Consider the following 49,438-nt stretch of genomic DNA (forward strand, 5'->3'; position numbering starts at 1 on the left):
TTTATGCGGAAAAATCTTTTGGGGCGCATCCGCAAGGGTGAACCTTTTACATTTGGCGAGCTTTTGCTGCTGACATGGCAGCTCAGCGTGCCCGCCATTATGGCGAAAATCACCACGGTGATGATGCAGTATATTGATGCCTCGATGGTGGGCATGATTGGTGCAGGTGCGGCGGCATCCATCGGTTTGGTCAATTCCACGACATGGCTTATCGGCGGCATCTGCTTTGCCATGTCCATGGGCTATACGATTCAGCTGGCGCAGGCCATTGGCGCCGGTGAAGACCTGAAGGCGCGCAGCCTTGTGCGGCATGGCCTGTGGGCGGTGCTGATTTTCAGCCTGGTCATGGGCGGCGGCAGTGCTGCCCTCAGCGGTTATCTGCCATACTTTTTAGGCGGGACGGCAGATATTGCCGGCGATGCTTCACTTTATCTGGAGATTTATGCTTTGGGGCTGCCCCTGCTGGCGGTAAATTTTGCCGCTGCTTCCATGCTGCAGGCCAGCGGCAATATGAAGGTGCCCAGCCTGCTGAGTGTTTTGATGTGCGTGCTCGATGTTCTCTTTAATGCCTTGCTGATTTTCCCCTCCCGCGAGGTGGAGATAGGGGGACTTTCTATATGGGTGCCCGGTGCCGATTGGGGCGTAGCCGGTGTGGCGTTTGGCTCGGTACTGGCAGAAGCCTGCTGCATGACGGCCATGCTCTATGTATTGTTGAAAAAATCCCGACAGTTGCACTATCGGCGGGAACAGCTCGAACCCTGGCAGGGCGAATTGCGACAGGCAACTTCTTTGGGGATTCCCATGGTGCTCGAACAGATTGTCATGGGCAGTGCTTATGTGGCCTTTACCTGCATTGTGGCACCGCTAGGGACGGTAGCGCTCGCGGCCAATTCCTTTGCCATCACGGCGGAAAGCCTTTGCTATATGCCCGGTATCGGCGTGTCCACAGCGGCGCAGACCCTGGTCGGACAGAGCGTGGGGGCAAAGCGGACCAAACTTGCCCAGCGCTTTGGCTATGTCAGCGCCGGCCTCGGCATGGTGGTCATGATGGTCATGGGCGTGGTCATGTATATCCTCGCGCCGCAGATGATGGCCCTGCTGTCAGCAGACAGCGCGGTTATCGCCGCGGGGACGGAAATCCTGCGCATCGAAGCCTGGGCAGAACCACTTTTTGCCGCCGGTATCATCGTCACGAGCATCTTTCGCGGTGCAGGCGAAACGAAATTGCCTACCATATTGAACCTCGTAGCCATGTGGGGCATTCGCATTCCTTTGGCCATTTTCCTTGCAGTAGACTACGGCCTGCCCGGCGTATGGGCGGCGATGTGTGTCGAACTCTGTGCCCGTGGTATGTTGTCCCTAGGCGTATTGATATGGCGTGGGGAAGGGCTGTATCAAAAAAAGTCTTAGCATTTTCCTATTCGTTAGCAGGTTTTTGCTTGTCAGCATTGAATATAGATGTAGGGATAATGCAAGAGGGAGGGGGAGCGGATGCGTTCGATACGAGCAAAATTCATTTTGCTGACATTAAGTGCGATTATTGCCGCGTTAAGTGTTGCTACCTATATTGGCGTTTACTCCATCAAAACCTTGGGAAAAAGCGATGCGGACCAAATGCTTCATCTGAAATGTACAACCGGTGCAATGAATTTGGAAACCTATTTTGATGATGTAGAGCGTTCGGTAGAAACGGTTGCTACCCTTGTGCAAGATAACCTTGAGACTATGCCGGATGAACAGTTTGTCAATGAGGTTGAAAATGTACGCCATTTGTTTAGTAAAATTGCGCATAACACCAATGGTGTACTCACCTACTATTTCCGCGTCGACCCCGAATTTTCCAAAGAACATTCGGGTTTTTGGTATGTCAAACAAAGCGGCAGGGAATTTCAGGAACACGAAGTAACGGATATCACCCAATATGACACCAACGACACTTCCACGCTGGTTTGGTTTACGATTCCCAAAGCTGAAAAAAAAGGCGTATGGCTGCCACCTTATCACACCGAAAATTTTGGGGCCAGGGTCATTTCCTACAATGTTCCCGTTTACCGGCATGGGCAGTTTGTAGGCGTTGTGGGGATAGAAATCGATTATGGAACCTTAGTCTCCGAGGTAGAAAAAATCAAGCTCTTTGAAAATGGTTATGCCTTTATCCTCGACGAGCATTCCAATGTAATTTACCATCCGCAGATGGATTCCACCTTGCAGTATGGAGAAAAAATAGCCATAGATACTCCGGACGCGGTCAAGGGGGATCAGCATGTACAATATCATTTCAATGGCATCAAGAAGGAGGCTGTCTGGAGGTCGCTGAGCAATGGGATGCGGCTCTATGTGACGGTGCCTTTAGGGGAAATCAACAGCGTATGGCAGGGCCTGATTTCGCGCACGTTATTCGCTTCCTTTATCATTCTGCTGTTGGCGAGTTTCGTGATGATGCGTTTTGCCGACCGTATCACCAAACCGCTTCATCGGCTGACCAACGCAGCCCAGCAGGTAGCTGTTGGGAATTATGATGTTGTCTTGGACGATACGGATGATGATGAAATCGGTATGCTCACCCGAACCTTCAAGGGACTGGTCGAGAATACCAAAGCAAATATCGATACACTCAATCGAAAGGTCTATATTGATGCATTGACTGCCGTACGGAATAAGGCAGGCTATGGCGCTTATATGCAAAAAATACAGGATTTGCTGGACAGTTCTGCCCAAAAGCCTGAGTTTGCTATTGGGGTATTCGACTGTGACAACCTTAAATACATCAATGACTTTTACGGCCATGACAAAGGCGATATATACATCAAAAAAGCCAGCCAGTTAATCTGCCGCACCTTCCAGCACAGTCCCGTCTTCCGCATTGGCGGCGATGAATTTGCCGTCATTCTGGAAAATGACGATTTTCGTAATCGGGAAAAGCTCTTTGCCCAGTTCCGCGAAAAGCGCGCAGAAATACGCGCCTCGGCTGAACACGAGTGGGAACAGGCGAATATATCCATGGGGGCTGCCGTGTACGACCCCGAAACTGATCCCGCCGTCATCGACGTTGCCCGGCGGGCAGACAAAGCCATGTATGAAAATAAACGGCTGAGGAAAGAAAATCAGCAGGCAAGAATAAAAACGTAAAGAAAAGGCGGAAACTTGACGAGTCAATTTTGACTGGTCAAGTTTCCGCCTTTTTTGTCGTTACATTTCAAATATATCTTTGACCTGTATCTCCAGTTCATCATACAGGCTGATTTTGAGGGAGAGATTTTGTTCGGCTTTTTGTTCGTCGGTCAGCCGTTCCCATTCTTCTGGGGTGAAATTTTGGTAGAGGTTGTCCAGATAGTAGCAGCCCTGCTCGTTAAGACGGTAGACTTCGATACATTCTTCCTTAGGATTGATAATCCAGTATTCTTTGACACCAAAGCGCTCGTAGGTGTCTTTCTTGACCGTTATATCTTTGCGGCGGGTGCTGGGGGAGAGAACTTCGACTACAAAATCGGGGGCACCTTCAATATGGGTGTCCTTGATTTGGGCTGGCTCACAAACGATGCAGATATCAGGAATCAGATGGTCTATGGGACTGAGTCTGACTTCTGCTTCGGCAAAAACTTCGCATTTTTTGCCTTGGAGAAAGTTGCCAATAATCATGGTCAATCTTCTCTGAATGCGAATGTGCTGGATATTTGCTGGACTCATATCGTATTCAACTCCGTTAATCCGTTCTGTCTTGATGTAATCGGCTAATGCATACATATCAAGTTGCCTCCTTCACCGTTGTTCTTTAAGTATATGATAGCACAAGGCCGCAAAAATAAATAGAGAATTTTGCCTTGCCCCGTCCTTTTATGGTAAAATAGAAGTTAGTCTATTCAAATGCAGGAGGATTTTTCCTAATGATACAAATGCGGGAGGTCAGCAAGACCTATGATACTGGCGTGGTCGCCCTGAACCATGTCAACGTAGATATCAAGAAGGGCGAATTTGTGTTCGTGGTGGGGCCCAGCGGTGCGGGCAAGTCCACGTTTATCAAGATGTTGTTCCGGGAGGAACTGCCCACGGAGGGCAAGCTTTTGGTGAATGGGCATGATGTGGTGCATATGGAGCGTTCGGAGGTTCCGTATCTGCGCCGCGAGTTGGGGGTAATCTTTCAGGATTACCGTCTGCTGCCCGACAAGACGGTGTTTGAAAACGTGGCGTTTGCCCTGCAGGTAATCGAAGCACCCCGCCGCACAATGCAGCGCAGTGTAAATTCGGTGTTGGACGTAGTAGGCCTGCGGGATAAGTACCGCAGTTTCCCTTCGCAGCTTTCTGGCGGCGAGCAGCAGCGTGTGGCTATCGCGCGGGCGATTGTGAACAATCCGTCCATTGTGATTGCCGACGAACCCACAGGCAACCTTGACCCGGAAACGAGCTGGGATATCATGGACATTTTCCGCCGTATCAACAAGGCGGGCACGACCATTGTCATGGCAACCCATGACCGCAATATTGTGGATACCATGAAACGGCGGGTTATTGCCATCGAAGACGGGCGCATTGTCCGTGACCAGCAGCGGGGAGGATATGGTTATGAAGCTTAGAACAGGTGAATATTTTATTCAGGAGGTATTCCGTTCCCTGCGGCGCAACAACTGGATGTCCTTTGCCTCGATTGGTACAGTGGCGGTATCGCTGTTTGTGCTGGGCGTGTTTTTGATTCTGGTACTCAATATGAACCGCATGGCATCCATGCTCGAATCACAGGTGCAGATCAGTGTTTATCTGCAAGATGAAGTGACGAAAAATGAGCGTATTGACCTGCAAAGCGATATTGAAAAGATGCAGGGGATTGATACCGTGAAGTTCGTGGATAAAGATGCGGCCAAGGAACGTCTGTCTGAACGTTTGGGCGACCAAAAGTATCTTTTGGATGCGCTGGGCGACAAGAATCCGCTGCCGGATTCCTTTGAAGTGACGGTGAAAACACCGGAAATGGTGGAAACGGCCGCTAAAGCGATTGAGCGCATGGAAGGCGTGGAATCGGCGAAATATGGTCAGGATGTGGTGGAACATCTCTTTGACATCACGCGCCTGATGCGTATTTTCGGTTTGGTGTTGATGCTGCTTTTGGCTGGGGCTACGATTTTCATTATCTCGAACACCATTCGCCTGACGGTCTTTGCGCGGCGCAAGGAAATCGCCATCATGAAGTATGTGGGCGCGACGGACTGGTTTATCCGCTGGCCGTTCCTGATGGAAGGCATTGTATTGGGCTGTATCGGCGGCATTTTGTCGGCTATCGCCCTGCGCAGCTTCTATGCGGCGATGGCGGCAAAGATTTATAATACACTGGCGTTTTTCCCGCTGATGCCGCAGTATCCCTTTATGAATTATGTGACGGCAGCCATCATCTTTTCGGGGATGCTGATTGGTGCCATCGGTTCTGCGTTCTCGCTGAAACGGTTCCTTGAGGTTTGATATGATGAAAAAATGGCAGACAATAACTGCAGCTACGTTGTCGGTAATCCTGACTGCTTCCACAGCGTATGCTTCGCTGGAGGATGACAAGGCTGGTTATGACAAGAAGGCAGAGGACTTAAAGAGCAAGAGCAACGCACTGCAGTCCAAAATTGAATCCCTGTCCGAGGAAAAGCGGCTGGTGGATGCAGAGGCAGATGAGGCGATTGCCGAGCACAAGACCTTGCGGGCGGCTTTGGATGAAACCCTGGAGCGCATGGAGAAAAATGAGTCCCGGCTCAAAGAGGTAGAGGCCGATTACAAGAAAAAGAGCACGAAACTCGGCACACGTGTGCGCGACATTTATGTCAATGGTCAGATTTCCTATCTTGATGTGCTCTTTGGCGCCAAGGATTTTTCCGATTTGATGACGCGCATGGACTTGCTCAAAAAGGTCATCAAGCAGGATTATGATTTGGTGCATCTGGTACTCGATGAAAAAGCGGAAATCGAAAGCACCCAAAAGAGTCTGGAAAAAGACCGTGCGGCTAAGGCTGAGCAGGAGCTGAAGGCGCGGCAGGCGCGGGAAATCATGGAGGAAAAGGTTCGCAAGCGCAAGGCCATCATTGACCAGATGAAAAGCGACAAGGCCACGATTGACCGTCAGTATGATGAAATGATGGCGGCGTCCAAGCAGATTGAAGATATGCTGCGGCGCAGCAGCATGGCCAATGCGCCAGCAGGGGCAGCCGCCAGCGGCAACGGCTCCATGATTTGGCCGGTGGGCGGCACGATTACCTCGGAGTTTGGCTGGCGTACCCATCCGATTACGGGCACGCAGAAATTCCACAGTGGCATTGATATCGGTGCTGATTATGGGGTGCCCATTGCGGCAGCAGCTGCGGGGACGGTCGAATATGCGGGCTGGATTTCCGGCTATGGCAATACGGTAATCATCAATCATGGCGGCGGCGTGACCACGCTTTATGGTCATAATCAATCGCTGGCGGCCTCTGTCGGCCAGCAGGTCAGTCAGGGGGAAACCATAGCTTATTGTGGTTCTACGGGCAACTCTACCGGCCCCCATTGTCATTTCGAGGTGCGTCAGAACGGCTCACCGGTGAGTCCTTATGGCTATCTCTGATAGCCGGTTAGAAGGTGAAAAGGATTGAGTAAGAAAAAAATAGCCCTGATTGTCGTGGTGACGGCACTTTTTTCCAGTGTTCTGACCATTATGGGGCTGATGAAGTTATTGGGGCTGGGCGGCGAAAAGACCACGGATTTGCTGCGATTTTTCGGTGTCATGCGCATGATTGAAACGCGCTACGTCACCGATGTGGACAGCAGTACGCTGATGGACGGTGCCATTGATGGCATGGTGAAATCCCTGGGCGACCCCCATTCCATTTATATGAAGACCTCTATGTATAAGTCCCTCAAGGAGCATACGGCAGGGGCTTTTGGCGGCATAGGCGTCACGATGGGCTTTAAGGATGACAAGGTCACGATTATGTCGGTGCTGGAAGGCACGCCCGGCGAAAAAGTGGGGCTTAAAGTCGGTGACGAAATCATGTCTGTGGACGGTACGCCGGTAACGGAGTACCAGCCCGAGGAAGTGGCCCTCCATATCCGCGGCGAAGCGGGCACCGAAGTGAAGCTGATGATTCATCGCGCGGAGGAAGAGGACAAGGAATATGCCATTGAGCGCGATATGATTAAGGTGCCGTCGGCAAAAGGGAAACTCCTCGATGACAGCACGATGGGCTATATTCGCATTGCTTCGTTTGCTGAGAATACCGGCGATGAGTTTAAGGCGGAATACAATCGGCTCAAAGAGGCTGGCATGACGGGGCTTATCCTTGACCTGCGGCAGAATCCCGGCGGCCTTATCACGAGCTGCGTGGAAGTTGCTGATATGCTGGTGCCCAAGGGAAATGTGGTTTCCGTCGTACAGCGTGACGGCAGCCGCGAGGATTTTGATTCCACTTTGGAGGACAGCAGTCTGCCCATTGTGGTGCTGATTGACGAAAACAGCGCCAGCGCCTCGGAAATTCTGGCCGGTGCCTTGCAGGACAGGGAGGCGGCAACCATTGTTGGCATGAAGTCCTACGGCAAAGGCTCGGTGCAGGTAGTTGTGCCCTTGTTCCATGAAGATGGGCTCAAGCTGACCATTGCCAAATATTACACGCCCAGCGGCAAATGTATTGACGGCATTGGCATTGAACCGGATATTGAGGTGAAACTGCCGGAGGATATGCACGAAGATACCCAGCTCAATATGGCAAAAGAAGTATTGCAAAAAAAAGTTAACGAGTAAATATATTGTCGGAGATGATTTTCCTGGCATTGGACAAGCCTGTCGATGTGAAGAATGATTATCCCCGACTTTTTTTGTGCTGCTTTGCTTGATATATTTGACATCTATGTAAACATATTTTATGCTAATCTTAAAGCCCATAAGAAAGAAGTTGGTGAATCATGTTAAGTATAAGGACGACAAAAGCATTGGCTCTTTTTACAATCATGGCAACAACGGTGTCCTTGACCGGCTGTGGGGACGAAGAGGTACCGCAAGCGGAGGAGAGTGACGACTACGAAAATTTTGCCGGGGATGTTTTAACCGATGAGGCGGGCAGAGAATATAAACTCCATGATAACGGTGATGGTACAGAAACAGCGCGTTATGCGAATGGAGATTCGGTTACTTTCCGGCGCGATGAAGATGGCCTTAGCTTTTTATCCGGTACAGCAGGTCTTTTGGCGGGGCTGGCCGCAGGATATTTTATCCATCGTGGGTTGAGTGGCGGTCATGGTGGTTATTATGATGCCAATAGAAAACGCTATGTAGCCAGTGAGCCGGTAAGGCCGCTGAAAAAGGATAAAGAGGATAAGAATTCGTCCAATTATCGCAGCAGTTCCAGCAGCAGTAGTTCCAGCAACAAGAGCAGTTCGAAAAACAGCAGTGAGGCGGGCAAAGCTGCTGCTAAATCATCGGCATCATCTGCGAAAAACTCAGCAACGGGAAGTACGAAATCATCGGTGAGTGCGAAAAGTGGTTTTGGCTCTGCAGGTGCGCGCAGCGCATCGTCGTAATGGAGGGATTGTTTTGCAGGAAGATTGGCGAAATTTGCTCGACCGTCAGATATTTCCCTTTGTGGAATATGAGGGTTATGCAGATAAATATCCAACGAAGAATATTGAAATCATCAGCCGGGAGCAGGCTGCAGAATTGCGGTATATCAGCAAGATTCTCTTTGGTGCATTTCAGCGGGCAGTATCGGTCTGTCAGAAGTGCGGGGATAATTTTTTGGCGGATTTGGAGATTCCGCCGGAGTTGATTCCTTATTTGCAGAAGGACAATCCCTTGCATCTTGCATCATGGCTTTCCCGCTTTGACTATGTGTTGGATGAGCAGGGGAATTTCCATATGGTGGAGATTAACGCAGATACACCCTGTGCCGTGATTGAGGCCTATTATGGCAATATGACAGCCTGCACGCACTTTGAGGTAGAAGACCCAAACTATGGAGAATACGATAAGCTTTGCAGCTGGCTCAATGAGATTTTTCTGGCCTCCGAGCCGGGAGTGAGTATCAGCACAGGCCGATTTCACCGTCGACACCCGTTCCTCTTTTCCTGTTTCCATGATTATCAGGAAGACTATGCTACGACGAAATTTCTGATGAATGCGATGAAGAAAAATACCTTGGCTACAGAGGCTGATGATGCCATCACCTTTGTGTCGTTTTATGATTTGGCGGTATTGCCCGATGGTTCTATCCTGCTGCCGGACGGGCGCACAGCTAATGCCATTTATCGCCTGCATCCTCTGGAAATTCTGATTGAGGAACGAACGCCGGAGGGCGAAACGCTGGGCAAGGATTTTATGGACGGTTATTTGCATGGCAGGTTTATGATGTTCAATCCGCCGGAGGCCATCATCATGCAGTCGAAGGCCTTTCAGGCACTCGTATGGGCGCTGAATAATCAGCCGGCAGGTGTCACACCAGTGTTTTCGGCAGAGGAGTCGGAGGTTATAGAACGTTATATGCTGCCCTCGTACTTTGCCCGGGATTTTGTGCAGGAAAAGATTGCACCAGATACCAGCTGGATAAAAAAGCCGATATGGGGACGCGAAGGTGCCGGCATTGAAGTGCTTGATAAAAACGGTGTGCGTTTTGGCAAGGACGTGGACACAGAGAATATCGTGCGGCGTGACAGCCAGGATTTCCTGTATCAGCGCTTTGTGGAACAGCAGCCCTATGAGGCGGATACGGACAGCGGGCGGCAGGTCGGTTATAAGACACTTAGCTGCTTTATGCTGGGGAAGAATCCCAGTGCGCTCTATGCACGGTTCTCGCCGGACCAAATTGCGGGAACGGAGGCATATTGGCTGCCATTGGGGATTCGATAAGAAGGCCGGGAATACTGCCTTTTTGCAGGAATGTGTCCTTTTTTGGCGAATTTATTACAATGGTTAATTTGTTCGTCAGGTGGGGGTCAGTTGCAATGTATAGAAAAAGCCGGCAGGAGATTGTCGATTTATTTCGGGAACGCAGTGAAAATGGAAAATTATTAACAGGAATCGGCACAGGGATGGAGCAGATAGCAAAGCATGGGGACCATCTCGGCGCCGATTTTCTTGCGTTCTATCACACAGGACGGCTGCAGCGGGCAGGCCGTAGTATGCTCGCGGGGATGCTTTCCTATGATGATGCCAATACCATCGTTCAGGAACTCGGTGATGAAGTGCTGCCTGCTGTGCGTAAAATACCGGTTTTGGCCGGCGTTTGCGGTACAGACCCCTTCCGCAAAATGACCATGTTTTTGGGGAAACTCAGGGAGCAGGGCTTTAACGGCGTACAGAATTTTCCTACCGTGGGGATTGTCGATGGCCGGTTCCGAGCCAATATGGAAGGCACGAATATGGGCTATCAGGTGGAAGTGGATATGATTCGGTCCGCACATGAACTGGATTTATTTACCTGTCCCTTTATCTTTGATGCCGAACAGGGCGAGGCGATGGCCCGTGCTGGTGCTGATATGCTCCTTTTGCACTTTGGCCTGGTGACGAAAAAAGCGCAGGAAAGAGGTGCGGTGCCCTCCCTTGAAAGTTGCTGCGACAAATTAAGGCAGGTTATGGAAAAGAGCAGAGCGGTACGCCGGGATATTCTGATTGGCTGCTGTGGACAGCAGGTGGATTCTTTGGAAGGCGCGGCGCAGCTCATGCAGAATATCCCTTCCACAGCCGGGGTATTCACGTTCTTCCCCGGCAAAGGTGAGGAGTCGGAAAAAGGCTTATCGACAAAGGTGCGGGAATACCGGTCTTTGGATAGAATCAAACGGGCAGCATTGCAGAGAAGGGGGGCGGGCAGATGAAGGACAACGACAAGGAATTCATCCTCCGCCGGCTGCGGGCGGAAATCAATGTAGGCGGCCATATCATTGGTGCGGCGGTAGGCTCCGGGATGACCGCCAAACTTGCGGCTATGGGCGGCGCAGATATTCTGCTGGCCTTATCCGCGGGAAAATTTCGCATTATGGGCCGCAGTTCCCTAAGCAGTTTTTTTTGCTATGGCAACAGCAATCAAATCGTGATGGATATGGGGAAGCGGGAGATATTTCCCGTGGTGCAGGATGTGCCGCTGCTCTTTGGCCTGATGGCCAGCGACCCTTATGTAAAGCTGTTTGACTATTTGCAGGAAATCAAGGACAGCGGTTTTGCCGGTGTGGTGAATTCACCAACGCTGGCACAGGTGGATGGCACCTTCCGCGAGGCGCTGGAGGAGGAAGGCAATTCCTATGACAGGGAAGTAGCCGCCATACGGCTGGCCAATCAGCTGGAGCTTTTGACTATGGCGTTTGTAACCTCGCTGGAAGAAACAGAAAAGATGATTGAAGCCCGGGCAGATATCATCTGTTTTCACATGGGGCTGACGGCGGGCGGACTTTTGGGTGCCAAACGCCATTTAAGTATCAGCGAGGCACGGGGACTGGCCGAGAAGATTTTTGACCTCTGCAAAGCACGCAATCCGGATATCTTGCGGTTCGTTTATGCCGGCCCCGCGAATAAATTGATGGATATGCAGTATCTTTACCGCAATACCAGCTGTCAGGGCTATATCGGCGGGTCGACATTTGACCGGATTCCCATGGAAGAATCCATCTATGCGGCAGTGAGTTCCTTTAAGAATTACGGTCATCCTGAGGTGATTGGCAATCTGCGGGAGCGCAGATGGGGGTCGAATCAGTTAGTGGAATCCATGCGGCGCTATATTGAAGAACATTATCGTGATGAAGTAAAATTAGGAGATATTGCCCTGGTCGCACATATGTCACCTTCTTATATGGGGGCCCGCTTCAAGAAGGAAACCGGGATGAGTTTTACGGAGTATCTGTTGCAGTTCCGTATGGGCAAGGCCAGAATTTTATTGGCGGATGGCGAGTTATCGTGCAAGGAAGTAGCGCGGATGGTCGGCTATCAGGATTATGTGCAGTTTTCCAAGATGTTTCGGAAATACGAAGGCGTGTCGCCAAGCGATGTTCAAAAGAAGAAAACGGAATAATACAAGCATTTGTTTGACTTAGTTGTGTTTATACTATTATAAATTGGTATAAACACAACTTTTTTTCGCATAAAATTCTAAAAAAAGAGGATAAACACATGATAAAGATGTGATAACACATTTACTTATGAGTTTAAATCGACTAAAATAATAGATAACAAAAGGAAAAACAAGTTATTACTGCAGCAGTAATAGGGAAGGACAAAGCATTATGCATGATATTTTTAGAAGATTTAGGGATGTTGGAATAATCCCTGTAATTGTAATGGAGCATGAGGAACATGCAGAGAAACTGGCCGATATTCTTTGTGACAATGGACTGCCTTGTGCGGAAGTCACTTTTCGTACAGAGGCAGCTGCCAAGGTGATTGCCGCCATGGTCAAGCATCGTCCGGACATGTTAGTAGGTGCGGGTACAGTGCTTACGGTGGAAGAAGTCGATTTGGCTGTTGCTTCCGGAGCACAGTTTATCGTCAGTCCGGGGCTTAATCCTACCGTGGTTCAATATTGTCAGGAACACAATATTCCCATGGCACCAGGAACACAAACGCCCAGTGAAATGGAACAGGCTATCGGCTTAGGTGTAGATTTTGTCAAATTCTTCCCGGCGGAACAGTCTGGCGGTCTTAACATGATTAAGGCTGTGGCGGCACCTTACGGGCAGTTGTCCTTTATGCCAACCGGAGGAATTAATGCAGATAATGTTCAGCCCTATCTGCAAAATGACCGGATTGTTGCCTGCGGTGGGAGCTGGATGGTCAAAGAGTCCTTGATGGAAGCCGGCAACTGGAAGAAAATTGCCAAGCTGGTGCAGGAGGCAGCAGACATTGTCCGCAAAGCCAGAGGCAAGGATAATCTCGATAAACATTTGTTAGCAAGCTAAACGCATATTAAAAAATATAGAAAGAATATAGAAAGGAATGGTATGGATGGCAGAAGTATTAACGATAGGCGAACCGATGGGGCTCTTTATTGCTGAGGAAGCCAAACCGCTCAAAGATGTACAGCAGTTTACCCGCCGGGTCTGCGGTGCGGAAGTGAATTTCTCCATTGGTCTGGCCCGTCTGGGACATGAAGTGGCTTATGTGTCCCGTGTAGGAGCAGACCCGCTGGGCGAACATATCATTGATTTCCTCAAGGAAAATCACATTGATACTGCTTATGTTACGGAAGATGATGAACATCTTACGGGGATGCAGATGAAGGCCAAGACCGAAGATGGCTCCGACCCCATGGTGGTCAACTATCGTAAACACACGGCTTTTTCTTACTTTGTTCAGCAGAGTCTGCAGAATATCAACTGGCAGGGCGTAAGACATGTACATGCTACGGGAATTCCGGCGGCTTTGTCTGAATCCTGCTGTCAGGCACTGGCAAAGTTGATGGAAGAAGCGCATGCACATGGCTGTACCGTATCCTTTGACCCTAATCTGCGGCCGGCACTTTGGCCGTCGCAGGAAATCATGGTGGATACCCTTAATCGGCTGGCGGCCAAGGCGGATTTGATTCTGCCGGGAATTGGCGAGGGCAGGACGCTTACCGGCTGCAGTGAACCGGAGCAGATAGCTGACTTTTATTTGCAGCGGGGCGCACAGGCGGTTGTGGTGAAATTAGGCGGCAGCAAGGGGGCTTATACGAAGGAAAAGAGTGGCAAGTATTTCTTTGCACCGTCCTTTGCCGTGGAACATGTGGTGGATACAGTAGGTGCCGGGGATGGCTTTGCTGTTGGTATCATATCGGCTCTCTTAGAAGGATTATCACTGCCGGAAGCAGTACGCCGGGGCACGGCGATTGGCGCATTGGCGGTTATGTCTCCGGGGGATAACGAAGGCTTGCCCAACCGTCAAAAATTACAGCATTTTATGGAGGTCGCATGACTAATGGATATTCGTTATTCTGCCAATCAGAGAGATTTTAAGCGTTATACCACAGAGGAGATAAGAAAAGAATTTTTAATTGAAACACTTTTCGCTCCGGATGAAGTAAAAGCAGTGTACTCGCATGTGGACCGTATGGTCACGTTTGGCTGTATGCCAGTCAATGAGGCAGTACCTTTAAATAAGGGCATTGATGTCTGGCATAACTTTGGGACGGAATACATTCTGCAGCGCCGCGAAATAGGCATTTTCAATGTAGGTGGTGCTGGCAGCATTATCGCTGACGGCGTGACTTATGAAATGGGATACAAGGATTGTTTATATATCAGCATGGGTACCAGGGAAGTAACCTTTAGAAGCGTCGATGGGCATAAGCCGGCAAAATTCTATATGGTATCGGCTCCGGCGCACAAGCCCTGCACCACGAAGTTAATCACCATTCAGGAGGCCAACAAGGTTCCCTGTGGTGACATGAAGACCAGCAATAAACGGACGATTAATCAGTTCATTCATCCGGATGTGCTGGAAACCTGTCAGCTCTCCATGGGCATGACCTCACTGGAACCGGGCAGCGTTTGGAATACCATGCCGGCCCATACGCATGAACGCCGCATGGAAGTGTATTTCTACTTTGAGATTCCTGAGGAAGAAGTGGTCTTTCATATGATGGGAGAGCCGCAGGAAACACGTCATGTGCTCATGCACAATGAGCAGGCCATCATCAGTCCGTCATGGAGCATCCATGCTGGCTGCGGTACCGCCAATTATACCTTCATCTGGGCAATGGGCGGCGAAAATAAAACCTTTGACGATATGGATAACATCAAGAATACGGAGCTTAGATAATAAAAGGGGCATAAAAATGGATATGGACTATTTGAAACAGTTTTCTCTGGAGGGAAAGGTAGCTTTGGTCACTGGCGCTGCTTATGGTATCGGATTTGCCATTGCCAAAGCTTATGCCAAGGCGGGCGCGAAGATTGCCTTTAACTGCCGCAGTGAGAAGCATATGCAGGAAGCTCTCGCTGCCTATGAAAAGGAAGGCATTGACGTTAAGGGCTATTACTGTGATGTCACCAAGGAAGATGAAGTGCAGAAAATGGTGGCAGCTATCGAACAGGATTTGGGCGTGATTGATATTCTGGTCAACAATGCCGGCATCATCAAGCGGATTCCCATGCTGGAAATGACGGCAGAAGATTTCCGGCAGGTGGTGGATATTGACCTGAATGCACCGTTTATTGTATCCAAGGCGGTTTTGCCGGGCATGCTCAAGAAAGGGCATGGCAAAATCATCAATATCTGTTCGATGATGAGTGAACTGGGCCGCGAGACGGTATCGGCCTATGCGGCTGCCAAGGGTGGGCTGAAGATGCTAACCCGCAATATCTGCTCGGAGTACGGCAGCGCCAATATCCAGTGCAATGGCATCGGCCCCGGTTATATCGCCACGCCGCAAACGGCGCCGCTCAGGACGCCGGGACATCCCTTTAATGAGTTCATTTTGGCCAAAACCCCGGCCAACCGCTGGGGAACGACCGAGGATTTGGAAGGACCGGCCATTTTCCTGGCCTCGGATGCCTCGAATTTTGTCAATGGTCATGTGCTTTATGTGGATGGGGGGATTCTGGCCTATATTGGCAAGCAGCCGTAAAATGTGTGATGCAATGTGATGCTGTATTGTGGAGAGTGGAAGACCTGGTGGGGGTAAAATTATGAAAATATTACAAACAGTTGAACGGATTCCCGGTGGCTTGATGCTTGTCCCGTTGCTTCTTGGTGCTCTTTGTCATACGTTTACGCCGTGGGCTGGCAAGTATTTTGGTTCTTTTACCAATGGGTTGATAACAGGAACGGTGCCGATTCTGGCGGTGTGGTTCTTCTGTATGGGGGCCAGTATTAATTATCATTCTGCAGGCGTAGTATTGCGGAAGTCTGGTACCATCGTGTTTACGAAAATCGTTGTCGCTTGGATTGTGGGCTTCCTCTGTGTTATGTTTATGCCGAAAGGCATGATTCAGGCCGGTTTCTTTGCCGGGCTGTCCACCTTGGCTATCGTTACGGCTATGGATATGACCAATGGCGGTCTGTACGCATCCTTGATGCAGCAGTACGGAACCAAGGAAGAGGCTGGCGCTTTTGTCCTGACCTCCATTGAGTCTGGGCCATTGGTTACGATGATGATTCTAGGCTCCACGGGTGCCGCATATTTTGAACCCCATGTTTTTGTCGGTGCAGTGCTTCCGTTTGTGGTCGGCTTTGCCCTCGGCAATCTTGACCCGGAGCTGCGCGCACTGTTCTCTCCCGCAGGCAAGATTATGATTCCGTTCTTTGCCTTTGCTCTGGGGAATACCATCAATTTGGCGGTTATCGGGGAAACGGGTCTTCTGGGCATTATGCTGGGTCTGTCTGTTATTGTGATTACGGGTATTCCCCTTATCATTGCTGACCGCACGATTGCCGGCGGCAATGGGGCAGCAGGTCTGGCAGCTTCGAGTACCGCTGGTGCAGCAGTAACCAATCCCCTGATTGTCGGTCAGATGATTCCGGAATTGCAGCCGATTGTGCCGGCAGCTACGGCCTTGGTTGCTACCAGCGTTGTCGTCACGTCTGTGGTGGTTCCGATTATCACAGCACTTTGGTATAAACGTTTTGGCAAACGGCAGGAAAAGCAGGAGGAACTGCGGGTCGTAAGCCATCACGCAGCTTAAACTTTATAAGTGGTAAACAAAAATCTCCGACAGTTTCATGCCGGAGATTTTTGTTATTTATTAGAGGATTTATGGAAAGTAATAAAGAATATAAATAAATAGTATAAAACATAAGCGATAAACAGCTCTGAGACGGAGAAAACAATTTAGAGGTGAACATTAATGGCAGTCCATGTAATCAATGAAGCGAGGCGTTGCCTGCAGTGCAAGAAACCAATGTGTCAGCTGCAGGGGTGTCCCATCGGCACCAATATTCCGGAAATGATTCGGCTGTTCCTGGACGGTCAGGGAAATGAAGCCGCAGCGATGTTATTTGCCAACAATCCCATGAGCATAATCTGCTCGCTGGTCTGTGACCATGAAAGGCAATGCGAAGGCCATTGCATTCAGGGGCGCAAGGGCAGTGCGGTGCAGATTTCCAGCATTGAGCATTATATATCCAATGGTTTCTTTGAGAAGCTGCAACTGGAAAAACAGCCGCCCAAAGGACAGCGGGTGGCGGTAATCGGCAGCGGCCCTGCGGGGCTGGTGGTAGCGGTGGAGATGGCACAGATGGGTTATGATGTGACCATCTTTGAGCGCAAGAGCCATATCGGCGGCATGATGCGCTATGGCATTCCGGACTTTCGTCTGCCGCGGTCGATTTTGAGCCGCTACAAGGAAAAAATGCGCCTGTTGGGCATCCATATCCGGCCGCATACCACCATTGGCGGAGCTTTGCATTTAGATGATCTGATCAGCGATGGCTATCAGGCCATCTTCATTGGTACGGGGACTTGGCGGGCACGGCGTTTGGGCGTACCCGGGGAGAGTTTGGGCAATGTCCATTATGCCATTGATTACCTGCAGAATCCCGGTGCCTATGCGCTAGGCGAGCGGGTGGCGGTGATTGGCGCCGGCAATTCGGCCATGGATGCGGCCCGTACGGCTTTGCGGCAGGGCAGCCGTTTTGTTACCATTTATGCGCGCAGCAATCATGTCACGGCCAGCCAGCGGGAAGTGGATTATGCCATTGCCGATGGTGCCGAATTGGTTTATGGTATGGCGGTGGAGAAGATTACGGAACAGGGCCCGGTCTTTATTAAACGGGAATTTTCGGAGGCAGGCGAAATGATTGGTCAGGGGCTGATGGAATTGGCGCCTGCTGACAGCACCATTATCGCCGTCAGTCAGCGGGCAAAGGACAAGCTCGTGAACACCACATCAGGGCTTGATGTGAATGATAAGGGATTGATGGCCGTAGATGAACGTGGACAGACTACCCGTCCCGGAATCTTTTCCGCAGGTGATGTTGTCACCGGCCCGTGGAATGTAGTGCAGGCTGCCAAAGCCGCTAAGGAAGTGGCCCGGCAAATGGATGTTTATTTGCAATCCCTATCAAACTGAATTTTTTTTATATGTGGTATGGATGACAGGTTTTTGAATCTTTGAAAAACAAGAACCGCTCATGAACGTCATGGGCGGTTCTTGTTTTATTTATGCGTAGTTATACAGTTCAAAAATTCCTGTCCATATTTGCGCAGTTTCTGTTCGCCGATACCTTTGACGTCGAGCATCTCGTCAAGTGTAGCAGGCTGGACGCGGCACATATCCCTGAGCGTGGCATCGGAGAAGACCACATAGGGCGGGACGTGTTCGCGGGTGGCGATTTCTTTGCGCAGGTGGCGCAAATGGTCGAAGAGTTCCGGTGCGGCAGGTTCTTTTTCCTTTTCCGGTTTGGGCACGGCCTGCCAGACTTTTTCCTGTCCTTTGAGGACGGGATAGGCGGCAGGTTTCAGCGTGACCACGGGGAATTTGCTCTCGGTAATGCCTAAGTAATCTGTGGCGATAAAGCGTTGAATCAGGAGCTTGATATCGGCCAGCGTGCGTTCCTTCATCAGGCCGAAGGTGGAGAGTTTATCGAAGTGCAGCTCTTTTACGCGCTTATCGCTGGAGCCTTTGAGCACTTGTGCGACAAGGGTCAGGCCGAAGCGCTGCTGCATGCGGTAGACACAGGAGAAGACCTTTTGCGCATCAATGGTGACGTCGATTTTTTCGAGGCCCGCTTTGCAGTTGCCGCAGTTATCGCAGAGAACTTCGGAACTGGTATCGCCGAAATAGCTGATGATGAAATGCCGCAAACATTCCGGCGTGTGGCAGTAGTCCACCATCTTTTGCAGGGTGCCGAGGTTATGGGCCTTGCGTTCTTCATCCTCGATGGATACGTCAATCAGGTATTTCTGTGTCATGACGTCCTGCGGGGAGTAGAGCAGAATACAGCTGCCCGGTTCACCGTCGCGCCCCGCGCGGCCTGCTTCCTGATAGTAGGCTTCGATGTTTTTGGGCATATTGTAATGAATCACATAGCGGACGTTGGATTTGTCTATGCCCATGCCGAAGGCGTTGGTGGCCACAATGACCTGCACATTATCGTAGAGAAAATCGTCCTGCGCCTTATTGCGCTGCTTGTCGGACAGGCCTGCATGGTAGCGGCCTACGGCAAATTTTTTCTTTTTGAGGTGTTCGTAAAGGCTGTCCACTTCCTTGCGGGTGGCGGCATAGATGATGCCGGATTCGTCGGCATGGTTTTTCAGATAGCGCTCGATAAATTTTTTCTTATCCTCGCCCCGGCGCACCTCAAAGTAGAGGTTGGGGCGGTCAAAGCCCGTGACATGAATCCGCGGGTTTTGCAGGTGCAGAAGATTAATGATATCGTCTTTGACCTCCGGCGTAGCCGTGGCGGTAAAGGCGCTGACGAGCGGGCGGCGGGGGAGTCCGGCGATAAAGGGCGCAATCTGCCGGTAACTCGGGCGAAAGTCATGACCCCACTGGGAGAGGCAGTGCGCTTCGTCGACGGCCACCATGGAGATTTCCTGCCGTTCGATGATGTAGCGGAAGTAGTCGGTATCGAGCCGCTCAGGGGCGACGTAGACGAGTTTATACCGCCCATCGGCAATGGCGTTAAAGCGGAGATTGCTTTCCTCCAGGGATAACTGGCTGTTGATATAGGTGGCCGGCACGCCCTGTTCACCGAGGGCGTCAACCTGGTCTTTCATCAGGGAAATCAGCGGCGAGATGACAAGGGTTATGCCAGGAAACACCAACGCGGGCAGCTGAAAGCAGATGCTCTTGCCTGCGCCTGTAGGCATGATGGCAAGCGTATCAGAGCCCTGCAGGAGACTTTCGACCACAGGCTTTTGCGCCGGGCGGAAGTCCGGGTAGCCGTAGAACTTGCGCAGGAGATTCTGCGCCTCGGCAAAATATGGATTATCCATCGAAAAAACACCTATTTCTAATGCAAATTTAATCTATTTCTCATCGAATTACAACGAATCTATTTTATCATATAATACAACATTTTGCGCCATGAAAAGCGTGGTTGTGGTAAAATAAAAAGGTGTAAAAGGAAAATATACTGGGGAGGAAATCTTCATGGAATTAAAGCGTTGGATAAAAGCCGGCGTGCCGTTTATGGCACTGCTGTTGGCCAGTCCTATGGCGCAGGCAGCGGATTTGAGCCTGCAGGAAGCCATCAATTTGGCATTGGCGCAGAATACCGGTTTGAAAGTCACCCAAAAAGGCGAGGACACGGCCAAATACGCGCTGGAGCAGGCCAAAGGGAATAATGGGGTCAGTGTAGGTCTTAGTGACAGTCTTAGCACCAGTAAAACCAAAGATGCTGACCGTCAGGACAGCAATACGGCCAGCATTTCCGGTAAATTGCCCCTCTATAGCGGCGGCAAGAATCAGGCCAATATCAAAAAGGCTAAAATCGGCGTGGAATCGGCCAGCCTCACGACTCAGCGGGCGCAGGAGGATTTGAAACTCAGCGTCATCAAGGCATACTACGATGCGTTGGAGTCGAAGAAAACCGTTGGGGTGCGCCAGGAAACTGTGGACAAGTACCAGGAGCACTATACCAATGTGAGTCAGCTTTATGCGGCAGGTTCCAAGGCGAAGATTGATGTTATCCGTTCGCAGGTGGAACTCAGTGATGCCCGGCAGAATCTCATCAAGGCCGAGAACAGCTATGAGGTGGATTTGGCCGAGCTGCGCAATTACCTGAATATTGACCGCAGTGAACCGCTGAATCTGACGACGGATTTTTCTTATCTTGCCTTTGAACAGGATATGAATGCTTGTTTAGATTATGCCTATGCCAACCGCAAGGATCTGCAGGTGGACAAGAATTCACTCTTGCAGCAGGAGCAGGCGATTAAGGCGGCAAAGGCTGGCTATCAGCCTACGCTCAACTTGTCTGTGGGGCTTAGCGACAGCCAGCGTTTCCATCCCAGCAGTGAGAACAGCCACAGTGCGTCGGCAACTTTGGGGTTGGATTGGAATATCTTTGACAGTGGTGTAACCCGCGCGCAGATTAAATCAGCCGAAACGGACCGGGATATTGCCAAGCTGACCTATCAGAAGGATAAGGAAAGTATTGATTTGGCTGTGCGGGAGGCTTATTACAATATGCGCGAGGCCGAAAAGCGCTTTAATTCCACACAGGATGCCGTGCATCAGGCTGAAGAAGATGCCTTTATCGCGCGGGAAAAATACCGCGCCGGTGAAGGGCTGATGCTCGACATCATCGATGCACAGGAGGCACTTTCCACGGCGAAGTTGAACCATATCAGTGCGCAGTATGACTATGCCCGCTACAAGGCCACGGTGGAAAATGCCATGGGTGTAGAGTTGACGCCGGAAGAAAAAGAAGCTGCCGCCCAGCTCGATACCGATGCCGATACGGCGCTTATGCAGGAAAATTTAGGCAGCAACAGTGATACCACGGCGGATAATACCCGCCAAGTGGCAGAAGAACTGGCTGGAAATGAGGGAAATAAATGAAATTTGATTGGAAAATAAAGACCGCCATTGCCCTGGTGGTATTGATTGCCGCCGGTGTCTATGGCTATCAATACTATCAGGGCCAACAGGAGGCAAAGAAGGCGGCAGCGGTGGAAACAACGCCGGTTGTGCGTATGAATCTAAAGTCTACGGTATCGGCAACGGGTACCATCAAGCCGGTGAACAGTGTCGAGGTCAGCTCTAAGGTTACGGCACGGATCAAAGATGTGCTGGTTAAGGAAAATGATACGGTGACGGCGGGACAGACCGTAGCCACACTCGATGCCACGGACTATACGGAAAAACGCAATCAGGCCCAGTACAAGGTGGCCAACACCAAGGCTAAATATGAACGCGCTCAGTATCTCTACAGCATTGGTGCGGATACCCAGGAACAGCTGGAAGATGCCAAGATGAACTACGATACGGCCGTATCTTCGCTGGCGGAATCCCAGTCCAATATGAATGAAATGACCATTGTCGCGCCTATGTCCGGCATCGTGGTGGGCGAGCCGCAGACCCCTGGCACTATGGCCGTGCAGGGCACCAGCAATCCTACGGTCATCATGCGCATTGCGGACATGTCCAGCAAGCAGATTTTGGCCAAGGTCGATGAAACGGATATCGGCAGTGTGAAGGTTGGTCAGACCGCGACCTTCACAGTGGATAGTTTCAACGGCAAGACCTTTACGGCGCGGGTGTCCAAGATTTCCCAGACCGATACCAGCAACAGCTGGAATATCAATACATCGAGCAGTTCCTCTTCGAGCAGTTCCTCTTCGGCCAGCGTTATTTACTACTATGTGACATTAGATGTGGATGACCCGGACAATATGCTGCTGCCGGCTATGACGGCACGCGTGGAAATCAATACCGCTGAAAAAAATGATGCGCTGGTCGTGCCACTTTCCACCCTGAAAACCGATGCCAAGGGCTCCTATGTTATCGTGAAGAACGAGGATGGCACGCAGGAAAACCGCTATGTGTCCACAGGCATTTACAGCGATGAATATGTAGAGATTTTGGACGGCCTGTCCGAAGGTGAGCAAGTGGTCAGCACCTATGTGGCAAAATCTGCGGACAGCGCAAAAAAAAACAGCAGCAATCGCGGGGGGCCACCGCCAATGTAAGAAGGGCGGTAAAAATGCGATGACAACGAAAGAAACACGCACGGCCACCATCCAGCTCAAGGATATCAAAAAACTCTACAAAATCGGCGGCGAAACCGTAGCGGCCTTAGACGGCATTACCACGAATATCTATCAGGGCGAATTTGCCGCTCTGATGGGGCCGTCCGGCTCCGGCAAGTCCACGTTGATGAATATTTTGGGCTGTCTTGACCGGCCGACAATGGGTTCCTACAAGCTGGACGGGCAGGAAGTAGCCGGCCTTAGTGATGATAAACTGGCCGTGACCCGCAATAAGAAAATCGGCTTTGTCTTCCAGAACTTCAATCTGCTCTCCCGCATTTCGGCACTCGAAAATGTGGCTTTGCCGCTGGTTTACTCCGGTGTAGGGCGCAAGGAGCGATTGGAAAAGGCCATGCACTTTTTAGAGGCGGTGGGGCTTGCTGACCGGGCGGGCCATCAGCCCAATGAACTGTCGGGCGGTCAGCGGCAGAGGGTCGCGATTGCGCGGGCGCTCGTCAATGACCCGCACATCATCATGGCCGATGAGCCGACCGGCAACCTCGATACCAAATCCACCAAGGAAATCATGGAGATTTTCCAGAAGATGCATGGCATGGGCCGTACGATTATCCTCGTCACCCATGAACCGGAAATCGCCGCCTGTGCGAGCCGCCAGCTCCTGGTGCGCGATGGCAAAATCACCCGTGATGAAGGAAAGGGCGTGGTCATGGATGTTATTTAGTGAAAGTTTCCAAATGGCGCTGACATCCCTATACGCCAATAAGATGCGCAGTCTCTTAACCATGCTGGGTATTATCATCGGCGTGGGGGCGGTTATTGCCCTCGTATCGGTCGGCATGGGCGTGCGCAGCAATGTCACAAGCTCCATTGCCAGCTTAGGTTCCAATATGCTGATTGTTTCGCCCGGTTCCTCCAACCGCGGCGGCGTGCGCGGGGCGGCAGGCTCCATGCAGACCTTGAAATACGACGATGCCAAGGCCATCAAGGACAAAATCAAGAATATTGATTTTGTGTCCCCGTCCGTGTCCTCGTCCTATCAGATTGTCTATGGGAACAACAACTGGAAGACCAGCGTGCAGGGCGTGACGCCGGAATTTATGTCCATTCGTTCGCTGACCATTGGCTATGGTTCGTTTGTCTCAACGGATGATATGAATAAACGCAACCGCGTTGCCGTAATTGGCACCACCGTTGCGTCCAATCTCTTTGCCAAGGATAATCCTGTAGGCAAGAATATTCGTATCAACAATCAGCCCTATAAAGTAATCGGGCTGTTGGAATCCAAGGGGCAGTCCTCCGTGGGGCAGGACCAGGATGATGTGATTTACATTCCGCTGACCACTGCGCAGGAACGCATGCTGGGCATTACCTATGTGCAGTCCATCAATGTGCAGGTTTCCAGTCAGGAGAAGATGGAACAGGTGCAGGCCGAAATCGAGAACCTCCTGCGCTCCCGCCATCATATCGTTGCGGGCAAGGATGATGACTTCCATGTGCGTAACCTCACCAGCCTGATGGAAACGGTGAATCAGTCAACTTCCATGCTGACCCTGCTTTTAGGGGCGATTGCGGGCATTTCCCTGATTGTCGGCGGCATCGGCATCATGAATATCATGATGGTGTCCGTCACCGAGCGCACACGGGAAATCGGTATCCGCAAGGCTTTGGGTGCCACCTTTATGAACATCATGACCCAGTTCCTGATTGAGTCCATGGTTATCGGCATCATCGGCGGCATCATCGGCATTGTTTTTGGCTGTGCCGCATCCAAAATCATTGCCCAGCTGGGCGATTTTACCACGGTAATCACCATCACACCGATAATCGTATCCTTTATCTTCTCCGTGGGCATTGGCTTGTTCTTTGGCATATATCCGGCCAGAAAAGCCGCCAAGCTTGACCCCATAGAGGCATTGCGATACGAATAATCACTTTAGAAACAGCTGCAAGAGCGCAGCCAGTGTAAAATAAGGACCGTAGGCAAACTTATCGGTCCTTTTTTTGTGCTTGAATACCAATAAAATAAAGGCCGCAATCCCGCCGGCGATAAACCCAAATGCCACGACGTCGATGAGCGCAGCTGTCCCGAGCCATAGGCCAAGAGCGGCGATTAACTTGATATCGCCGCCGCCAATGCCGCCGCGCGTCAGTATTGCCAATATGAGAAAGATTACGCCGCCGCCCAGCGCGGCCGTCAGATGATTGAGCAGGGGAAAGCCGCTGACCAGGCAGAAGGCTAATCCGCAAAGGGCAAAGGGAAGCTGCATTACATCAAAAATAACTTGTTGCTCAAAATCCGTTATGGTGAAGAGAATCAGAAAATAAATAAAAATCAGGTTGAATATATTGTCCCAAAGTGTGGTGTCATGGGTCAGCAGATAAGACACAAAGAAGATGACTAAAATTGGCAGCAGGAACTGTTGCCTTTTTTGGTTCTGCTCAAATATTTTGTCGGGGAAAGTCAGGATAGATTCTTTTTCCTGATAAAGTTTTTTTAGCCAGGAATTTCCGGCAATGGCTCCGCTTATGGCGCAGATGACAGCTGCACCTAGTTTTATTATAAGGAATATCATCGTACATCTCCTGTGCTGAGTTTCAGCGTAGTTCCTACCTGAAGTGTATTTGCTTCTCCGGCATTGATTTCCACGACCCCCCAGGCATCTTTACACCATGCCAATCCAATCCATGGCTTTACATTGCGGGCAATTTTCAGTACCCGGTAATTGCGGTCAATGAAAATCGCATCGATGGCAAAACGCATAAAACACATGTGAATGCTGTTGCAGGGGGTAAGAAGCAGACCATGTCCTGCAGGCAGGTGCCTGCGCAGCATCAGGCCCCGAAAACGGGCAAAGAAGGTATCGGCTGTTGTGATTTTTATTTCCATAAATATCACCTTTTCAAAAAATGGTTTATTTCATTATACATGACAGCTTTTTTTGTTAAAAGGGAAAATTGTCATTTACGCCGAATACAAAATAGGATAAGATATTATCCGGGAGTGTAAAGTATGTTAAAAGAATGGAAATTAAGTGCCGCTGCACCGGAAGCGGCTGATTTTGCCAGGGAATTGGGTGTGACCAAGAGTCTGGCCAATATATTATGGAATCGTGGTATTTGCACCAAGGAGGCTGCAGAGATATTTCTGCACCCGGACAAACAGCCCTTCTATGACCCCTTTCTGATGAAAGATATGGATAAAGCTGCAGCGCGGATTGTGAAGGCCATTGATGATGAAGAAAACATCATGGTCTATGGGGACTATGATGTGGACGGCATGACGGCTACGACCTTGCTCGTGCATAATCTCCGGGCTTTGGGGGCAAAGGTGGATTTCTATATCCCCCATCGGGAAAAGGAAGGGTATGGCTTTAATCTGCCTGCATTGCAGAGTATTGCCGATGATGGCACCAAGCTGTTGGTATCGGTGGACTGCGGGATTGCTTCGGTAGATGATGTGGCGGCTATGGCTGGGAAAATGGACATCATCGTGACCGACCATCATCTGCCGGGAGAAAAACTGCCGCCCGCTTTGGCCGTGCTCAATCCCCATCGGGAAGACTGCCCTTATCCGGATAAAAACTTAGCCGGAGTAGGTGTGGCTTTTAAACTTTGTCAGGCCCTGTGGCAGGAAATGCATGGCCAAAATTACGTGCAGGATTTGGAAATCGTGGCGCTGGGAACTGTGGCCGATATTGTGCCGCTTATTGGTGAAAACCGCAAGATTGTGGCGGCAGGCCTCAAAAAGATGCGGCATTCTTCTTTTGCGGGAATGCGGGCCTTGGTGGAGGTTTCCGATATTCGCGATGAGGAGTTAAATACCGGCCATGTGGGCTTTCGGCTGGCTCCCCGCCTGAATGCAGCCGGACGTATCGGCTCAGCCCGCAAGGGGGTAGAACTGCTCCTGACCAAGGATAACGCTAAGGCTGAGTCACTGGCAATGGAACTGGATATGCTCAACAGCCAGCGGCAGAGCATTGAACAGGAAATTTTGGCCAAGGCAGAAGCGGAGCTTGCTGGTGTAGATGTGAATAATCTGCCCGCTATTGTGGTGGCCGGGGAAAAGTGGAATCCTGGTGTTATCGGCATTGTGGCTTCGCGGCTCGTGGACAAGTACTATAAGCCGACGATTGTCTTCAGCAGGCAGGAAGATGGCATTTGCAAAGGCTCCTGCCGCAGCATCGAGGGGCTGCATATGTATGAAGCGCTAAATGCCTGCAGGGAGCATATCCTGCAGTTTGGCGGTCATTCTCAGGCGGCTGGTCTGTCGGTGAAGGCTGAGGAATTGGAGAACTTTAAACGTGCCTTTGCTGAAGTGGCGGCAAGCACGCTGACCCCTGCCGACTATGTGCCCAAGGTCAAGGTGGAAATGGAACTTCCGCCAGAGGAAATTACCTTTGAACTCGTAGATGAACTGGCAAAATTGGAGCCGTTTGGCATGGCTAACCCCAAGCCGCTCTTTGGCGTGCGCGGGATTCGGGGCAGGGCACCGCAGGCCATTGGCCGTGAAGGCCAGCATCTGCGTTTTCAGGTGGGCACGGAAAATGCACCGCTTACGGCACTCTTGTGGAACCGCAGCGACTATGCGGGCATCATCAACAGCGAAGTGATTGATATGGTCTACAGTCCGGCGGTCAATGAATGGCAGGGCAGCTGCAGCCTGCAGTGTATGGTGGACAGTATTGCACCGGCTGACGGGGAACGGATTTTCCCCGAACGGGAGCAGTTGGTGGATATCTATAAATTCCTCTATCAGATTCAGCAGAACGAGGATTATATTCCCTATACCGCCGAGCAGCTTACAGTGGATTTCTGCAAGCGGGGCAGTCATATATCTCTCTATACCATGAGCCTGGGCTTGCGGATTTTTCAGGAATTAAATCTTTTGCGCATGGACTTGCAGGAAAATTGCTATTATCTGCCCAAGGCCAGCGGGCGTATGGATCTAGAGGCTTCGCCCACCTATCGGAACGGGCAGCACCGCTAAAGATACAGGGAAGGAGATGGCATTATGAATGATAAAGATAGAGCACCAGTTACGATAGAATCCATACTTGCGGCGGTGCGCGCCTACGAGCCGAAAGCCGACACAGGCCTTATCCGCAAGGCTTATGATTTGGCTGCTGATGCGCATAAAGGTCAGGTGCGGGTATCGGGGGAAGAATACATCATTCACCCCCTGCATGTGGCGGAAATCCTCACGGAACTGCATATTGACGATGTGACCATCAGTGCGGCGCTCCTGCATGATGTGGTGGAGGATACCATCTACACCAAGGAGCAGATTGCGGAGATGTTCGGCGAAGAAGTCGCCATGATTGTCGATGGCGTGACGAAACTCGGCCGCATTAAATATAAATCGAAAGAGGAAGTCCAGCTGGAAAACTACCGCAAGATGTTTTTGGCCATGGCCAAGGATATCCGCGTCATCATGGTGAAACTGGCTGACCGTCTGCATAATATGCGCACGCTCAAATACATGCGTGAGGATAAGCAAAAGCGCATTGCCAAGGAAACCATCGAAATCTATGCGCCGCTGGCGAATCGTCTGGGTATTTCCAACATCAAGTGGGAACTTGAGGACCTCTGCCTGCGCTATCTGGAACCGGAAAAATACTATGATTTGGTGGAGAACGTCAAACAGAAGCGCAAGGAGCGTCAGGCATTTATCGATACCGCCATTGAGCAGATTGAACAGAAAATCGGTGAGGCGGGCATCAAGGCGGAAATCAAGGGCCGCGCCAAGCATTTTTACAGCATTTACAAGAAGATGCTGCGGGATAAAAAGGATATCAGTGAAATCTATGACCTGTCGGCTATCCGCGTATTGGTGGAATCCGTGCGGGACTGCTATGGAGTGCTCGGCGTAATCCATGCCATGTGGAAGCCGATTCCGGGACGCTTCAAGGATTATATCGCCATGCCAAAATCCAACGGCTACCAGTCGCTGCATACCACGGTTATGACCCGCGGCTATCCATTGGAAATTCAGATTCGCACCTTCCATATGCATGAGGTGTCGGAGTTCGGTGTAGCGGCTCATTGGAAGTACAAGGAAAATGGCAAAGGCTCGACGGCGGGCGGCGCCATGGACCAGAAGATGAACTGGCTGCGGCAGATGGTGAGCCTGCAGCAGGAACTCAGCGACCCCAAGGAATATTTTGAAGCCCTCAAGGTGGATATTTTCTCTGATGAAGTGTTCGTGTTCACGCCGAAAGGCGATGTGGTGGACTTGCCCAAGGGATCTATCCCCATTGACTTTGCCTATCGCATTCATACGGAAGTGGGCCATCACTGCGTAGGCGCAAAGGTCAATGGCAAACTGGTGCCGCTGGAACACAAGCTCAAAAACGGCGATATCGTGTCCATTGTCACGAACAAGGCCAATAACGGCCCGTCCCGCGACTGGCTCAATATCGTGGCGTCCTCGGAAACCCGCAGCAAAATCCGTTCCTGGTTCAAGAAGGAACGGCGCGAGGAAAATATCGAGCGGGGCATGGAGCTTATCCGCGAAGAGGCCAAGCGTTTGGGCTATGCGCCTAAGGAACTTTTAAAGGACGGCCGTCTGCTCGAAGTGGCCAAGAAGCTCAATATCCTGAGCGAAGACGATTTGCTGGCAGCTGTGGGCTATGGCGGCATTGCCGTGCATGGCATACTCACCCGTCTGGTGGAATTCCACAAGGAAGAAATCAAGGAAAAGACACCGCTGGATGTGTCCCAGATGCTGTCGGCGTTGAAACGCCCGGCAAGTGGCGGACGCAAGAGCAAATCCAGCCACGGCGTATTGGTTGAGGGCGAAAGCGGCCTGATGGTGAGGCTGGCCCGCTGCTGCAACCCTATCCCCGGCGACCCCATCACGGGGTATGTGACCCGCGGACGCGGCGTGTCGGTTCATCGGACAGACTGCCCCAATGTGCTGGCCGATACCGACATCACGCGCATGATTGAAGTCAGCTGGGATGTAGGGCTTGACAAGCAGTACAAGGTGGAACTGGAAATCGTCTGCAACGATCGCAGCGGTATTTTGGCCAATGTACTGGCCGTACCCACGGAAATGAAAATCAACATTCACAGCATCAATGCCAACCCCAATCGCAATACCAAGACCTCGACCATCCTGCTGGGACTGGATGTAAACAGTTCCACGCAGGTGAAGCAGATTATCACGCGTTTGCGCCGGGTGAAAGATGTTTACAGCGTTGTGCGAAAAATGGGCAGCAATGCCAATATGTAGTTTGTCATATAGGTGATTATCTGCTATAATAGGTTTATTTGATTAATCTAGTTAAGATGTGTGTTATAAGACGGAGAAAACGTACTATTCGGATATAGAAAGGATTGGTTTTATGGCACAGACATTTACAATGGACGATTTGCGGCAGCGCCTGCAGGCACGGCAGCACAAGATGACTCCTCAGCGCCAGACGGTGCTGCAGGTTTTCCTCGACCACCCCGGCGAGCATCTTTCGGCTGAGGATGTGCATGGCATTCTGCGGCAGGGCAAGTCGGAAATTGGTCTGGCTACCGTTTACCGCAGTTTGGAACTGCTATCGGAATTGGAACTTTTGCAGAAGATGGAATTTGGTGATGGCTGCAGCCGTTATGAGGTCAATACAACTGACCCCTCCGAGCATCATCATCATCATTTGATTTGTACCACTTGTGGTGCGGTGACGGAGTTTGAAGATGATTTACTCGATGAACTGGAAGCAGACATTCAGCAGAAGATGGGCTTTCATGTACTCAATCATCAGGTGAAATTCTACGGTACATGCAAGGAGTGCCAAAGCAAAAATTGAAGGTAAGAACGTTTACCCTGAACGCAAAAAAAGAAATAATCTCCAAAATCACCCGCGAAGTGTTGACCCTGTTCAAAGTGGAAATCGTGGGCCGGGAAGGTGCGGCGGACTTGGCGCAGCTTTCGGTGGTGAATCACCGCAAGGTCGTTCCCGCAGGTGCCCATGAAGGTGCGAAGGTCTGCATGGAGACCACGCTTATGCTTTTCGGTGAAGACGGCGAATTAACGTGTTACACGCGGCAGGCGTGCGGCAAGGAAGATGAACTGGAGCGGGCGGCGGTGAACCGCACGATAAAGCTCAATCTCTACCGTATCTTCTGTGAGGAACTGGGCTATGCGCCTGCCCCCTGGGGGATTCTCCACGGGGTACGTCCCACCAAAATCGTCCATCGCTGGATTGAATATGGCATGGATGAGGAATCCATCGTCAAGCGTTTGATGACCGACTTTGCCTGCAGTGAGGAAAAGGCGCGGATTATCACGCCGATGGCGTTTCGTCAGCTGCCATTCCTTAGAACCTCGGACGAAAAGACCATCAGCATTTATGTGGGGATTCCCTTCTGTCTGACCCGTTGCCTGTATTGTTCCTTCCCGGCTAATGTTCTGCCGGGGAAAAAGAAACTGGCCGAGTTTATGGCGGTGCTCAAAAAGGATGTCGAGGGTGCTAAAGCGGCGGTGGCGGCGCACGGACTTAAAGTCCAGAATATCTATGTGGGCGGCGGTACGCCGACTGCTCTGCCGGACGCGGAATTCCGCACGATGCTGGGCTGGGTCTGTGATGCCTTTTACCACGATGACTTAGCCGAGTTTACGGTGGAGGCAGGCCGTCCCGACAGCATTACACCGGGAAAGATTGTGGCTATGCGCGATTTCAAGGTCACGCGCGTCAGCGTCAACCCGCAGACCATGCAGGAGAGAACCTTGAAGGTTATCGGCCGTCAGCATACGCCGGAGGCCGTGACGGAAATGTATCATGCCCTGCGGGCGGCAGGTATTCCTCATATCAATATGGATTTGATTTTGGGCCTGCCCGGTGAGACGGCGGCTGATGTGGACGATACACTGGCCCAGGTCACAGCGCTAAACCCGGACGATATAACCCTGCATGCCCTAGCCTTGAAGCGCGGTTCCCGCCTCAAGCTCATCATGGAAGAACGCCATGTGGACTTGCCCGGCGCAGAGGAAACGCGTAAGATGGCGGAAGTGGCGATGGGCTATATGAAGAAGTTTGGCTATGAGCCATATTATCTTTACCGTCAGGGCTATATGGCCGGTGATTTGGAAAATATTGGCTGTTGCCATAAAGGTGCCGAAGGGATGTACAATATCCAGATTATGGAGGAGCATCAGACCATTATCGGCATTGGCGGCGCCGCCACGAGCAAAGTGGTTGACTTTAAGAATAAGCGCATGAAGTCTTCCTTCAACGCCAAGGATTTAGTGACTTATCTGCGTGATATTGATATTTACATCGAAAAACGGCGGGCTTTGTTGGATGAAGCCTGCACAAATTAGGGGGAGTAAGACGAATGTTAACCAATGCCCCAAGAGGGACAAAGGATATATTGCCCGATACCGTCGGACAATGGACCTATGTGGAAGAAAAAATCCGTGACCTGTGTGCCCGTTATGGCTACAAGGAAATCCGCACGCCGATGTTCGAGCATACGGAACTGTTCCATCGCGGTATCGGCGAGGGTACGGATGTGGTGGACAAGGAAATGTACACCTTCACTGACCGTGGCGACCGCAGCATTACCCTGCGTCCGGAAAACACGGCTTCGGCGGTTCGTGCCTATCTGCAGAACAAGCTCTATGGCGACAGCAGCTTGACCAAGCTCTTCTACATCGGCTCCATGTTCCGCTATGACCGTCCGCAGGCCGGCCGCATGCGCGAATTCCATCAGTTCGGTGTCGAGGCTCTGGGCGAATCCAATCCGGCAGTGGATGCGGAAATCATCATGCTGGCTATGGATTTATTAGGCGGTCTGGGACTCAAAGACCTCAAGCTGTCCTTGAATTCTGTGGGCTGTCCGAAATGCCGTCCGGTGTACCGCAAGGTTCTGCAGGATTTCTTCCGCGACAAGCTCGAAGATTTGTGCGATGACTGCAAAGACCGCTTTGAGCGCAGCCCGCTGCGTATCCTCGACTGCAAAGCCGATGCCGACAAGCCCTATATGGCTGATGCACCGAAGATTACGGACTGCCTCTGCGAAGAATGTCAGGACCATTTCCACAAGGTACAGCACTTCCTGACGGAAGCTGGCGTGGAATTTGAACTCGATGCCCGTCTCGTGCGTGGTTTGGATTATTACACCAAGACCGCTTTCGAGATTAAATATCCGCCCCTTGGTGCGCAGAGTGCCGTTGCAGGCGGCGGCCGCTACGATGGACTCATTGAGGAAATCGGTGGCAATCCGACTCCGGCTGTGGGCTTTGCCACGGGGTTGGAACGTGTCCTTTTGGCTCTGGAGAAACAGAATCTCCTGCCGGAAATGGACACGCAGACCGATGCTTTCGTGGTTGCTTTGGGCGAAGAAGCGCAGGGCGCAGCCTTTAAGCTCCTGACGAAACTGCGTCAGGCGGGGCTTAAAGCCGGTATGGACTATGCGGGCCGGAGTATGAAGGCCCAGATGAAGCAGGCAAACAAGGCCAATGCCCGTTTTGCCTTAATCATCGGTGAAGATGAAGTCAAGGAAGCTTGCGTACAGCTCAAGGATATGGCAAAGAGCGAGCAGGAGAAAGTTTCTTTTGATAATATAATTGAAAAGCTATGTGCTGAGGTGAAAGGTTAATGGAAACATTACAAGGCATGAAGCGCGACCATCATTGTGGCGAGCTTCGCAAGGAAAATGTAGGCACGGATGTCGTGCTGTGCGGCTGGGTTGCCCGTCGTCGTGACCATGGTGGACTCATATTCGTGGATATGCGTGACCGTTCCGGTTTTGTGCAGGTTGTCTTTGATGAAGCCAGCATGGAAGGCGGCACGTTCCACAAGGCAGAATCCCTGCGTAACGAATTCTGTATCGCTGTTCGCGGTACGGTACGCGCCCGCAGCGAAGAAACGGTGAACAACAACATCGAAACCGGTGAAATCGAAGTGGTCTGCACCGAGCTGCGCATTCTGAACAAGGCTAAGACGCCGCCGTTCTACATTCAGGATGGCATTGACGTAGATGAAATGCTGCGCCTGAAGTATCGCTATCTCGACCTGCGCCGCCCGGAAATGCAGAAGAACATCATTCTGCGCCACCGTGTGACGAAGATTATGCGCGATTACTTTGACCGCAACGGCTTCCTCGAAATCGAAACCCCGATGCTCTGCAAGAGCACGCCGGAAGGCGCACGCGACTTCCTCGTGCCGAGCCGTGTAAATCCGGGCGAGTTCTACGCTCTGCCGCAGTCTCCGCAGATTTTTAAGCAGATTTTGCAGGTTGCCGGCTTTGAAAAATACTTCCAGATTGTGCGCTGCTTCCGCGATGAAGACCTGCGTGCTGACCGTCAGCCGGAATTCACCCAGCTCGATATCGAAATGTCCTTCAAGAGCCAGGAAGAAATCCTGACCATTATGGAAGAAATGGTTAAGGAACTCTTTGAAAAATCCATCGGTGCCAAGGTGGAAACGCCGTTTGAACGCATGGATTGGGATACGGCTATGGATAAGTATGGTTCCGATAAGCCGGATCTGCGCTTTGATATGCCGCTCATGGACATCTCCGAGTACGTCAAAGGCTCTGACTTCAAGGTGTTCAACGCCGTTATCGAAAACGGCGGCATGGTTAAGTGCATCAAGGTGGACGGCTATGCTGACATTCCCCGCCGTCGTCTGGATGAACTCGTTAAGTTCGTACAGATTTACGGTGCAAAGGGTCTTGCCTGGATTCAGTACAGCGAAGAAGGCGTTAAGAGCCCCTTCAAGAAGTTCTACAGCGATGAAACCTTCGCCAAGATTGCGGAAGCTACCGGCGCCAAGACTGGCGACCTGCTGCTCGTTGTGGCTGACAAGCGCCTCGTTGTTGACACGGCTCTCGGCCAGCTCCGTCTCGAAATGGGCAAGGAACGCAACCTCATTGACCCGGATAAACTCCGTTTCCTCTGGGTTGTTGACTTCCCGATGTACGAATGGAGCGACGAAGAAAAACGTTGGAAAGCCATGCATCATCCGTTCACGGCTCCGCGTGACGAAGATATCGAATTCCTCGCTACTGACCCGGGCCGCGTAAAGGCTAACGCTTACGACATGGTTCTGAACGGTGTCGAAATCGGCGGCGGCTCCCTGCGTATCTACAACGCAGACCTGCAGGAAAAGGTATTCGAATCCCTGGGCCTCACGCAGGAAGAAGCACATGCTAAGTTCGGCTTCATGATGGATGCCTTCCAGTATGGTACGCCTCCTCATGGCGGCCTTGCTTTCGGTCTTGACCGTCTGGTTATGATCATGGCTAAGCGCGCTTCTATCCGTGACGTAATCGCCTTCCCGAAGACGCAGAGTGCCCGTGACGTTATGTCCAACGCTCCGTCTGAAGTTGACGATAAACAGCTCCGTGAGTTGTCCATCCGTACGGCAGTAAAGAAAAAAGAAGCTAAGCAGGAAGAAAATGCTTAACTGATTCATAGAGTCCTGTTTTGGGGGATAGCTCCCTAACAGTGAAAAAGTCCGCTGACAATTTTGTCAGCGGGTTTTTTCGTTAAATTGCAGTTTGTCGGGGAGTTCAGTTCGTGGTAAAGGTATCTTGTTCATACGTGGTCAGGGGCGAACGGGGAGTACTTTTTCTGTTTCCCGCTAAACGACCCCCTCGCAAAAAAGAGCTGTCCAGTTACCCGCGCCGGGCAGGCCAACGGCGCTTCTTTCAGCGTATTTGCTTAGCTGCTTTCTCCAGGGGACGGCCTTCACTGCGTTCAGGCAGTCGCTCCTAACAGAAAAAGCACTCCCCGTTCGCCCCAAGCTACGGATTAGCCTATTGCCGCCACGAATTCGTTGCTCCCGTCACAAGAACATCGATGTACTTGTTGCTTATCACTGCGAAAATGCCGTCTTATACGGACATCGCTTAGGGCGAAAAGTATTACCATCTCCGCCCCCACTGAGCTGTAACAAAAAAATTCAGCACGTACTGGCAAACGAACAGGCTGCACAAATGCTGAATATGCTGATGCAAAAATAAAAGCCCTGACGAATGCTGTCAAGGCTTGAAATGTACAATCACAGGTTGTATAATGAGCATAAAGAAATGGCTGGTGTGTCGTAGCGCCGGTCACTTCCCGTTTAACTAGTATGTGAGGAAGGCCGCACCGCTTAACAAGCGGTCTTTTTCATATTACAAAGTAATTTCTTACTTGAACAATCCTAAGACGGCAACAATCAGTGTCAGAGCGGCCATCACTAAGGACAGCTTTTCGTATAACGTCATCGTTACCACCTCCCCTTGCGGGAAGACCGACTCACCAGCCGGATATTATTGTAGCAGAAATATAGATATATGAAAAGATGAATTTTTTACAGCAGATATAGTCTAAAATGCAAAAAGAGAGCGGTTGACGCTCTCTTTTATTTGTAGTAAACTTGTCTAATGAGTGTTTAGATGAAAATTGGGGAGGTAGCGGCGTGGCCGAAAAGATTGATATACTGGGCGTGAAGGTGGATTCTGTCACCATGGCTCAGGCAGTTGCGCAGGTGGAAGGTTATATGGATGAACGAAAAAATGTCCTGATTGCCACCGCCAATGCAGAGATGATTATGCGGGCAACGCATGACACGGAATTAAAGGATATCTTAAATGATGCCGCTTTGGTCGTGCCGGATGGGGCTGGCACGGTTTGGGCTGCCCATCATTTAGGTTATGAAATGCCAGAGCGGGTAGCAGGCTTCGACTTAGCGCAGGAACTTATGCGCATTGCTCCGAGCAAGAAGCAGAAGGTGTTTTTCTTTGGCTCGGCTCCCGGCGTGGCAGAGAAGGCTAAGGCCAAGGCCGAGGAACTTTATCCTGGTATTGAAATCGTCGGTACGCGGGATGGCTATTTCAAGACCGAAGACGAGGCAGCGATTATCGAAGAAATCAAGGCTGCGCAGCCGGACTTGCTGCTTGCCGCCCTTGGCGTGCCTAAGCAGGAGAAGTGGCTCCATGCACACCTGAAGGAACTTAATGTACCGGTGTCCATCGGCGTAGGTGGTACGCTGGACGTTATGGCCGGTGTGATGAAACGTGCGCCTTATTGGATGCAGAAAGCCAAGCTCGAATGGCTGTTCCGCGGACTTTTGCAGCCGAAACGCGCAGGCCGTTTGATGGCTTTGCCGAAGTTTGTGCTGAAAGTGCATAGCTATAAGTCGCGCCGTGCGTAATGTTTATCATTTATAAGGAGGTGGAAGCTTGACCCCTATTATTTCTGAGGGTTATCCCTTTATTGGTGCCTGCTTTTTGCTGGCGCTTCTCGTGGGCTTTTCCATTAGCCCCTATGCGGCGGTAATCCCTATCGTACTGATGTTTTATTTTTGTTATTTCTTCCGCAATCCCAAGCGGGAAATTGCGCTTGACGAAGATGTGATTCTTTCGCCGGCTGACGGTACCGTGACGGATATCGTGCCGATGGAAACGGACGAATTTGTAAAAGAGCCTTGCAACAAGGTCGTTATCTTTATGTCCGTATTCAATGTGCATGTGAACCGCAGTCCGATTCGGGGCAAAATCAAGCTGCAGAAGTATTTCTGCGGTCGTTTCCGTCCCGCTTATAAAGATACGGTGGGCTTTGAGAACGAGCACCATGTGCTCGGCATCGAAAATGAGCGCATCCGTATCAGCGTAAAACAGATTGCCGGCATCTTAGCCCGCCGCATTGTGTCCTATGTGACTTTGGACGATGAAATGAAGCAGGGCGAGCTTTACGGCATGATTAAATTCGGTTCCTGCCTGGAAGTGGTAATGCCGAAAAATGTGGAAATCGCCGTGACCAAAGGGCAGAAGGTTTCTGGCGGCTTGACCGTTTTGGGGAGGATAAAAGACTGATGGATTACAGACGTTTTCTACCGAATTTATGCACGTCCATGAACCTCGTGTTCGGCATGTGCTCCATACTTTCGACCTATCATGGTGATTTGATTTGGGGCTCGATTTTCATTTTGCTGGCGCTCGTGGCCGATGGCCTTGATGGCCGCACGGCCCGTTTCTTTGGCGTGTCCAGCGAAATGGGCAAGGAAATGGACTCGCTCTGTGACCTTGGCTCCTTTGGCATTGCCCCGGCATTTTTGGCGTGGGTATTTGTGCTGCAGCATCATGGCCTTTTGGGCATGGCTGTGGTGATTATCTTTGCCGTATGCGGCATGTGGCGCCTGGCCCGCTTTAATGTCAATGCGGATGTCGTGCATGGCTATTTCATGGGGCTGGCGATTCCTGCCGGCGGCAACATTGTAGCGATGACCACCCTGCTCTTTGTGAGCCTGGGCATTGACCCGCTGGGCTTTGGTATCGCTTATCCCATCATCATGGCCATTGTGGGCTATCTGATGGTGAGCCATGTGCATTACCCCAATTTCAAGGGTGATGGGGCAGAACCCATTTACCTTGTTACGAAGATTTTTGCGTTTGTGATGTTTGCCGGTATTTTGTGGCTGGGCCATGAGGCTTTGCTGCCGGCGTTGGCGGTGGCAGTATTCTGCACCTATGGCGCAGCCGGTATACTCAATACAATTATTGCACTGTTTGCAAAGGAAGGCTGATGATTTTTGACACATCCATTTGACATCATCATGGTGCCGATGCAGATAATGATTTTCCTCTTTACCCTGTATTTCTTCATCATTGGTTTCTGCGGTATGTGGCGGCGGAAAGAGAAGAAGATTAAGACCCCGAAAAAGACGTTTGCGCTCGTGGTGGCCGCGCATAATGAGTCGGCGGTTATCGGTCAGCTGGTAGAGAACCTGGGCCACCTGAACTATCCGAAGGATATGTACGATATCCATGTGGTTGCCGACAACTGCGACGACAATACGGCCGAAGTGGCCGCTGCCGCCGGCGCTATTGTCCATGAGCGCACGCACCCGACGAAAAAGAGCAAGGGCTACGCACTCGACTGGATGTTTGACCGTCTGTTCAAGATGGATAAGGAATATGATGCTGTCTGCGTGTTTGACGCCGACAACCTCGTGCATCCGCAGTTCCTGATGGAAATGAATAACCGCCTCTGCAAGGGCGATAAGGTTATCCAGTGTTATATGGATGCCAAGAACCCTTACGATACCTGGGTGGCTGGTACCTTTGCCATCGCGTTCTGGGTTATCTGCCATATCTCCCATTTGGCCAAGTCCAATATCGGCCTGTCTGCCTGCTTAGGCGGCACGGGCATGTGCTTTGACATGGAAATCTTAAAGCGCCACGGCTGGCAGGCAACCTGCCTGACCGAGGACATGGAATTTACCATGAAGTGCATGGCCGAAGGCATCAAGACCAGCTGGGCACATGACGCCATCATCTATGATGAAAAGCCGCTGACCTTCAAGCAGTCCTGGAATCAGCGCCGCCGTTGGGCACAGGGGCAGTTTGATGTGGGCAACCGCTTCATTCCGAAGATGCTCAAAGCTGGTTGGAAAAACAAGGATATCCGCATGTGGGATGAATGTATCTACCTCATGCAGCCGCATTTCCTGATGATTTCTACCATCTTCATCATCATCAGTTATATCCAGCTGGCGTTCCCGCCGTTTTACACGAACATCTACAATTTCATGCCCTCGCAGCTCATGACGGCCATCATGCTTGGTCAGTACATTCTGCCCATGATAATTCTGTTCAAGATTCGGGCAAAATGGAAATCCTGGCTCTATATGCTGCTCTATCCGGTGTTCATCTACTCATGGATTCCCATTATCTTTTTGGGCTTCATCCACCGCAACGAACACGAATGGAGCCATACCAAGCACACCCGCGCTATGAGCATGGATGATATTGTGGGCAATGTAAAGAATACAAAAGACATTATGAAATAGCTTAAAGCCTTCCTGCAACAGGAGGGCTTTTTTTGTCAGCGCATGATTAAGGTTTTCAGGCAGGATTTTTAACGAACCTTGGCGAAATAGAAAAAGCGTAAATTTGAAAAGAGGTACTTTGACTTGAATAAAATAATTTTGCTGTTCTTATTGACTGTGTTTTTATGGCCCTGGTGCTCTGCTCAGGCGGGGGACAGGATACTGTTTATTCCGCATGATGACAGACCGATTTCCTATCATCAGACAGTAGAGGTAGTGGAGGCTGCCGGCTATGAACTGGTGCTGCCGCCCAAGGAGCTTTTAAGCAATGCCACCAATATGGGACACCCTCAGGAACTTTGGCAATGGCTGCGGGAAAATGCTCCTAAAGCCAAGTCTGCCGTGATAGCTTAGGATTCTCCTGACTGTTCTTTTGCTGGCAGGTTATGCCGTAGGGGATTATTTTGTCGATTATGCCCTGAAGCGTGGCAGTGATACAGACCCGTTGGCACCGCCTGCCGCCTGCAACGCCCCCAAAGTCAAATTCATCGTCGAAGGAGCAGGACATGGTGATGCCATGAAGGAGGCGGGAAAAGGGTATTGGCAGGCTGTATTCGATTTTTTATCTCTACATCAGAAAGGATGACCAAAATGAATGCAAAAAGGCAAAAGCAATTAATGACCGTTTTTCTGGCAGGAGCTATGACGTTGGGGGCAGGAATCAGCGCACAGGCCGAGGCCGCACCGGCGGAGCGTGAAACCGTTACGCAGGTGGCACTCCTGCAATCTTTGGCGCAAGGCTATTTCGGCGGCACGATTACAGCCGGAGAGCTTCGCACCATGGGGGATACGGGTATCGGAACCTTTGAAGGCCTGAACGGTGAGATGATTATGCTGGATGGCAAGATTTATCAGGCCTTGGGGGATGGGCGTGTGATTCTTTGCCCGGATAAAACGGTTATTCCCTTTTCCAACGTGACGTTTTTTGACCGGGATATTGCTGTTGACCTGCAGAATGTGAAGGATAAAGCGGCTTTGGAAAAAGCATTGAACGAGGCGGTTAAAGAGCATGGCGTTAACAGCTTTTACATGGTGAAGATTCCCGCCGAATTTTCCTCCATTCTGTTCCGCAGTGAATACGGAAGTCAAAAGCCGTATCCCACCTTGGTGGAGGCGTTGAAAGACAAACAGACGGAGTTTACCGAGAAAAATATCAAAGGCACCATCGTAGGATTGTATTGTCCCAGCTATATGGGTGAGCTGAATTCGGTGGGCTGGCACTTCCATTTCCTGTCGGACGATAAGAAAAAGGGCGGGCATGTTTTGGAACTTTCCTTCAAAAAGGGCACGGCTTATCTTGACCAGACGGACAAGTTCAGCATGCTCTTGCATGAGGACAAAGATTTCCACGAACTCAATCTTGCCAAGGATATGCGTGATGACATCAGGAGCGCAGAGCAGGATACCAAGGGCAAGCTGACCGGTAAATAAAAGATATTTTTAGGATATAAATATAATTGTGGCTCCTTGTCTTGTCGTGCGAAATCCCGTTTCGCACGACATTTTATGTTATTAAGAGATAATAACGCACAAAGGATGTGACAGACATGTCTTTTGAAACTGTTGAAGGTACATTGAATATCAGCTGTACGATGGTCATGACGACGGCGCTGGCCGCCATCCTGCTCCTAATCGGCTTCTGGCTTCGGAAGAAGGTGAGTTTCCTCACGAAGTACTGTATTCCGGCTCCTGTGGTGGGCGGTTTCCTGTTCATGTTCATCACTTTTGCCGGCCATCAGAGCGGCGCGTTCGCATTCAAGCTCGACACGACCTTCCAGAGTCCGTTCATGGTGGCGTTCTTCACCACCGTTGGCCTGGGCGCGTCCCTTTCCCTTCTGAAGAAGGGGGGCATCCTGCTGCTCGTCTACTGGCTGATTGCCGGCATTGTCTCCATCATCCAGAATTGCATCAGCATCGGCCTCGCCAATGTTACAGGCATTGAGTATCCCTACGCGCTTCTGGCAGGCGCCATCTCCATGACCGGCGGACACGGAGCGGCAGGCTCCTACGGTTCCACCTTTATCGAGATGGGCTATCCGGCAGGTATCACCGTCGGCGCGGCAGCTGCAACCTTCGGCCTGATCTTCGGCATTCTGGTGGGTGGCCCAGTGGCCCGCATGCTGATCGAGAAGAACCACCTGACCCCGGACAACTCCGATACTCTGGACACTTCCGTCGAAGAGATCAACGCAGGACACGGCGAGAAACTCACCACCCTGGACATCCTGAAGAACGTGACCGCGATCCTGTTCTGTATGGCACTTGGAATCGAGATCTCCGGCTGGCTTGGCAAGCTGATCGGAATGAGCTTCCCGTCCTATGTCGGCGCAATGTTCGTTGCTATGATTGTCCGCAACCTGAACGAGCAGTTCCACTGGTATCATTTCAGATTCCCGCTGGTGGACAGCACTGGCGATGTCATGCTGAATCTGTATCTTTCCATGGCGCTGATGAGCCTGAACCTGTATCAGCTGCTTGACCTGATTGGATCAGTTCTTATCATCGTCATCGCGCAGGTGGTAGTATTGGTGCTCCTTTCCATCTTCGTCGTTTTCCCAATCCTCGGAAAGAACTACGATGCAGCAGTCATGTGCGCGGGCCTTCTGGGGCACGGCCTTGGCGCTACGCCCTCCGCAATCGTGAACATGACGGCGGTCAAGGACAAGTACGGCATGTCCAGAAAGGCATTCATGATCGTCCCCATTGTCGGCGCGTTCCTAGTGGATATCATCTATCAGCCGCAGACCATCGCTTTCATCAAGTTCTTCGTGCAGGGCTTCGCAGACTGATGAAAGAGCGGAATAATAGAGATTAAACAACTAATGAGGGATGTGTCCAAGGAACTCATGAAAAAAATGAGAATTTATACAGAAGGCTGGACGACAAATGAATGCTGAAATACATAGTTCAGTGGATAAAAAAGCACAGCTGATTTCTAAGTAAGAAGCCGGTTGTGCTTTTATAACGGCATAGCTTATGAATTGCAGGATAAACAGATAAGGTCATTGCCTGCTGTCAGGGCCTCGTGGCAGGACATATAGCTTTGCTGGTGTTGAAAGGACAGCTTGAAGGTGTTATAATCATGTATATTTTATATAAGTAAGGAGTTTTTCAATAATGTATACGTTAAAAGTAGAGGGCGCGTTTGAAGCAGCCCATAATCTCAATGGTTATCCTGGTAAATGTGCCCAACTGCATGGGCATAACTGGGTGGTGGAAGCGGTTGTCAAAGGCCGGGAACTGGATGAACTGGGCATGCTGGTGGATTTCAAGGATATTAAGCAGACCTTGAAGGATACTTTGGAACGCTTTGACCATCATTATCTCAATGAACTGGCTCCCTTTAAGGATGGCGTAAATCCTACGGCGGAAAATCTTGCCCGGATTATCTTTGAAGAATTGGCCGGTAATGAGATTTTTAAGCGCGACAGCGTTTTGGCGGCGATAACGGTCTTTGAATCACCGAAATCCAGCGTCACTTACACGAAGGATTGAGTTATGAAGAAGAATCTTATTGAAATATTTTCTTCTATTCAGGGAGAGGGCAAATATGTGGGCTGCCGTCAGGTTTTTGTGCGCTTTGAAGGCTGCAATCTGGACTGCAGCTTCTGTGATACGGAAAATACGCCGGGCAGCCATAAGTCCTGCGAGGTGGAAACTTACGCCGGCAGCCGGGAGTTTGCAACGCTCCCCAATCCGCGCTCGGCAGAGCAGGTGGCGATGGAGATAAACAGGCTTTGTCAGGAAGTTCCCCATCAGGCGGTGAGCTTTACCGGCGGTGAGCCGCTTTTGCACGCAGAATTTATCCGCGAAGTGGCCAAGGAAGTAGAAGTGCCTGTCTTTTTGGAAACCAACGGCACCTTGTATAAGGAACTGGCAAGCATTATGGATGTCGCGGATATCATCAGCATGGACATCAAGCTGCCCAGCATTATCAGCCGTCCGCAGTGGGAGGAGCACCGCAAATTTATCGAAATTGCCAAGACCAAGGATTTGTATATCAAGCTAGTAGTGGCAGAGGAAACCACGGAAGAAGAATTCCGGCAGGCTATTGACCTTGTGGCGGAAACTGCACCGGAAACACTGTTCATCATTCAGCCGGTGACACCCTACGGCGGCTGCAAGGCTGCCAGCCCGGAAAAAATTCTTATCTGCCAGAATTACGCCCTGACCAAACTCAAGGATGTGCGCGTAATTCCGCAGACGCATAAGATGATTGGGCAGATTTAATTTCATAAAACTTACATGGCAAGGCTTTACCTTGAACTGCCGAAGTTCAAGGGCAGAAACGTAAAAGAAATGAATCGCATGGAGAAATGGGCTGCCTATTTCTCCCCCAGCACACCGGATGAGGAGCTGGCAGAAATCGCGGCAAGCGAGGCCGCAATCCAAGAGGCAATGGAGGTGGAAGACGTGTTCACCAAGGACGAAGTGGCCAAACGGTCTTATGAAAAAGCAGAAAAGTTCCGTCGTGACCAAGCGGCGCAGCTAAGATATGCTGCAGAGGAAGGCCGCAAGGAAGGCGAGGCAGAAAGTCTGAAAAAAGCCGTGGCTATGCTTAAAAAGTTAAAGATAAACAAGGATTTGGCTATTACACAGATTATCGAAACCTATTCCCTTTCCCACAAAGAAGCATCAGCTTTGGTGAATAGCAACTGGTAAATGTATTTTCCCCTTGCCTTTGACTTGTCAACTCCCTAATATAAGAACTGTAAGGAACTTCCTATAGCATCCCTAACCGAATACAAATGCGAAAATGACAAGATTGCAGCTATCTGCCGCCTTTAGGCGTTAGATATAATTGGGTTGTCACTTTCGCAAAGAGGCCGCCGAGGTGACAATCCGGCGGCCTTTTTGCTTTTACGAGGAGGGACAAAAAATGCGACACGAACAGAAGACCACACTGAAAATCACCCGCATTGTCGGGACGACCAGCAGCGGGAAGGACAGTTATAGCTATCTGAACCTTCCCCATGTAAATCCGGAAATTGCGGACGATGACCTGCTGGAGATTGGCACCATGCTGGCGAAATTGCAGGCCCTGCCGGTAGCAAGCATCGGGCGGACGGACGCCTGCCTGCTGGCACAGGAACATGATTAAGGGGGGATAAATCATGAAAAGCACACTGGTTATGAATTTCAAAACGGAAAATGGCAAGATTACGCCCATTTCCATCACCGAACCCAAAGCGGACCTGACCGAGGCCGAAGTCAAAGCCGCAGCCAATGAGATTGCGGTCAAGAAAGCCTTCCTCGTGGGCGGCAGTCCGCTGGTGGCCTTGGACAGGGCATTCATCCGCACGGTGGAGGAAACCGCCCTGCCGTAAGGCGGCGGTTTGGCCACATTATGGAACAAACCATCCTCACCGCCGTTTCCGCCGTGGGCTTTCCCATTGTCGTGACCTTCTACCTCTTGACCAGCTTCCAGAAGTCGATGGACAAATTCACCGACAAGCTGGGCGAGCTTATACAGGAACTTAGGCGGTTTGAAAAATGATGTAAAAAATAGCGGGCGGCGCTAATTGGTCAGATTGACCAGTCAGCGCCGCTCGCTTTGCGGTTGATAAAATTTCCTTGCAATCAAGGATTCCTCTACAATATACATGTTGTTAAACCTGTTGAATGGAGGAATTGCTTATGAACAAGAACACGAGCGGTACAGTTTACGGCTACATCCGTGTATCCACCGTCTCCCAACGGGATGACCTCACGGCAAAACTCATCTCCAATCTGGTCATCCAAGTCTTTTCCTACGTTGCGGAAACGGAACGGAACATGAACCACCAGCGCACCATGGAGGGACTGGCAGCAGCCCGGGCAAGAGGCGTAACGCTGGGCAGAAAGCCCATGGAGAAACCCAAGGGCTTTCCAGCTATCCACGCACAGTGGAAAGCCGGAAAAATCTCCGCCCGCAAGGCCGCAGAGACATTGGGTGTTTCAGCGCCGACCTTCCTAAAGTGGGCCAATGCGCCTGCTGATGCGCAAACGTAAAAAAATCCATCGTTATATTAACAGTAAAAAAATTCTGTAATTTGGCAGGAAAACAGGCCAAAATGCCGAAATAAGACCAAAAACAACGATATTTTCATGCAAATCAAGGATTCCATGGGGCGTAAATGATTCCATGGTATTATTTACGCCCTGTGAATTAACCAGAGGTAATTTGTATACGAGAGTGAATGGATGATTTCTTCTTCGGACAAATTAACATCCGTAGAAACCAAAATCAGATAATCCTGCCTATTGTTCCTGTTTCTTACAAAGACCAGTTTTATAGGAATAGCTTGTTCTCCCTTTACAGCCTCCGCTTCCACGGAAAGAAGATATGGGGACCGGCCGCGACGCTTCTTGGCTGCTCGGAAAATAGTAGGTGCACTTTGCATCCGGCCATTGTATCGAAATGAATTTTATACAAAACGGAGACGGCTTATGCTATTTTATTTTAGAAAATCTGATTTAATAATTAATGGGCAGTTTTACAACTGCGAAGTTTGCGTAATTGAAATGTATATAAAGGAGGGTCAGCATGAAAAGGTTTGTATTTCTTGTAATGATGATTGCAGCCACGATGTTTTCTGTAGCAGTTACCCCTTGTGAAGCGAAAGACATCTGGGTGGATCATTGGCAAAATATAAACGCGGACATCTATGTGATGGATGAAACGCTTGCTTGGGAAGAAAACCTGGACGGCAAGTTTATCAAGGTCTCCGCAAAAGCGGTGCAGAACGGGAAAGTGAAATGTATTATTAAATGGAAGTTTATCAAATACGGGCAAGAAATGTGGCGTTACGAAACGAATCAGATGAGCGGAAACAACATGACAGTGGTTTCCCCCGGGGACAAGGTGTTTGATTTCTGTATGAAACGAATCGGCTGGAAGTATCGGACAGAAGACTTCTGGTGCTATTAAATTTTGACTCAAGAATTAGGACAGGAATGTTGTTTTTTTGATGTTGACAGTGAACCCAATTGCAAGTTCTATGCCAACTGTGGGGCGAAGGTGTGAGGGATAATGAAAAAGATTCTATTATTTTTGCTTTGCATGACGACATTGATTATGGCAGGGTGTGGCGACAATTTTGCAAAGGAAAAAGAAGCGATCATTAAAGAGGAAAAAGCCGCGATGGAGATGCCCATGTTTTCAAACATGAACGGGGATGAGGTAAACAATAACCCGCCGTATATTAAGTCCCTGACGCTCAAGGCAGATCAGGACCCAATACTGGTCGAGAAAATCAGCACATATCATTGGAACAATGGACTTGGCACAGCTTCCCCAGGCACCATCAGTATATGGGAAAACGGGCAGATGCTGGGGAAATGGCAGGCCACGGGCCGCAGCTATTCCGGCCATAATAACATCTATTGGGACGTCTATCCGAACTTTTTGATGAAACCCGGCCATACCTATGAAATCCACGATTCTGATCAGAGCACATGGAGTTGGAACGAATCTTCCGGCAACTGCGGCATGCTGGAACTGACCGGCACATACCAGCCGGTTGCCACCAATGACGTCATCCCGTTCTACGGTTGGAAGCTGATCCATACCTCGACCCGCTCGATGGAGGATACGAGAACGGACCAATACGCCACCGACTATTCCTACGAGCAAAGCAATGGCCTTATGCGCCATTATTCCACTACGACGCATCTCCACAATCCAGTGCAGACAACTTCGTTTGAGGCAACTTGCACACCCCCGCCTTCCCACGCCAAAGCCGGACAGAAAATCACGATGGACATACGGCTGACAATGACAGAAACGACCCGCGACCAATTCTATTTTGGCACCACCGCCTGTTGCCAATGGGGAGGACCGGGAAAGGCCATGGATGCAGCGGCTCCGTATTTCTATAATATAAAGGACGAAGGGAATCCGCATCCGGACACTGGTTTCCATCTTTCGGCCGGCACGGGCGGCGGAAAAAGCAATTATGGTGACTCGGCGACGGTTTTTCATGTGATGCCGGCAAACCCGCAACCGGGCGATGTCATCTCGTTCTATTTCGCCGCTAACGGAAGCCAAACAGAATGGCGCTATGAGTGGCAGCAAATAACTCATTGAAGGAATGTTTTTTTCTTCTTTTTTGTAAAGGTACTAAGGGACCTAACCGATATGGGCCTGATCCGTTGGACGGGCAATAGTGTTAAGACCGATCAATAATCAGTTGCAAAAATGGCGTAAACACAGGATAATGGTTGCAACCTGCTTCGCAGGCTGTCAAAGCAAATTTGAGTGGCGGTACAAACGACAGCTTGTTGCATGAGCGGTGGGAGTTTGGTGTGAGTGTTGGCGAGGTGCGTATGAAAAAGATAATAAGGTTGTTACATGGGGTATTCTTTTTGACTGTTTTCCTGTGCTTTTTTACTTCGGTTGCGTCAGCTACGCCACCCGCTCCGGTGGATATAGAGACCTTTTCCGTGGATGGAAAGGTCACTGCGGTAATCAGCATATACGATGCATGGTCACAGCAAATCAGCTGCCAGGAAGACAGAGAGGAAGCGAAGGCCTTTTATAAACGAAAAGGCATGATGGATACGGATGGAACCCTGCGGTTTTCTCTTCTATCTAAACAATCGCTACCGGGTACGGCGCAGGAAGTAGAGATCACAATGGAACCTTATAAGGACATGAGTCGGCAGGCAGACAAAAAGCTGGAACCTTTCCACCGCACGGCGCAGGGTACGGCGGGCAAACGGCTGAACGTAAGCGTAAAATACAAAATACCGGATAAAACATGCCTGCTGGTTGCCACGGTAACGTTAAAAGATTATTATAAAAAAGATGACAAGGTGCTGCCACGTTATACTACGGTAGAATATGAATTCAAACAGGTGGGCGTTGCAGAAAACGGTACTGCCAAGTGAGGAAAGACCTGAGGGAGGCGCTGTAATAATGACTGATTTATTTTACAAAAGCAACAATATAACCATGTGCAGCGACGGTAAGTACCGCTGGGTGTATGAACTGGATATGTACAAATCTTTGGTGATTATCAAAGAGATTTGGAGGGCGATGGGCATCGCCATTGTGATTGTTTTGGCAATTCTGTTTGCCATAAACATCATGGACAGCGATCTCATGGAGACGCTACAGTTCATTGCGCAGGCGGCGTGCATCCTGTTTGGGATTCTTCTGGTTCTCAGCATTATAGGCTATCTTATTTTTGCTTATATGATAGGCGGAAAATATTGCGTAATGTTTGAGATGGATGAGAGCGGCATCAATCACAAGCAGCATGAAAAGCATGTGAAGAAAGCACAACTGATTGGAGCGATTTCTGCGCTTTGGGGTGTTGCCGGAGGGCATTTGGGTGCGGCAGGCACAGGCGTTCTGGCAGCGGTGCGAACTTCTATGTACAGCAGTTTCAACGATGTGAAAGAAATAGAAATTTTGACGAAGGAGCATCTGATTCGTTTGAACGAAACCCTAAGCCGCAACCAAGTGTATGCGGACGACGAAGACTTTGCCTTTGTGGCCAATTATATTAAAGCGCGTTGCCGGAACGCAAAAGTGAAAGGGGAAGCTTTTGCGGATGCTGCGCCGCGGAAACCGGAAGCAGAGAATCAAAGAACGACGCAGAAACACGAGGCAGAACAGAAACGGACAATGCAGGTACAAAACGCTGCGCCGAAATTCTGTTCTAACTGTGGTGCGAAACTGAGCTCCGGCAGCAAGTTTTGCGCTAACTGTGGAGAAAAGGTTTAAATCCAGCACCAGTTCTGTGAAAACAGTCGGACGAAAGCGTATGAGACATAATATCGACTTGACTTTACTGTGATTCAGAGTGATAGATAGCATGGGAGGTAAAGTCAATGACACAAAGGAAAGAAAGCCCAAAACTGTATTTCATGAATGATGAGAAGCGAGTTCATGCATTTGATATCTGGCAAATTCTGTTAAAAGGTAGCTTTAGGGCTCATATGGGCTCACATGAATGAAGGGAAGGCGAGAGTTTTTTGCTTTCCTTTTTTATTGTGCATTCACTATTTTTTATTCTTAGCAAGCAATGGGTACGATACTCCCACTAAACGTGTTCGCATCTACCCGCTTGTTAGTCACTT

General features: G+C 50.4%; 49 protein-coding genes. 45 read left to right on the plus strand and 4 right to left on the minus strand.

Annotated elements, in window-relative coordinates; translation table 11 throughout:
- Positions 1 to 3 precede the first annotated feature (3 nt).
- Both G598_RS0106240 and G598_RS0106245 read left to right on the plus strand, forming a co-directional pair.
- A complete protein-coding gene (locus G598_RS0106240) occupies positions 4 to 1,410 on the plus strand; it encodes an MATE family efflux transporter (protein WP_037363399.1) in 1,407 nt (468 codons plus the stop codon).
- Between the two features lie 81 nt (positions 1,411 to 1,491).
- Positions 1,492 to 3,129, plus strand: coding sequence for a sensor domain-containing diguanylate cyclase (locus tag G598_RS0106245; RefSeq protein ID WP_026766217.1), 1,638 nt, complete (start codon positions 1,492 to 1,494; stop codon positions 3,127 to 3,129).
- 60 nt (positions 3,130 to 3,189) lie between these two features.
- Here G598_RS0106245 and G598_RS0106250 read toward each other — a convergent pair whose 3' ends face one another.
- Positions 3,190 to 3,744 carry a Uma2 family endonuclease gene (locus tag G598_RS0106250; RefSeq protein ID WP_026766218.1) on the minus strand — a complete coding sequence of 185 codons (555 nt, stop codon included), beginning with the start codon at positions 3,742 to 3,744 and terminating at the stop codon, positions 3,190 to 3,192.
- A gap of 140 nt (positions 3,745 to 3,884) precedes the next feature.
- Between G598_RS0106250 and ftsE the strand changes: the two genes are divergently transcribed.
- The 14 genes from ftsE (at position 3,885) to G598_RS0106320 (ending at position 17,967) form a co-directional block, all read left to right on the plus strand.
- A complete protein-coding gene (gene ftsE / locus G598_RS0106255) occupies positions 3,885 to 4,571 on the plus strand; it encodes a cell division ATP-binding protein FtsE (protein WP_026766219.1) in 687 nt (228 codons plus the stop codon).
- Positions 4,561 to 5,448, plus strand: coding sequence for a permease-like cell division protein FtsX (gene ftsX / locus G598_RS0106260; RefSeq protein ID WP_026766220.1), 888 nt, complete (start codon positions 4,561 to 4,563; stop codon positions 5,446 to 5,448). The genes ftsE and ftsX overlap by 11 nt, the downstream gene beginning before the upstream one ends.
- Before the next feature lie 4 nt (positions 5,449 to 5,452).
- A complete protein-coding gene (locus G598_RS0106265; RefSeq protein ID WP_102012088.1) occupies positions 5,453 to 6,571 on the plus strand; it encodes a murein hydrolase activator EnvC family protein in 1,119 nt (372 codons plus the stop codon).
- A 24-nt stretch (positions 6,572 to 6,595) separates the two neighbouring features.
- Positions 6,596 to 7,744, plus strand: a complete 1,149-nt coding sequence (locus tag G598_RS0106270; RefSeq protein WP_026766222.1) for a S41 family peptidase — start codon at positions 6,596 to 6,598, stop codon at positions 7,742 to 7,744.
- Positions 7,745 to 7,950: 206 nt separating this feature from the next.
- On the plus strand, positions 7,951 to 8,520 hold the full coding sequence (locus tag G598_RS18530) for a hypothetical protein (RefSeq protein ID WP_157833287.1): 570 nt from the start codon (positions 7,951 to 7,953) through the stop codon (positions 8,518 to 8,520).
- Positions 8,471 to 9,841 carry a glutathionylspermidine synthase family protein gene (locus G598_RS0106280; protein ID WP_211221519.1) on the plus strand — a complete coding sequence of 457 codons (1,371 nt, stop codon included), beginning with the start codon at positions 8,471 to 8,473 and terminating at the stop codon, positions 9,839 to 9,841. The genes G598_RS18530 and G598_RS0106280 overlap by 50 nt, the downstream gene beginning before the upstream one ends.
- A gap of 95 nt (positions 9,842 to 9,936) precedes the next feature.
- Positions 9,937 to 10,806: a phosphoenolpyruvate hydrolase family protein gene (locus G598_RS0106285; RefSeq protein WP_026766224.1), complete on the plus strand. Its 870-nt coding sequence runs from the start codon at positions 9,937 to 9,939 to the stop codon at positions 10,804 to 10,806.
- The gene (locus tag G598_RS0106290; RefSeq protein WP_026766225.1) at positions 10,803 to 11,993 is read left to right on the plus strand and encodes a phosphoenolpyruvate hydrolase family protein; all 1,191 of its coding nucleotides are present in this window, start codon (positions 10,803 to 10,805) and stop codon (positions 11,991 to 11,993) included. The genes G598_RS0106285 and G598_RS0106290 overlap by 4 nt, the downstream gene beginning before the upstream one ends.
- Positions 11,994 to 12,204: 211 nt before the next feature.
- Complete coding sequence (locus G598_RS17245; RefSeq protein ID WP_051180021.1) at positions 12,205 to 12,876, plus strand: bifunctional 4-hydroxy-2-oxoglutarate aldolase/2-dehydro-3-deoxy-phosphogluconate aldolase; 672 nt, start codon at positions 12,205 to 12,207, stop codon at positions 12,874 to 12,876.
- Positions 12,877 to 12,922: 46 nt separating this feature from the next.
- A complete protein-coding gene (locus G598_RS0106300; protein ID WP_026766226.1) occupies positions 12,923 to 13,870 on the plus strand; it encodes a sugar kinase in 948 nt (315 codons plus the stop codon).
- A 3-nt stretch (positions 13,871 to 13,873) separates the two neighbouring features.
- Positions 13,874 to 14,716, plus strand: a complete 843-nt coding sequence (gene kduI / locus G598_RS0106305) for a 5-dehydro-4-deoxy-D-glucuronate isomerase (RefSeq protein ID WP_026766227.1) — start codon at positions 13,874 to 13,876, stop codon at positions 14,714 to 14,716.
- A 16-nt stretch (positions 14,717 to 14,732) separates the two neighbouring features.
- On the plus strand, positions 14,733 to 15,524 hold the full coding sequence (locus G598_RS0106310; protein ID WP_211221521.1) for a gluconate 5-dehydrogenase: 792 nt from the start codon (positions 14,733 to 14,735) through the stop codon (positions 15,522 to 15,524).
- A gap of 61 nt (positions 15,525 to 15,585) precedes the next feature.
- Positions 15,586 to 16,581, plus strand: coding sequence for a 2-keto-3-deoxygluconate transporter (gene kdgT / locus G598_RS0106315; protein ID WP_026766229.1), 996 nt, complete (start codon positions 15,586 to 15,588; stop codon positions 16,579 to 16,581).
- Between the two features lie 162 nt (positions 16,582 to 16,743).
- Entirely contained in the window at positions 16,744 to 17,967 is a 1,224-nt protein-coding gene (locus G598_RS0106320) for an NAD(P)-dependent oxidoreductase (RefSeq protein WP_026766230.1), read from the plus strand.
- Between the two features lie 86 nt (positions 17,968 to 18,053).
- Here the strand turns inward: G598_RS0106320 and recQ are convergent, their stop codons facing one another.
- Positions 18,054 to 19,835, minus strand: a complete 1,782-nt coding sequence (gene recQ, locus G598_RS0106325; protein ID WP_026766231.1) for a DNA helicase RecQ — start codon at positions 19,833 to 19,835, stop codon at positions 18,054 to 18,056.
- A gap of 157 nt (positions 19,836 to 19,992) precedes the next feature.
- Between recQ and G598_RS17250 the strand changes: the two genes are divergently transcribed.
- Genes G598_RS17250 through G598_RS0106345 form a run of 4 tightly spaced genes read left to right on the plus strand, consistent with a single transcriptional unit; the run spans position 19,993 to position 24,484 of the window.
- Positions 19,993 to 21,405 (plus strand): TolC family protein, encoded by a 1,413-nt coding sequence (locus G598_RS17250; RefSeq protein ID WP_037363402.1) that lies wholly within the window; start codon positions 19,993 to 19,995, stop codon positions 21,403 to 21,405.
- Positions 21,402 to 22,535: an efflux RND transporter periplasmic adaptor subunit gene (locus G598_RS0106335; protein ID WP_026766232.1), complete on the plus strand. Its 1,134-nt coding sequence runs from the start codon at positions 21,402 to 21,404 to the stop codon at positions 22,533 to 22,535. The genes G598_RS17250 and G598_RS0106335 overlap by 4 nt, the downstream gene beginning before the upstream one ends.
- Before the next feature lie 19 nt (positions 22,536 to 22,554).
- A complete protein-coding gene (locus tag G598_RS0106340) occupies positions 22,555 to 23,277 on the plus strand; it encodes an ABC transporter ATP-binding protein (protein ID WP_026766233.1) in 723 nt (240 codons plus the stop codon).
- Positions 23,267 to 24,484, plus strand: a complete 1,218-nt coding sequence (locus G598_RS0106345; RefSeq protein WP_026766234.1) for an ABC transporter permease — start codon at positions 23,267 to 23,269, stop codon at positions 24,482 to 24,484. The genes G598_RS0106340 and G598_RS0106345 overlap by 11 nt, the downstream gene beginning before the upstream one ends.
- Here G598_RS0106345 and G598_RS0106350 read toward each other — a convergent pair whose 3' ends face one another.
- Both G598_RS0106350 and G598_RS0106355 read right to left on the minus strand, forming a co-directional pair.
- Positions 24,485 to 25,129: a prepilin peptidase gene (locus G598_RS0106350; protein WP_037363404.1), complete on the minus strand. Its 645-nt coding sequence runs from the start codon at positions 25,127 to 25,129 to the stop codon at positions 24,485 to 24,487. It abuts the gene before it with no gap.
- Positions 25,126 to 25,443 (minus strand): DUF192 domain-containing protein, encoded by a 318-nt coding sequence (locus G598_RS0106355; RefSeq protein WP_051180023.1) that lies wholly within the window; start codon positions 25,441 to 25,443, stop codon positions 25,126 to 25,128. The genes G598_RS0106350 and G598_RS0106355 overlap by 4 nt, the downstream gene beginning before the upstream one ends.
- Positions 25,444 to 25,566: 123 nt before the next feature.
- Here G598_RS0106355 and recJ point away from each other — a divergent pair, with 123 nt between their 5' ends.
- The 25 genes from recJ (at position 25,567) to G598_RS0106480 (ending at position 49,082) form a co-directional block, all read left to right on the plus strand.
- Entirely contained in the window at positions 25,567 to 27,543 is a 1,977-nt protein-coding gene (gene recJ, locus G598_RS0106360; RefSeq protein ID WP_026766237.1) for a single-stranded-DNA-specific exonuclease RecJ, read from the plus strand.
- Positions 27,544 to 27,567: 24 nt separating this feature from the next.
- Complete coding sequence (locus G598_RS0106365) at positions 27,568 to 29,790, plus strand: RelA/SpoT family protein (RefSeq protein WP_026766238.1); 2,223 nt, start codon at positions 27,568 to 27,570, stop codon at positions 29,788 to 29,790.
- A 112-nt stretch (positions 29,791 to 29,902) separates the two neighbouring features.
- On the plus strand, positions 29,903 to 30,355 hold the full coding sequence (locus tag G598_RS0106370) for a Fur family transcriptional regulator (protein ID WP_037363406.1): 453 nt from the start codon (positions 29,903 to 29,905) through the stop codon (positions 30,353 to 30,355).
- Positions 30,352 to 31,869 (plus strand): coproporphyrinogen dehydrogenase HemZ, encoded by a 1,518-nt coding sequence (gene hemZ, locus G598_RS0106375; protein ID WP_026766240.1) that lies wholly within the window; start codon positions 30,352 to 30,354, stop codon positions 31,867 to 31,869. Before G598_RS0106370 ends, hemZ begins: the two co-directional genes overlap by 4 nt.
- Positions 31,870 to 31,883: 14 nt before the next feature.
- Positions 31,884 to 33,149 carry a histidine--tRNA ligase gene (gene hisS / locus G598_RS0106380; protein WP_026766241.1) on the plus strand — a complete coding sequence of 422 codons (1,266 nt, stop codon included), beginning with the start codon at positions 31,884 to 31,886 and terminating at the stop codon, positions 33,147 to 33,149.
- The gene (gene aspS, locus G598_RS0106385; RefSeq protein WP_026766242.1) at positions 33,149 to 34,960 is read left to right on the plus strand and encodes an aspartate--tRNA ligase; all 1,812 of its coding nucleotides are present in this window, start codon (positions 33,149 to 33,151) and stop codon (positions 34,958 to 34,960) included. Before hisS ends, aspS begins: the two co-directional genes overlap by 1 nt.
- A 1,047-nt stretch (positions 34,961 to 36,007) precedes the next feature.
- Entirely contained in the window at positions 36,008 to 36,694 is a 687-nt protein-coding gene (locus G598_RS0106390; RefSeq protein WP_419185351.1) for a WecB/TagA/CpsF family glycosyltransferase, read from the plus strand.
- A gap of 28 nt (positions 36,695 to 36,722) precedes the next feature.
- A complete protein-coding gene (locus G598_RS0106395; protein ID WP_026761386.1) occupies positions 36,723 to 37,355 on the plus strand; it encodes a phosphatidylserine decarboxylase family protein in 633 nt (210 codons plus the stop codon).
- Positions 37,355 to 38,065, plus strand: coding sequence for a CDP-diacylglycerol--serine O-phosphatidyltransferase (gene pssA, locus G598_RS0106400; RefSeq protein WP_026766244.1), 711 nt, complete (start codon positions 37,355 to 37,357; stop codon positions 38,063 to 38,065). Before G598_RS0106395 ends, pssA begins: the two co-directional genes overlap by 1 nt.
- A 30-nt stretch (positions 38,066 to 38,095) precedes the next feature.
- Positions 38,096 to 39,331 carry a glycosyltransferase family 2 protein gene (locus G598_RS0106405; RefSeq protein WP_051180027.1) on the plus strand — a complete coding sequence of 412 codons (1,236 nt, stop codon included), beginning with the start codon at positions 38,096 to 38,098 and terminating at the stop codon, positions 39,329 to 39,331.
- A gap of 123 nt (positions 39,332 to 39,454) precedes the next feature.
- Positions 39,455 to 39,724, plus strand: a complete 270-nt coding sequence (locus tag G598_RS0106410) for a DUF4127 family protein (protein WP_026766246.1) — start codon at positions 39,455 to 39,457, stop codon at positions 39,722 to 39,724.
- 19 nt (positions 39,725 to 39,743) lie between these two features.
- The gene (locus G598_RS0106415) at positions 39,744 to 39,956 is read left to right on the plus strand and encodes a hypothetical protein (protein ID WP_026766247.1); all 213 of its coding nucleotides are present in this window, start codon (positions 39,744 to 39,746) and stop codon (positions 39,954 to 39,956) included.
- Between the two features lie 5 nt (positions 39,957 to 39,961).
- The gene (budA, locus tag G598_RS0106420) at positions 39,962 to 40,801 is read left to right on the plus strand and encodes an acetolactate decarboxylase (protein ID WP_026766248.1); all 840 of its coding nucleotides are present in this window, start codon (positions 39,962 to 39,964) and stop codon (positions 40,799 to 40,801) included.
- A 116-nt stretch (positions 40,802 to 40,917) separates the two neighbouring features.
- Complete coding sequence (gene gltS / locus G598_RS0106425) at positions 40,918 to 42,159, plus strand: sodium/glutamate symporter (protein ID WP_026766249.1); 1,242 nt, start codon at positions 40,918 to 40,920, stop codon at positions 42,157 to 42,159.
- 328 nt (positions 42,160 to 42,487) lie between these two features.
- Complete coding sequence (queD, locus tag G598_RS0106430; RefSeq protein ID WP_026766250.1) at positions 42,488 to 42,865, plus strand: 6-carboxytetrahydropterin synthase QueD; 378 nt, start codon at positions 42,488 to 42,490, stop codon at positions 42,863 to 42,865.
- A gap of 3 nt (positions 42,866 to 42,868) precedes the next feature.
- On the plus strand, positions 42,869 to 43,600 hold the full coding sequence (locus tag G598_RS0106435) for a 7-carboxy-7-deazaguanine synthase QueE (RefSeq protein WP_026766251.1): 732 nt from the start codon (positions 42,869 to 42,871) through the stop codon (positions 43,598 to 43,600).
- Between the two features lie 15 nt (positions 43,601 to 43,615).
- On the plus strand, positions 43,616 to 44,032 hold the full coding sequence (locus tag G598_RS0106440; RefSeq protein ID WP_026766252.1) for a PD-(D/E)XK nuclease family transposase: 417 nt from the start codon (positions 43,616 to 43,618) through the stop codon (positions 44,030 to 44,032).
- 217 nt (positions 44,033 to 44,249) lie between these two features.
- On the plus strand, positions 44,250 to 44,471 hold the full coding sequence (locus G598_RS17255; protein ID WP_037363408.1) for a DUF1659 domain-containing protein: 222 nt from the start codon (positions 44,250 to 44,252) through the stop codon (positions 44,469 to 44,471).
- 13 nt (positions 44,472 to 44,484) lie between these two features.
- A complete protein-coding gene (locus G598_RS0106450; protein ID WP_026766253.1) occupies positions 44,485 to 44,697 on the plus strand; it encodes a DUF2922 domain-containing protein in 213 nt (70 codons plus the stop codon).
- Between the two features lie 20 nt (positions 44,698 to 44,717).
- Positions 44,718 to 44,867: a YvrJ family protein gene (locus G598_RS19490; RefSeq protein ID WP_071837954.1), complete on the plus strand. Its 150-nt coding sequence runs from the start codon at positions 44,718 to 44,720 to the stop codon at positions 44,865 to 44,867.
- A 140-nt stretch (positions 44,868 to 45,007) separates the two neighbouring features.
- Positions 45,008 to 45,361: a recombinase family protein gene (locus G598_RS17260; protein WP_051180026.1), complete on the plus strand. Its 354-nt coding sequence runs from the start codon at positions 45,008 to 45,010 to the stop codon at positions 45,359 to 45,361.
- 535 nt (positions 45,362 to 45,896) lie between these two features.
- Positions 45,897 to 46,280 carry a hypothetical protein gene (locus G598_RS0106465; RefSeq protein WP_026766254.1) on the plus strand — a complete coding sequence of 128 codons (384 nt, stop codon included), beginning with the start codon at positions 45,897 to 45,899 and terminating at the stop codon, positions 46,278 to 46,280.
- A gap of 102 nt (positions 46,281 to 46,382) precedes the next feature.
- Positions 46,383 to 47,438: a hypothetical protein gene (locus G598_RS0106470; RefSeq protein ID WP_026766255.1), complete on the plus strand. Its 1,056-nt coding sequence runs from the start codon at positions 46,383 to 46,385 to the stop codon at positions 47,436 to 47,438.
- Positions 47,439 to 47,677: 239 nt separating this feature from the next.
- On the plus strand, positions 47,678 to 48,241 hold the full coding sequence (locus G598_RS0106475) for a hypothetical protein (RefSeq protein WP_157833288.1): 564 nt from the start codon (positions 47,678 to 47,680) through the stop codon (positions 48,239 to 48,241).
- Between the two features lie 28 nt (positions 48,242 to 48,269).
- Positions 48,270 to 49,082, plus strand: coding sequence for a zinc ribbon domain-containing protein (locus G598_RS0106480; protein ID WP_026766257.1), 813 nt, complete (start codon positions 48,270 to 48,272; stop codon positions 49,080 to 49,082).
- Positions 49,083 to 49,438: the final 356 nt, after the last annotated feature.

Origin of the sequence: Selenomonas ruminantium subsp. ruminantium ATCC 12561 (assembly GCF_000424065.1) — a bacterium.
Classification (GTDB): domain Bacteria; phylum Bacillota; class Negativicutes; order Selenomonadales; family Selenomonadaceae; genus Selenomonas_A; species Selenomonas_A ruminantium.

Coding starts and splice junctions, on each gene's coding strand:
- G598_RS0106245 (WP_026766217.1), top strand. CDS start 1,492: ATGCGTTCGATACGAGCAAAATTCATTTTGCTGACATTAAGTGCGATT.
- pssA (WP_026766244.1), top strand. CDS start 37,355: ATGGATTACAGACGTTTTCTACCGAATTTATGCACGTCCATGAACCTC.
- G598_RS0106470 (WP_026766255.1), top strand. CDS start 46,383: ATGAAAAAGATTCTATTATTTTTGCTTTGCATGACGACATTGATTATG.
- gltS (WP_026766249.1), top strand. CDS start 40,918: ATGTCTTTTGAAACTGTTGAAGGTACATTGAATATCAGCTGTACGATG.
- G598_RS0106335 (WP_026766232.1), top strand. CDS start 21,402: ATGAAATTTGATTGGAAAATAAAGACCGCCATTGCCCTGGTGGTATTG.
- kduI (WP_026766227.1), top strand. CDS start 13,874: ATGGATATTCGTTATTCTGCCAATCAGAGAGATTTTAAGCGTTATACC.
- G598_RS0106240 (WP_037363399.1), top strand. CDS start 4: ATGCGGAAAAATCTTTTGGGGCGCATCCGCAAGGGTGAACCTTTTACA.
- G598_RS0106300 (WP_026766226.1), top strand. CDS start 12,923: ATGGCAGAAGTATTAACGATAGGCGAACCGATGGGGCTCTTTATTGCT.
- G598_RS0106320 (WP_026766230.1), top strand. CDS start 16,744: ATGGCAGTCCATGTAATCAATGAAGCGAGGCGTTGCCTGCAGTGCAAG.
- aspS (WP_026766242.1), top strand. CDS start 33,149: ATGGAAACATTACAAGGCATGAAGCGCGACCATCATTGTGGCGAGCTT.
- G598_RS0106475 (WP_157833288.1), top strand. CDS start 47,678: ATGAAAAAGATAATAAGGTTGTTACATGGGGTATTCTTTTTGACTGTT.
- G598_RS0106340 (WP_026766233.1), top strand. CDS start 22,555: ATGACAACGAAAGAAACACGCACGGCCACCATCCAGCTCAAGGATATC.
- G598_RS0106290 (WP_026766225.1), top strand. CDS start 10,803: ATGAAGGACAACGACAAGGAATTCATCCTCCGCCGGCTGCGGGCGGAA.
- G598_RS0106250 (WP_026766218.1), bottom strand. CDS start 3,744: ATGTATGCATTAGCCGATTACATCAAGACAGAACGGATTAACGGAGTT.
- kdgT (WP_026766229.1), top strand. CDS start 15,586: ATGAAAATATTACAAACAGTTGAACGGATTCCCGGTGGCTTGATGCTT.
- G598_RS17245 (WP_051180021.1), top strand. CDS start 12,205: ATGCATGATATTTTTAGAAGATTTAGGGATGTTGGAATAATCCCTGTA.
- G598_RS0106465 (WP_026766254.1), top strand. CDS start 45,897: ATGAAAAGGTTTGTATTTCTTGTAATGATGATTGCAGCCACGATGTTT.
- G598_RS0106310 (WP_211221521.1), top strand. CDS start 14,733: ATGGATATGGACTATTTGAAACAGTTTTCTCTGGAGGGAAAGGTAGCT.
- G598_RS19490 (WP_071837954.1), top strand. CDS start 44,718: ATGGAACAAACCATCCTCACCGCCGTTTCCGCCGTGGGCTTTCCCATT.
- queD (WP_026766250.1), top strand. CDS start 42,488: ATGTATACGTTAAAAGTAGAGGGCGCGTTTGAAGCAGCCCATAATCTC.
- G598_RS17260 (WP_051180026.1), top strand. CDS start 45,008: ATGAACAAGAACACGAGCGGTACAGTTTACGGCTACATCCGTGTATCC.
- G598_RS0106405 (WP_051180027.1), top strand. CDS start 38,096: ATGGTGCCGATGCAGATAATGATTTTCCTCTTTACCCTGTATTTCTTC.
- G598_RS0106435 (WP_026766251.1), top strand. CDS start 42,869: ATGAAGAAGAATCTTATTGAAATATTTTCTTCTATTCAGGGAGAGGGC.
- G598_RS0106345 (WP_026766234.1), top strand. CDS start 23,267: ATGTTATTTAGTGAAAGTTTCCAAATGGCGCTGACATCCCTATACGCC.
- G598_RS0106355 (WP_051180023.1), bottom strand. CDS start 25,443: ATGGAAATAAAAATCACAACAGCCGATACCTTCTTTGCCCGTTTTCGG.
- G598_RS0106450 (WP_026766253.1), top strand. CDS start 44,485: ATGAAAAGCACACTGGTTATGAATTTCAAAACGGAAAATGGCAAGATT.
- G598_RS0106440 (WP_026766252.1), top strand. CDS start 43,616: ATGGCAAGGCTTTACCTTGAACTGCCGAAGTTCAAGGGCAGAAACGTA.
- G598_RS0106365 (WP_026766238.1), top strand. CDS start 27,568: ATGAATGATAAAGATAGAGCACCAGTTACGATAGAATCCATACTTGCG.
- G598_RS0106265 (WP_102012088.1), top strand. CDS start 5,453: ATGAAAAAATGGCAGACAATAACTGCAGCTACGTTGTCGGTAATCCTG.
- G598_RS0106480 (WP_026766257.1), top strand. CDS start 48,270: ATGACTGATTTATTTTACAAAAGCAACAATATAACCATGTGCAGCGAC.
- ftsX (WP_026766220.1), top strand. CDS start 4,561: ATGAAGCTTAGAACAGGTGAATATTTTATTCAGGAGGTATTCCGTTCC.
- G598_RS0106390 (WP_419185351.1), top strand. CDS start 36,008: ATGGCTCAGGCAGTTGCGCAGGTGGAAGGTTATATGGATGAACGAAAA.
- G598_RS0106285 (WP_026766224.1), top strand. CDS start 9,937: ATGTATAGAAAAAGCCGGCAGGAGATTGTCGATTTATTTCGGGAACGC.
- recJ (WP_026766237.1), top strand. CDS start 25,567: ATGTTAAAAGAATGGAAATTAAGTGCCGCTGCACCGGAAGCGGCTGAT.
- recQ (WP_026766231.1), bottom strand. CDS start 19,835: ATGGATAATCCATATTTTGCCGAGGCGCAGAATCTCCTGCGCAAGTTC.
- G598_RS0106370 (WP_037363406.1), top strand. CDS start 29,903: ATGGCACAGACATTTACAATGGACGATTTGCGGCAGCGCCTGCAGGCA.
- G598_RS0106350 (WP_037363404.1), bottom strand. CDS start 25,129: ATGATATTCCTTATAATAAAACTAGGTGCAGCTGTCATCTGCGCCATA.
- G598_RS17255 (WP_037363408.1), top strand. CDS start 44,250: ATGCGACACGAACAGAAGACCACACTGAAAATCACCCGCATTGTCGGG.
- hisS (WP_026766241.1), top strand. CDS start 31,884: ATGTTAACCAATGCCCCAAGAGGGACAAAGGATATATTGCCCGATACC.
- budA (WP_026766248.1), top strand. CDS start 39,962: ATGAATGCAAAAAGGCAAAAGCAATTAATGACCGTTTTTCTGGCAGGA.
- G598_RS17250 (WP_037363402.1), top strand. CDS start 19,993: ATGGAATTAAAGCGTTGGATAAAAGCCGGCGTGCCGTTTATGGCACTG.
- ftsE (WP_026766219.1), top strand. CDS start 3,885: ATGATACAAATGCGGGAGGTCAGCAAGACCTATGATACTGGCGTGGTC.
- G598_RS18530 (WP_157833287.1), top strand. CDS start 7,951: ATGGCAACAACGGTGTCCTTGACCGGCTGTGGGGACGAAGAGGTACCG.